Source organism: Streptacidiphilus sp. PB12-B1b (assembly GCF_014084125.1).
Taxonomy (GTDB): Bacteria; Actinomycetota; Actinomycetes; order Streptomycetales; family Streptomycetaceae; genus Streptacidiphilus.
In genome coordinates this window covers 1,990,536-2,046,320 of sequence record NZ_CP048405.1, presented here as the reverse complement: position 1 = coordinate 2,046,320, position 55,785 = coordinate 1,990,536, and the positions used below count along the sequence as shown (strand labels likewise).

The 55,785-nt window shown below is 73.4% G+C and carries 55 protein-coding genes and 3 riboswitches (2 of these 58 running past the window's edge); of the genes, 18 read left to right on the top strand and 37 right to left on the bottom strand.

Features of this window, described 5'->3' with window-relative positions:
- Nucleotides 1–506, bottom strand: the 5' end (the start) of a protein-coding gene (locus GXW83_RS09320; protein WP_182442607.1) for an MFS transporter. It extends 997 nt beyond the left edge of the window; the window shows 506 of its 1,503 coding nt (coding positions 1–506); it begins with the start codon at nt 504–506; its stop codon lies off the left edge, out of view.
- A 125-nt stretch (nt 507–631) separates the two neighbouring features.
- Here GXW83_RS09320 and GXW83_RS09315 point away from each other — a divergent pair, with 125 nt between their 5' ends.
- On the top strand, nt 632–1,222 hold the full coding sequence (locus GXW83_RS09315; RefSeq protein WP_182442606.1) for a TetR/AcrR family transcriptional regulator: 591 nt from the start codon (nt 632–634) through the stop codon (nt 1,220–1,222).
- Nucleotides 1,223–1,292: 70 nt separating this feature from the next.
- Nucleotides 1,293–2,765, top strand: coding sequence for an NAD(P)/FAD-dependent oxidoreductase (locus GXW83_RS09310; protein ID WP_182442605.1), 1,473 nt, complete (start codon nt 1,293–1,295; stop codon nt 2,763–2,765).
- Between the two features lie 47 nt (nt 2,766–2,812).
- Here GXW83_RS09310 and GXW83_RS09305 read toward each other — a convergent pair whose 3' ends face one another.
- Both GXW83_RS09305 and metF read right to left on the bottom strand, forming a co-directional pair.
- Nucleotides 2,813–3,829 (bottom strand): hypothetical protein, encoded by a 1,017-nt coding sequence (locus GXW83_RS09305; RefSeq protein ID WP_182442604.1) that lies wholly within the window; start codon nt 3,827–3,829, stop codon nt 2,813–2,815.
- A gap of 71 nt (nt 3,830–3,900) precedes the next feature.
- A complete protein-coding gene (metF, locus tag GXW83_RS09300) occupies nt 3,901–4,818 on the bottom strand; it encodes a methylenetetrahydrofolate reductase [NAD(P)H] (RefSeq protein WP_182442603.1) in 918 nt (305 codons plus the stop codon).
- A 160-nt stretch (nt 4,819–4,978) separates the two neighbouring features.
- Between metF and GXW83_RS09295 the strand changes: the two genes are divergently transcribed.
- Nucleotides 4,979–6,139 (top strand): polyprenyl synthetase family protein, encoded by a 1,161-nt coding sequence (locus GXW83_RS09295; RefSeq protein ID WP_225446861.1) that lies wholly within the window; start codon nt 4,979–4,981, stop codon nt 6,137–6,139.
- Nucleotides 6,140–6,186: 47 nt separating this feature from the next.
- On the opposite strand, the gene thiE is transcribed toward GXW83_RS09295, so the two are convergent.
- The 3 genes from thiE to GXW83_RS09280 form a co-directional block, all read right to left on the bottom strand.
- Nucleotides 6,187–6,873 carry a thiamine phosphate synthase gene (gene thiE, locus GXW83_RS09290; protein ID WP_182442602.1) on the bottom strand — a complete coding sequence of 229 codons (687 nt, stop codon included), beginning with the start codon at nt 6,871–6,873 and terminating at the stop codon, nt 6,187–6,189.
- On the bottom strand, nt 6,870–7,235 hold the full coding sequence (locus GXW83_RS09285) for an Rv2175c family DNA-binding protein (RefSeq protein ID WP_182442601.1): 366 nt from the start codon (nt 7,233–7,235) through the stop codon (nt 6,870–6,872). The genes thiE and GXW83_RS09285 overlap by 4 nt, the downstream gene beginning before the upstream one ends.
- A gap of 73 nt (nt 7,236–7,308) precedes the next feature.
- A complete protein-coding gene (locus GXW83_RS09280; RefSeq protein WP_182447190.1) occupies nt 7,309–8,520 on the bottom strand; it encodes an NAD(P)/FAD-dependent oxidoreductase in 1,212 nt (403 codons plus the stop codon).
- A 67-nt stretch (nt 8,521–8,587) separates the two neighbouring features.
- A riboswitch (TPP riboswitch) is annotated at nt 8,588–8,715 on the top strand.
- Here GXW83_RS09280 and thiO point away from each other — a divergent pair.
- From thiO to GXW83_RS09255, 5 genes are all read left to right on the top strand, one after another.
- Nucleotides 8,706–9,986 carry a glycine oxidase ThiO gene (gene thiO, locus GXW83_RS09275; RefSeq protein WP_182442600.1) on the top strand — a complete coding sequence of 427 codons (1,281 nt, stop codon included), beginning with the start codon at nt 8,706–8,708 and terminating at the stop codon, nt 9,984–9,986. (Overlaps the previous riboswitch by 10 nt.)
- The gene (thiS, locus tag GXW83_RS09270) at nt 9,983–10,210 is read left to right on the top strand and encodes a sulfur carrier protein ThiS (protein WP_182442599.1); all 228 of its coding nucleotides are present in this window, start codon (nt 9,983–9,985) and stop codon (nt 10,208–10,210) included. Before thiO ends, thiS begins: the two co-directional genes overlap by 4 nt.
- Before the next feature lie 4 nt (nt 10,211–10,214).
- Nucleotides 10,215–11,009 carry a thiazole synthase gene (locus tag GXW83_RS09265; protein WP_182442598.1) on the top strand — a complete coding sequence of 265 codons (795 nt, stop codon included), beginning with the start codon at nt 10,215–10,217 and terminating at the stop codon, nt 11,007–11,009.
- Between the two features lie 92 nt (nt 11,010–11,101).
- Nucleotides 11,102–13,102, top strand: a complete 2,001-nt coding sequence (pknB, locus tag GXW83_RS09260) for a Stk1 family PASTA domain-containing Ser/Thr kinase (protein WP_182442597.1) — start codon at nt 11,102–11,104, stop codon at nt 13,100–13,102.
- 140 nt (nt 13,103–13,242) lie between these two features.
- A complete protein-coding gene (locus GXW83_RS09255; RefSeq protein WP_182447189.1) occupies nt 13,243–13,911 on the top strand; it encodes a nitroreductase family protein in 669 nt (222 codons plus the stop codon).
- A gap of 7 nt (nt 13,912–13,918) precedes the next feature.
- Here the strand turns inward: GXW83_RS09255 and GXW83_RS09250 are convergent, their stop codons facing one another.
- From GXW83_RS09250 to GXW83_RS09200, 11 genes are all read right to left on the bottom strand, one after another.
- Nucleotides 13,919–14,512 (bottom strand): GNAT family N-acetyltransferase, encoded by a 594-nt coding sequence (locus tag GXW83_RS09250; RefSeq protein WP_182442596.1) that lies wholly within the window; start codon nt 14,510–14,512, stop codon nt 13,919–13,921.
- Between the two features lie 47 nt (nt 14,513–14,559).
- Nucleotides 14,560–15,198 carry a molybdopterin-dependent oxidoreductase gene (locus GXW83_RS09245; protein WP_182442595.1) on the bottom strand — a complete coding sequence of 213 codons (639 nt, stop codon included), beginning with the start codon at nt 15,196–15,198 and terminating at the stop codon, nt 14,560–14,562.
- 82 nt (nt 15,199–15,280) lie between these two features.
- Nucleotides 15,281–15,760 (bottom strand): bacterioferritin, encoded by a 480-nt coding sequence (gene bfr, locus GXW83_RS09240; RefSeq protein ID WP_182442594.1) that lies wholly within the window; start codon nt 15,758–15,760, stop codon nt 15,281–15,283.
- Between the two features lie 109 nt (nt 15,761–15,869).
- Entirely contained in the window at nt 15,870–16,142 is a 273-nt protein-coding gene (locus GXW83_RS09235) for a bacterioferritin-associated ferredoxin (RefSeq protein ID WP_182442593.1), read from the bottom strand.
- 150 nt (nt 16,143–16,292) lie between these two features.
- On the bottom strand, nt 16,293–17,642 hold the full coding sequence (locus GXW83_RS09230) for a class II 3-deoxy-7-phosphoheptulonate synthase (protein WP_182442592.1): 1,350 nt from the start codon (nt 17,640–17,642) through the stop codon (nt 16,293–16,295).
- Nucleotides 17,643–18,027: 385 nt separating this feature from the next.
- Nucleotides 18,028–18,438 carry an FMN-binding protein gene (locus GXW83_RS09225; RefSeq protein WP_182442591.1) on the bottom strand — a complete coding sequence of 137 codons (411 nt, stop codon included), beginning with the start codon at nt 18,436–18,438 and terminating at the stop codon, nt 18,028–18,030.
- A 31-nt stretch (nt 18,439–18,469) separates the two neighbouring features.
- A complete protein-coding gene (locus GXW83_RS09220) occupies nt 18,470–19,843 on the bottom strand; it encodes a ferric reductase-like transmembrane domain-containing protein (protein ID WP_182442590.1) in 1,374 nt (457 codons plus the stop codon).
- A 153-nt stretch (nt 19,844–19,996) separates the two neighbouring features.
- The gene (locus tag GXW83_RS09215) at nt 19,997–21,022 is read right to left on the bottom strand and encodes a 6-phosphofructokinase (protein ID WP_182442589.1); all 1,026 of its coding nucleotides are present in this window, start codon (nt 21,020–21,022) and stop codon (nt 19,997–19,999) included.
- A gap of 75 nt (nt 21,023–21,097) precedes the next feature.
- Nucleotides 21,098–21,775, bottom strand: coding sequence for a response regulator transcription factor (locus GXW83_RS09210; RefSeq protein WP_182442588.1), 678 nt, complete (start codon nt 21,773–21,775; stop codon nt 21,098–21,100).
- Nucleotides 21,772–23,085, bottom strand: coding sequence for a MacS family sensor histidine kinase (gene macS, locus GXW83_RS09205; protein WP_225446860.1), 1,314 nt, complete (start codon nt 23,083–23,085; stop codon nt 21,772–21,774). Before macS ends, GXW83_RS09210 begins: the two co-directional genes overlap by 4 nt.
- Nucleotides 23,086–23,128: 43 nt before the next feature.
- Nucleotides 23,129–23,863 carry a 1-acyl-sn-glycerol-3-phosphate acyltransferase gene (locus GXW83_RS09200; protein WP_182447187.1) on the bottom strand — a complete coding sequence of 245 codons (735 nt, stop codon included), beginning with the start codon at nt 23,861–23,863 and terminating at the stop codon, nt 23,129–23,131.
- Between the two features lie 135 nt (nt 23,864–23,998).
- Here GXW83_RS09200 and GXW83_RS09195 point away from each other — a divergent pair, with 135 nt between their 5' ends.
- Nucleotides 23,999–24,757: a carboxylesterase gene (locus GXW83_RS09195; RefSeq protein WP_182442587.1), complete on the top strand. Its 759-nt coding sequence runs from the start codon at nt 23,999–24,001 to the stop codon at nt 24,755–24,757.
- 5 nt (nt 24,758–24,762) lie between these two features.
- Nucleotides 24,763–25,464, top strand: coding sequence for a hypothetical protein (locus GXW83_RS33905; protein ID WP_225446859.1), 702 nt, complete (start codon nt 24,763–24,765; stop codon nt 25,462–25,464).
- Nucleotides 25,465–25,511: 47 nt separating this feature from the next.
- Here GXW83_RS33905 and GXW83_RS09185 read toward each other — a convergent pair whose 3' ends face one another.
- From GXW83_RS09185 to GXW83_RS09160, 6 genes are all read right to left on the bottom strand, one after another.
- Complete coding sequence (locus GXW83_RS09185) at nt 25,512–26,282, bottom strand: endonuclease/exonuclease/phosphatase family protein (protein ID WP_182442586.1); 771 nt, start codon at nt 26,280–26,282, stop codon at nt 25,512–25,514.
- A gap of 76 nt (nt 26,283–26,358) precedes the next feature.
- Nucleotides 26,359–27,303 (bottom strand): ROK family glucokinase, encoded by a 945-nt coding sequence (locus GXW83_RS09180; protein WP_182442585.1) that lies wholly within the window; start codon nt 27,301–27,303, stop codon nt 26,359–26,361.
- Between the two features lie 171 nt (nt 27,304–27,474).
- Nucleotides 27,475–28,020 (bottom strand): DUF5304 family protein, encoded by a 546-nt coding sequence (locus GXW83_RS09175; protein WP_182442584.1) that lies wholly within the window; start codon nt 28,018–28,020, stop codon nt 27,475–27,477.
- A gap of 133 nt (nt 28,021–28,153) precedes the next feature.
- Nucleotides 28,154–29,365, bottom strand: a complete 1,212-nt coding sequence (locus GXW83_RS09170; protein WP_182442583.1) for an ArsA family ATPase — start codon at nt 29,363–29,365, stop codon at nt 28,154–28,156.
- On the bottom strand, nt 29,365–29,868 hold the full coding sequence (locus tag GXW83_RS09165; RefSeq protein WP_182447185.1) for an SRPBCC family protein: 504 nt from the start codon (nt 29,866–29,868) through the stop codon (nt 29,365–29,367). The genes GXW83_RS09170 and GXW83_RS09165 overlap by 1 nt, the downstream gene beginning before the upstream one ends.
- 53 nt (nt 29,869–29,921) lie before the next feature.
- A complete protein-coding gene (locus GXW83_RS09160; protein ID WP_182442582.1) occupies nt 29,922–30,689 on the bottom strand; it encodes a metallophosphoesterase in 768 nt (255 codons plus the stop codon).
- Nucleotides 30,690–30,932: 243 nt separating this feature from the next.
- Here GXW83_RS09160 and GXW83_RS09155 point away from each other — a divergent pair, with 243 nt between their 5' ends.
- Nucleotides 30,933–32,729, top strand: a complete 1,797-nt coding sequence (locus GXW83_RS09155) for a long-chain fatty acid--CoA ligase (protein WP_182442581.1) — start codon at nt 30,933–30,935, stop codon at nt 32,727–32,729.
- Between the two features lie 36 nt (nt 32,730–32,765).
- Here GXW83_RS09155 and GXW83_RS09150 read toward each other — a convergent pair whose 3' ends face one another.
- Nucleotides 32,766–33,896, bottom strand: coding sequence for a glycosyltransferase family 4 protein (locus GXW83_RS09150; RefSeq protein ID WP_182442580.1), 1,131 nt, complete (start codon nt 33,894–33,896; stop codon nt 32,766–32,768).
- A gap of 73 nt (nt 33,897–33,969) precedes the next feature.
- Here GXW83_RS09150 and GXW83_RS09145 point away from each other — a divergent pair, with 73 nt between their 5' ends.
- A complete protein-coding gene (locus GXW83_RS09145) occupies nt 33,970–35,313 on the top strand; it encodes a glycosyltransferase family 87 protein (RefSeq protein ID WP_225446858.1) in 1,344 nt (447 codons plus the stop codon).
- Here the strand turns inward: GXW83_RS09145 and GXW83_RS09140 are convergent.
- From GXW83_RS09140 to GXW83_RS09115, 6 genes are all read right to left on the bottom strand, one after another.
- On the bottom strand, nt 35,270–36,520 hold the full coding sequence (locus GXW83_RS09140; protein WP_182442579.1) for a hypothetical protein: 1,251 nt from the start codon (nt 36,518–36,520) through the stop codon (nt 35,270–35,272). The genes GXW83_RS09145 and GXW83_RS09140 overlap by 44 nt on opposite strands.
- Nucleotides 36,520–37,389: a C40 family peptidase gene (locus GXW83_RS09135; RefSeq protein WP_225446857.1), complete on the bottom strand. Its 870-nt coding sequence runs from the start codon at nt 37,387–37,389 to the stop codon at nt 36,520–36,522. Before GXW83_RS09135 ends, GXW83_RS09140 begins: the two co-directional genes overlap by 1 nt.
- Nucleotides 37,390–37,892: 503 nt before the next feature.
- Nucleotides 37,893–38,960 carry an NlpC/P60 family protein gene (locus GXW83_RS09130; RefSeq protein ID WP_182442578.1) on the bottom strand — a complete coding sequence of 356 codons (1,068 nt, stop codon included), beginning with the start codon at nt 38,958–38,960 and terminating at the stop codon, nt 37,893–37,895.
- A gap of 11 nt (nt 38,961–38,971) precedes the next feature.
- Nucleotides 38,972–39,123: riboswitch (cyclic di-AMP (ydaO/yuaA leader) on the bottom strand.
- A gap of 283 nt (nt 39,124–39,406) precedes the next feature.
- The gene (locus tag GXW83_RS09125) at nt 39,407–40,417 is read right to left on the bottom strand and encodes an NlpC/P60 family protein (protein ID WP_182442577.1); all 1,011 of its coding nucleotides are present in this window, start codon (nt 40,415–40,417) and stop codon (nt 39,407–39,409) included.
- 267 nt (nt 40,418–40,684) lie between these two features.
- Nucleotides 40,685–42,262, bottom strand: coding sequence for an NYN domain-containing protein (locus GXW83_RS09120; RefSeq protein WP_370466610.1), 1,578 nt, complete (start codon nt 42,260–42,262; stop codon nt 40,685–40,687).
- A 105-nt stretch (nt 42,263–42,367) separates the two neighbouring features.
- Nucleotides 42,368–42,640 carry a hypothetical protein gene (locus tag GXW83_RS09115; RefSeq protein ID WP_182442576.1) on the bottom strand — a complete coding sequence of 91 codons (273 nt, stop codon included), beginning with the start codon at nt 42,638–42,640 and terminating at the stop codon, nt 42,368–42,370.
- Nucleotides 42,641–42,790: 150 nt separating this feature from the next.
- On the opposite strand from GXW83_RS09115, the gene GXW83_RS09110 reads away from it, so the two are divergent.
- Nucleotides 42,791–43,555, top strand: a complete 765-nt coding sequence (locus GXW83_RS09110; protein WP_182442575.1) for a rhomboid family intramembrane serine protease — start codon at nt 42,791–42,793, stop codon at nt 43,553–43,555.
- Nucleotides 43,552–43,833 (top strand): Lrp/AsnC family transcriptional regulator, encoded by a 282-nt coding sequence (locus GXW83_RS09105; protein ID WP_182442574.1) that lies wholly within the window; start codon nt 43,552–43,554, stop codon nt 43,831–43,833. Before GXW83_RS09110 ends, GXW83_RS09105 begins: the two co-directional genes overlap by 4 nt.
- Before the next feature lie 73 nt (nt 43,834–43,906).
- Here the strand turns inward: GXW83_RS09105 and GXW83_RS09100 are convergent, their stop codons facing one another.
- The 3 genes from GXW83_RS09100 to GXW83_RS09090 form a co-directional block, all read right to left on the bottom strand.
- Nucleotides 43,907–45,286, bottom strand: a complete 1,380-nt coding sequence (locus GXW83_RS09100) for an aminotransferase class V-fold PLP-dependent enzyme (protein WP_182442573.1) — start codon at nt 45,284–45,286, stop codon at nt 43,907–43,909.
- Between the two features lie 51 nt (nt 45,287–45,337).
- Nucleotides 45,338–45,471: riboswitch (SAM riboswitch) on the bottom strand.
- A gap of 91 nt (nt 45,472–45,562) precedes the next feature.
- A complete protein-coding gene (gene trpD, locus GXW83_RS09095; protein WP_182442572.1) occupies nt 45,563–46,639 on the bottom strand; it encodes an anthranilate phosphoribosyltransferase in 1,077 nt (358 codons plus the stop codon).
- A gap of 75 nt (nt 46,640–46,714) precedes the next feature.
- Complete coding sequence (locus GXW83_RS09090) at nt 46,715–47,137, bottom strand: response regulator transcription factor (RefSeq protein ID WP_182442571.1); 423 nt, start codon at nt 47,135–47,137, stop codon at nt 46,715–46,717.
- A gap of 285 nt (nt 47,138–47,422) precedes the next feature.
- On the opposite strand from GXW83_RS09090, the gene GXW83_RS09085 reads away from it, so the two are divergent.
- The 4 genes from GXW83_RS09085 (at nt 47,423) to GXW83_RS09070 (ending at nt 51,705) form a co-directional block, all read left to right on the top strand.
- A complete protein-coding gene (locus GXW83_RS09085) occupies nt 47,423–48,043 on the top strand; it encodes a heme-copper oxidase subunit III (protein WP_182442570.1) in 621 nt (206 codons plus the stop codon).
- 106 nt (nt 48,044–48,149) lie between these two features.
- Complete coding sequence (locus GXW83_RS09080) at nt 48,150–48,953, top strand: c-type cytochrome (protein WP_182442569.1); 804 nt, start codon at nt 48,150–48,152, stop codon at nt 48,951–48,953.
- Complete coding sequence (locus GXW83_RS09075; RefSeq protein WP_182442568.1) at nt 48,950–50,038, top strand: ubiquinol-cytochrome c reductase iron-sulfur subunit; 1,089 nt, start codon at nt 48,950–48,952, stop codon at nt 50,036–50,038. The genes GXW83_RS09080 and GXW83_RS09075 overlap by 4 nt, the downstream gene beginning before the upstream one ends.
- Entirely contained in the window at nt 50,035–51,705 is a 1,671-nt protein-coding gene (locus GXW83_RS09070) for a cytochrome bc complex cytochrome b subunit (RefSeq protein WP_182442567.1), read from the top strand. The genes GXW83_RS09075 and GXW83_RS09070 overlap by 4 nt, the downstream gene beginning before the upstream one ends.
- 98 nt (nt 51,706–51,803) lie before the next feature.
- Here GXW83_RS09070 and GXW83_RS09065 read toward each other — a convergent pair whose 3' ends face one another.
- The 4 genes from GXW83_RS09065 to GXW83_RS09050 form a co-directional block, all read right to left on the bottom strand.
- Entirely contained in the window at nt 51,804–53,042 is a 1,239-nt protein-coding gene (locus tag GXW83_RS09065; RefSeq protein ID WP_182442566.1) for an Ig-like domain-containing protein, read from the bottom strand.
- Nucleotides 53,043–53,226: 184 nt separating this feature from the next.
- A complete protein-coding gene (locus GXW83_RS09060) occupies nt 53,227–53,625 on the bottom strand; it encodes a cytochrome c oxidase subunit 4 (RefSeq protein WP_182442565.1) in 399 nt (132 codons plus the stop codon).
- Nucleotides 53,622–55,385, bottom strand: a complete 1,764-nt coding sequence (ctaD, locus tag GXW83_RS09055) for a cytochrome c oxidase subunit I (protein ID WP_182442564.1) — start codon at nt 55,383–55,385, stop codon at nt 53,622–53,624. Before ctaD ends, GXW83_RS09060 begins: the two co-directional genes overlap by 4 nt.
- Nucleotides 55,382–55,785 carry the 3' portion of a cytochrome c oxidase subunit II gene (locus tag GXW83_RS09050; protein ID WP_182442563.1) on the bottom strand. The gene runs 469 nt beyond the window's last position, so only the last 404 of its 873 coding nucleotides appear in the window; its start codon lies off the right edge, out of view; the stop codon is at nt 55,382–55,384. The genes ctaD and GXW83_RS09050 overlap by 4 nt, the downstream gene beginning before the upstream one ends.

Here is a 55,785-nt window from a genome sequence, read left to right as displayed (position 1 = left end):
CGGGCCCGCTGGTCGAGCTCCCGGTAGGTGCTGACGATCAGCGCCAGGGTGCTGGGGGCGGCGGTCGCCGCGCCGATGCCCTGGACGGCCCGGGCGGCGAGCAGCTCGGCCGGGTTCTGGGCCAGGCCGCCGAGCAGCGAGGCGAGGGTGAACAGCGCGATCCCGGCGGTGAGCAGCCGGCGGCGGCCGAGGATGTCCCCGGACCGGCCGCCGAGCAGCAGCAGGCCGCCGAAGGCCAGCAGGTAGCTGTTCTGCACCCAGGAGAGCCCGGCGGTGGAGAAGTGCAGGGTGCGCTGGATGCCGGGCAGGGCTATGGAGACCACGGTGGCGTCCAGGATCACCATGAGCTGGCAGGCCAGGATCACGGCGAGGGCGAGGCCGGGCCGGTGCGGCCCAGGGGGCGGAGGTGGTGTCGTGAGCGGTGGTGATTCGAACTGCCGACGCAATTCACCCGCTCCGACGTCTTCGGATCGGGCGGTGCGGGGGGCGATGATGTTCTCGGACATGACTCTCCTGCGGAAGGGGCGGACACGGGGTCATGGCGAAGGAAGGGAACGCAAACGGAGAGATTCTCCGGTTCCACTGACGACGATACGGAGATGCCCTCCGTTTATCAACCCTGGGATGAGGCATGAACGAAGCCGACGTGCGCCGCACAGCCCCGGGGGCCGTACGCCCCCCGCGCCCCATGCGCGCCGACGCCCGCCGCAACTACGAACGGCTGCTGGCGGCGGCCACCCAGTCGTTCAGTGAGAACGGCGCCAATGCCTCGCTCGACGACATCGCCAAGCGCGCCGAGGTCGGCCCCGGAACCCTCTACCGGCACTTCCCCACCCGTCAGGACCTGCTGGAAGCCGTGATGGAGCAGTGGATGGAGTCGGTGCTGACCGAGGCCCAACCGCTGCGCGACTCCCCCGACCCAGCCGAGGCGCTGGCCGTCTGGCTACGGCGGCTGGTCGCCCATGTGGCGGTGTTCCGCGGGCTGGCCGCCGCCCTGCTGCCCACCGGCTCGCCCAAGGAGAGCCCCGGCAAGGTGCTCCAGAGCACCGCCGCGGACCTGCTGGCCCGGGCCCAGGCGGGCGGTCGCATCCGGGCCGACGTCACCGCCACCGAGGTGCTGATGCTGATCGGCGGCATCACCTGGGCCTGCGACAGCGGCAAGCAGGTGGACCCGGACCGGCTGGTGGACCTGGTCATGGACGGCCTGCGGACCCACCCCTGAGCGCGGGCGCCGGGCGCCGCCGCCGGGCCCCCGGCGGCGGCGCGCCGCCGCGCGCATAGGATCGCTTCCCATGGCACGCATCGTCGTCATCGGCGCAGGTATGGGCGGTCTCGCAGCCGCGGCACGGCTGGCCACGGTCGGGCACCGGGTCACCCTCTGCGAGGCCGGGCCCACCCACGGCGGCATGGTCGGGCAGTTCCAGCGGGAGGGCTTCCGCTTCGACACCGGCCCGACCCTGCTCACCCTGCCCGCCGTCTACCGCGACCTGATGCTCAAGACCGGCCGCACCCGGCTGGAGGACGAGGTCGAGCTGCGCCCGGTGGACCCGGGCAGCGTGCACCTGCTGCCGGACGGCACCCGCTTCGCGCTCGCCAACGCCTCCCGGGCCGGTGTGGTCCAGGCGCTGGACGACGCCCTGGGCGCGGGCGCCGGAGTCCGCTGGGGCGAGCTGCTGGAGCGCGGCCGCGGCGTGTGGGAGGCCACCCGCCGCCCGCTGCTGGAGGAGCCGCTGCCGGACGACCCCTCGGCGCTGCACCAGGACCCGTACCTCCCGGCCAGGCGCCGCCGGCTGCTGGGCCGCCCGGTCGCCACCCTCGCCGACGTGGCCGCCCGCGAGCTGCGCCACCCCGGGCTGACCGCGCTGCTGGACGAGTACGCGCTGCGCTTCGGCCTCGACCCGCGCCGGGCACCGGCCTCGCTGACCGGCCTGCCGTACATGGAGCAGAGCTTCGGCGTCTGGTACGTCACCGGCGGCATGCGGGCCCTGGCCGACGCCGTGCTGCGCCGCTGCGAACAGCGCCGGGTGGAGCTGCGCTTCGGCGCCCCGGTGGCCGAGGTGCTGGGCGGGAGCCGGGTCGAGGGCGTGCTGCTCGCCGGCGGCGAGAAGCTGGACGCCGACGCGGTGGTCGCCGACTGCCCCCCGGGCGCCCTGACCACCCAGGCCGGGCCACCGGCGCAGACCCCTACGGCGGAGGCGGCGGACGGCCCGGGGCGGTTCACCGTGCTGCTGGCGCTGCGCGGCGGGCGGCCCGAGGGCGTCCCGCACCGGACGGTGGTGCACGCCGCCGAGCGCGCGGACGAGCTGGACGCGCTGTTCCCGGCCGGGCCCGGGGAGCCCCGGCTGTGCTCCCGGCCCACCGTCCAGCTGCTGCGGCCGGACGATCCCACGCTCGCGCCCGCCGGGCACGAGGCGGCGCTGCTCACCGTCACCGTCCCCGGGCAGCAGCGGTACGACTGGACCGCGCCGGGCCGGGCGGACGCCTACGCCGACGCGGTGCTGGCCCATGCCGCGCCCGGGCTGCGCGAGCGGGTGCTGTGGCGGGAGGTCCGCACCCCCGCCGACACCGAGCGGGAGACCGGCGCGCCCGGCGGCTGGGTGCCGGGCCCGGCACTGGCCGGGGCCGGGGGCGCCTACCTGCACTGTGCCAACCGCACCGCGCTCCCCGGCCTGTACCTGGTCGGCGGCGCGGCCCACCCGGGCGGCGGGCTGGCCCGGGTCGGCATGTCGGCGGCGGTCACGGCGGAGCTGGTCGGCACGCCCTAGCGGGGCGGGCGGGCGCGGCGCCAGGCCGGGCGGTCGGGCGTCGGCGGTCAGCCGTAGTTCCAGGGCTCCGGCGCGGCGTACGGCGGCTGCGGCTGCTTGGGCTGAGGGGGCTCCGGCTGGTGGGCGTGGGGCTGGGGCTGCTCCGGCTGCCGCTGGTAGCCCGCCTGCTCGGGCCCCTGGCCCAGGTAGTCGTAGGAGTAGCCCGGCGCGGGCTGCTGGTAGCCCGCGGGGTCGTAGCCGCCGCCCTGCTGGTAACCGGGCTGCTGCCCGGGGACGGCCGGGTAGTACCCGCCCTGCTGCTGCGACTGCTGCTGCCCGGGGTCGTAGCCGTAGCCGGGGGCCTGCTGCGCGTAGTAGTCCGGCTGCGGGTACGGCTGCGCATAGGGCTGCGCCGGGGCCTGCTGGTCGAACTGCTGCCCGTACTGCTGCCCGTACGCCCCGGCGTAGTCCTGCCCCGGCTGCACCGGCTGTCCGGCCTGCTCGCCGTAGCCCTGCTGGTAGCCGGCGGCCGGGGCGTACTCCTGGCCGTAGCCGGGCGCCGGGTCCGGGTAGCCGCCGTACGGCTGGGGCTGGGGCTGGGGCTGGTACGCGGTCTCCGCCTGCGGCCCGCCGTAGTCCTGGGTGATCAGCTCCGGGGCGTCGGCGGCGGGGGCCGGGGCGTCGTCCTCCAGCTCGATCGGGCCGACCGAGCCGACCCGCGGGGCCGGGGCCGGGGCCGCCGGGCCCGGTCCGGACAGCTCGGCCGCCGGGAAGACCCGCTCCAGCGCCGGGACGCGGGCCAAGGGGCCGGGCAGCGCGCCGTCCCGGCCGCGCAGCGACCAGTGCGGGCCGCCGCCGCGCTTGACCGCGCGGGTCACCATGCCCTGCCCGGCGCCGAAGGCCAGCACGCCCGCGCCGATCTCCGCGGCCGAGCCCGACTGCACCCCGGCGACCAGCACCAGGAACCCAGCCAGGGCCAGGGCCCGCCAGTGCGCGGGCGCCCGGTGCTGCAGCAGCAGCTCGCCCAGCAGCCACAGTGCGACCACCGCGAACGCGGCGTCCAGCACCGCGAGTCCGACGTTCACAGGCGTACCTACCTCATGTGCTCAGCGGGGCGCGTGACGCACACCGTACCGGCTGGGCCTGAGCGGGGGCCTCAGCTGCGGCTGTGCAGTCCGAGGTTCTGGTAGATCTCCGACGTCACGGTGGAGAAGTTCATGGTCATGAAGTGCAGCCCGGGGGTGTCCTCGGCGATCAGCCGACGGCACATCTCGGTGGCGTACTCGATGCCGACGGCCCGGACCGCCTTGGGGTCGTCCTGGTGGGCGAGCATCCGGTCGGCGAACGCCCGGGGGAAGACGGCGGTGCTGAGGTCCGGGATCCGCCGCATCGAACGGATGGTGGTGACCGGCATGATCTCCGGGATGATCGGCGTCTCGCAGCCGGCCGCCGCCACCCGGTCCCGGAACCGCAGGTAGTTGTCGACGTCGAAGAACATCTGGGTAATGGCGTAGTCCGCACCCGCCCGGCATTTGTCGACGAAGTGGCGGATGTCGCTGTCCCAGTCGGGAGAGCGCGGGTGCATCTCCGGAAAGGCCGCGACGCCGACGCAGAAGTCGCCGGACTCCTTGACCAGCCGCACCAGGTCCGCCGCGTAGGTCAGCCCCTCCGGGTGCTGCACCCACTCGCCGAGCGGGTCGCCGGGCGGGTCGCCGCGCAGCGCCAGCACATTGCGTACGCCCTGGTCGGCGTAGTGGCCCAGGATGTTCCGCAGCTCGGCGACGCTGTGGTCGACCGCGGTCAGGTGGGCCACCGGGGTGAGCGTGGTCTCCTGGGTGATCCGCCCGGTGATGTTGACGGTGCGGCCCCGGGTCGAGCCGCCGGCCCCGTAGGTGACCGAGACGAACGTCGGCGACAGCGCCTCCAGCCGGCGGATGGCCGTCCACAGGCCGACCTCCGCCTCGGCACTGCGCGGCGGCATGAACTCGAACGAGTAGGAACGGTCCCCCGCCGCCAGCAGTTCGCGGATCGAGACCGCACTGTCTTTCCTTGTGCTGGAGATGCCGAGAGCCATAGGGGCAGGTTATCCGTCGCCCGCAGCGAATATGAATCGTTTGTCCACTTGCTGATACGGCCTGTCGCGGCGCTTCCGGGCGGGCGGTACGGGAGGGGTTCCCGAGCCGCCGGGGGCCGGGGGTTACGCTGGTTTTCCTCGTACCGCTCGGAGATCACCCGTGCCCCGCACCCGTACCGCCCACCAGCTGAGCGCCGACGCGCCGACCGCCGACGACGCCCCGGCCCTGGGCAACCCCGTGGACGAGGAGCGGCTGCGGCAGCGGGTGGACGGCGCGCTGGGCCGCTTCCTGGACCGCCAGGAGGCCACCCTCTCGGCGATCTCGCCGCAGCTCGCCCCGGTCGCCGCCACCCTGCGCGACTTCCTGCTGGACGGCGGCAAGCGGCTGCGCCCGGCGTTCTGCTACTGGGGCTGGCGCGGCGCGAGCGGCCGGGCGGACCAGGACGGCGCGGTCGCCGCCGCGGCGGCGCTGGAGCTGCTGCAGGCCGGGGCGCTGGTGCACGACGACCTGATCGACCGCAGCGACACCCGGCGCGGCCTGCCCTCGGTGCACCGGCGCTTCGAGGCGCTGCACGCCGCCGGGGGCTGGCGCGGCGACGCCGGGCGCTACGGCGCGGCCGGAGCGGTGCTGCTCGGCGACATGCTGCTGATGTGGAGCGACGAACTCCTCTGCGACTGCGGGCTGGAGCGCGAGGCGGTGCGCCGCGCCAAGCCGCTGTTCGACCTGATGCGGACCGAGGTCATGGCCGGGCAGTACCTGGACGTGCTGGAGCCCGCCGCCTCGGGGGCCGGCCGCCGCCTGGGCGGCGACCCGGTGGAACGGGCCCGCACGGTGATCCACTACAAGTCGGCCAAGTACACCGTCGAACGCCCGTTGCAGATCGGCGGGCTGCTGGCCGGGGCCGAACCGGCGCTGATCGCCGCCTACGGGGCCTTCGGGCTGCCGCTCGGCGAGGCGTTCCAGCTGCGGGACGACCTGCTCGGGGTCTACGGCGACCCGGCCGTCACCGGCAAGCCCGCCGGGGACGACCTGCGCGAGGGCAAGCGCACGCTTCTGGTCGCCGAGGCCCTGGCCACCTGCTCGGCGGCGGACGCCCGGCTGCTGGACGAGCTGCTCGGCGCGCCCGGCATGGACGAGCGGCAGGTCCGGATGGCGCGCTCGGCGATCACCCGCAGCGGCGCGCCGGAGCGGGTCGAGGCCCGGATCACCGGGCTGCTGCACGAGGCGCTGACCGCGCTGGACGGAGCCCCGATCGCCGAGCCGGAGGCCCGCCGGGTGCTGCACCGCCTCGCCGCCGCGGCGACGGCGAGGCGGTACTGACCCCGAGCCGGTACCGGCGAACGAGGCGGCCGGGGCGGCCGGGCAGGTCAGTCGCGTTCGCGGACCCGCCGGGCCAGCTCGGCCGCGGCGGCGTGCGGGTCGGCGGCGGCCGTCAGCGCGCGCACCACGACGATCCGCCGCGCGCCCGCGTCCAGCACCTGCTCCAGGTTGCCGGTGTCGATCCCGCCGATGGCGAACCACGGCCGCTCGGCGCCCGGCTGCTCGGCCGACCGCTTGGCGGTCTGCTCGGCCGCGTAGGCGACCAGGCCGAGGCCGGGCGCGGCCCGGCCGGGCTTGGTCGGCGTCGGCCAGACCGGGCCGGTGCAGAAGTAGTCCACGCCCGGCTGCACCAGCGCCGCGTCCACCTCGGACTCGGCGTGGCAGGAGCGGCCGATCAGCACGTCCGGGCCGAGCACGGCGCGGGCGGCCGGGACCGGCAGGTCGTCCTGGCCCAGATGCAGCACCTCGGGCCGGGGACCGAGGGCGGCGCGCGCGGCGTGGGCGACGTCGGCGCGGTCGTTCACCGCCAGCAGCCTGCCGTGCCGGGCGCAGGCGTCGGCGAAGACCTCCAGGAGCTCCAGCTCCTGCCGGGCCTCCAGGCCCTTGTCCCGCAGCTGGACGATGTCCACGCCGCCGGCCAGGACGGCGTCCAGGAACCCGGCAAGGTCTCCCTGCTCCCGGCGGGCGTCGGTGCACAGGTACAGCCGGGCGTCGCGCAGGGCGCCGTGGGTCACAGCGCCATCGCCTGGGCGCGGCGCTTGACCTCGGTGCCCCGGTTCTCGTTGAGCGCCTGGGCGGGGGTGCCCGGCAGCGAGGGGTCCTCGGTGAACAGCCACTCCAGGGCTTCCTCGTCGGTGAAGCCGCTGTCGCGCAGCAGCGTCAGCAGGCCGCAGATGCCCTTGACGGTGCCGTTGGGGCCGATGAAGGCGGCCGGGACCTGCAGGGCGTTGTTCTCGCCGCGGCGGACGGCGATCAGGGTGCCGTCGTCGACGAGTCGCCGCACCTTGGTCACCACCACCCCCCACTGCTCGGCGATGTCGGGGATGTACATCCAGGCGGGAATCAGGGCGTCAATCTTGGGATCAATCTGGCTCACCCCCCCAGACTGCCATCCCCGGCCCCCCGCGCGCACCACGAACTCCCGCCCGGTCGGCTCCGGCCGGGCCGGTTCAGCCGCCCACGGCCTCCTTGAGCGGCACCGAGGGGTCGGCCGCGCGGGCCCGGTCGACCGGCGTCCGGCGCTCGATCAGCCGCCGCCCCTGCGCCACGTCGCGCGGCCGGTCGACGGCGAGCAGCGCCACCGGGACGTCCCCGCGCAGCCAGAGCACGCTCCAGGCGGCGTCGCCCGCGGCCCCGCGCCACAGCGGCTGGTCGCCGGGGCCGTGCTGCCCGGCGTACTGCACCATCCGCCCGAACTGCTCGGACCAGAAGTACGGCACCGGGTCGTAGACCTCGTCCGCGCCCAGGGCGTTGGCGGCGGCCGTGCGCGGGCTCTGCAGGGCGTTGTCCCAGTGGTGGACGCTGAGCCGGGCGCCGTAGCGGGCGGAGGGGAAGGAGGCGCAGTCGCCGACCGCGAACACGCCCTCGGCCGAGGCCCGCAGCCGGTCGTCGGCGGCCACCGCGCCCCCGGCGTCCAGGGCGATGCCGGAGCCCTGCAGCCAGCCGGTGTCCGGCCGGGCGCCGATGCCGACCACGACCACGTCCGCCGGGAGCACCTCGCCGGAGGCCAGCCGGACCGATCCTTCGCTGAAGCCGCTGACGGCCGCGCCGGTCCGCAGCTCCGCACCGGCCTGGGCGTACCAGCCGCGCATCCGCTCGCCGACCTCGGCGGGCAGCGCGCCCGCCAGCGGCGTCCCGGCCGCCTCGACGACGGTGACGGCGCAGCCCAGCTGCCGGGCGACGGTCGCGGCCTCGGCCCCGATCCAGCCCGCGCCGACCACCACCACCCGCGCGCCGGGGCGCAGCGCGGCCTTCAGCGCGACCGCGTCGTCGTGGGTGCGCAGCAGGTGGGCGCTGCCGGGCAGACCGGGCAGCGCGACCGGGCGGGCGCCGGTGGCCAGGACCAGCCGGTCGTAGGGCAGCTCCTCGGCGTCGCCGCCGCCCGCCGCGGCCTCGGTGCGCAGGGTGCGCCGGGCGGTGTCCGGGGCCAGGGCGCGGCGCCCCAGCAGCAGTTCCACGCCCAGGCCCGGGTAGTCCACCTCGAAGCGGGAGTGCTCGGCCTTGCCCAGGAGCACGTCCTTGGAGAGCGGCGGCCGGTCGTAGGGCGGGTGCGGCTCCGCCCCGAGCAGGGTCAGCCCGCCGTCGTACCCGCGCTCCCGCAGGGCCAGCGCGGTCTGCATCCCGGCGATCCCGGCCCCGACCACGACGATCCGCTGCACCATCGGCCCTCCACCCCCACTGCGCTCGAACACCCCGTCACTGTACGGCGCGGGGCGCGACTACAGTGGGAAAGGCAATCACGGGAGCCCGGCGCACCGGGCTGAGAGGCAGGCGAGCGGGCGCAGACGCCCCCGGCCCGCGACCGTCCGAACCTGATCCGGGTCATGCCGGCGAAGGGAGCGCAGCAATGGCGGCACGCGTCCGTACGGCGGACGTCCTGGTCGTGGGCGGCGGCATCATCGGCCTGGCGGTGGCCTGGCGCAGCGCGCAGCGCGGCCTCGGCGTCACGGTGCTCGACCCCGATCCCGGGCGCGGCGCCAACCAGGTCGCGGCGGGCATGCTCGCCCCGGTCACCGAGTTGCAGTACGGCGAGGAGCCGCTGCTGCGGCTGGGCATCGCCTCCAACGAGCGCTATGCCGCCTTCGCCGCCGAGCTGTCCGAGGCCGCCGGGGCCGGTGTCGGCTACCGGGCCTGCGGCACCCTGGCCGTGGCGCTGGACGCCGACGACCGCTCCGAGCTGCGCGAACTGCACGCCTTCCAGCAACGGCTGGGGCTGTCGTCGGACTGGCTGACCGGGCGGGAGTGCCGTCGGCTGGAGCCCCTGCTGGCGCCCTCGGTCCGGGGCGGCCTGCTGGTCGGCGGCGACCACCAGGTGGACGGCCGCCGCCTGGGCGCGGCGCTGGTCGCGGCCTGCGAGCGGGCGGGCGTGCGGCTGCACCGCTCCCGGGGCGCCGAGCTGACCCTGGCCCCGGCGGCGGACCGGGCGACCGGCGCCCGCGCCGAGGACGGCACGGTGTTCGCCGCCGGGCAGACCGTGCTGGCGGCCGGCAGCTGGTCCGGCGAGCTGCCGGGTGTGCCGCCGGAGCTGCGGCTGCCGGTCCGGCCGGTGAAGGGGCAGGTGCTGCGGCTGCGGATGGAGAGCCCGCTCGGGCAGCCGTTCCTCTCCCGCAACGTCCGGGCGCTGGTCCGCGGCGGCCACCTGTACCTGGTGCCGCGCGCCGACGGCGAGCTGGTGGTCGGCGCAACCACGGAGGAGCAGGGCTTCGACACCACGGTCACCGCGGGCGGGGTGTACGAGCTGCTGCGCGACGCGCACGAGCTGGTCCCGGGGATCACCGAGCTGGAGCTGGTGGAGAGCAGCGCCGGGCTGCGGCCGGGCAGCCCCGACAACGCGCCGCTGCTGGGCCCGACCGCGCTGCCCGGGCTGGTCGCCGCGACCGGCCACCACCGCAACGGCGTGCTGCTGACCCCGGTCACCGCCGACGCCCTGGCCGCCTACCTGGGCACCGGCGTGCTGCCGCCCGAGGCCGAGCCGTTCAGCCCCGCCCGCTTCGCCGCCCCGGCGGCCGCCGCCGCACCCGTCCCGAACCGTCCGGCGCCGAGCCGTCCCGACCCGAACCGTCCCGACCCGAACCGTCCCGCCCAGAACCGATCCGCCCGCAGCCAGACCCCGGAGGCCGTCCGATGACGTCCCTGCCCCTGACCTCCCCCCTGCCGATCCGCGTCAACGGCGAGGCCCGCGCGGTGCCCCCGGGCACCACCCTGGAGCAGGTGGTGGCCGAGCTGAGCGCGGCGCCGACCGGGGTGGCCGCCGCCGTCAACGAGGCCGTCGTGCCGCGCGGCGCGTGGGCGGCCACCGCGCTCGCCGCCGACGACCGCGTCGAGATACTCACCGCCGTCCAGGGGGGCTAGGGCCATGGCCGACGACATCCTCACCATCGCCGACCGCTCCTTCGGCTCCCGGCTGATCATGGGCACCGGCGGCGCGCCCAGCCTGGACGTGCTGGAGCAGGCGCTGAAGCTGTCCGGGACCGAGCTGACCACGGTCGCCATGCGCAGGGTCAACCCGGCCGCGCGCGGCTCGGTGCTGGAGGTGCTGCGGCGCAACGGCATCCAGGTGCTGCCCAACACCGCGGGCTGCTTCACCGCGGGCGAGGCCGTGCTCACCGCCCGGCTGGCCCGCGAGGCCCTGGAGACCGACTGGGTCAAGCTGGAGGTGGTCGCCGACGAGCGGACGCTGCTGCCCGACCCGGTCGAACTGCTGGACGCGGCCGAGACCCTGGTGGACGACGGCTTCGTGGTGCTGCCGTACACCAACGACGACCCGGTGCTGGCCCGGAAGCTGGAGGACGTGGGCTGCGCCGCGGTGATGCCGCTGGGCTCGCCGATCGGCTCCGGCCTGGGCATCCGCAACCCGCACAACTTCCAGCTGATCGTGGAGCGGGCCGGGGTGCCGGTGATCCTGGACGCCGGCGCGGGCACGGCCTCGGACGCGGCGCTGGCCATGGAGCTGGGGTGCGCGGCGGTGATGCTGGCCACCGCCGTCACCCGGGCGCAGGAGCCCGCGCTGATGGCCGAGGCGATGCGGCGGGCGGTCGAGGCCGGGCGGCTGGCCCGCCGGGCCGGGCGGATTCCGCGCCGGTTCCACGCCGAGGCGTCGTCACCCATGGCCGGGCGCGCCGAGTTCGACCCGGAGGCCCCGGCCTTCTGACCGCCGCTCACCGCACGGGCGCGGCAGCGTTCGGCAACGATCGGGTCTCCCCTGCTCACCCGGCGGCCGCCGGGCCCCGTAAACTCACGAGGATGGACACGACCCTGCACGATCCGCTCCTCGGGCGGATGCTCGACGGCCGCTACCGGGTCGAGCAGCGCATCGCCGTCGGCGGCATGGCCACTGTCTACCGGGCGGTGGACACCCGGCTGGACCGCACGGTCGCGCTGAAGGTGATGCACGCGGGGCTCGCGTCCGACCCGGACTTCACTGCCCGCTTCATCCGCGAGGCCAAGGCCGTCGCCCGGCTGTCGCACCCGAACGTGGTCAACGTCTACGACCAGGGCAGCGACAGCGGCGTGGTGTTCCTGTCGATGGAGTACGTGCCCGGCTGGACCCTGCGCGACCTGCTGCGGGACCGGGGGGCGCTGAACCCGCGGATGGTCCTGGACATCCTGGAGCCGGTCCTGGCGGCGCTCGGCGCGGCCCACCGCGCGGGCCTGGTGCACCGCGACGTGAAGCCGGAGAACGTGCTGCTCACCGAGGACGGCCGGGTCAAGGTCGCCGACTTCGGGCTGGTCCGGGCGATGACCGGGGAGAGCTCGGTGACGACCGGTCAGGTCATGGGCACGGTCGCCTATCTGGCGCCGGAGCAGATCCAGCAGGGCGAGACCGACCCCCGCACCGACGTCTACGCCTGCGGGGTGATGCTGTTCGAGATGCTGACCGGCGCCAAGCCGCACACCGGCGAGTCCCCGATGCAGGTCATCTACCAGCACCTGAGCACGGACGTGCCGCCGCCCTCCACCCTGGTGCCGGGCCTGCCGCCGGAGCTGGACGCCATAACGCTGGCGGCGACCGCCCGGGACGCCCACCGCAGGCCGCACGACGCCGTCGCGCTGCTGGCCCTGCTGCAGCAGGTCCGGCGCAGGCTGACCCCGGAGCAGCTGGACGCCGAGCCCGCCGCCGCGCCGCCCCTGCGGATGCCGGACGCGCCCCCTCCGGGCGGCGACCGGACGACGGTGCTGCCCGGCGGGGAGCGGACGACGGTGCTGCCCCCGCCGCCCGGGGCCGCCCCGGTGGAGCGCACCAGCATCATGCCGGGCCTGCCCGAGCTGCCCCCGGAGCTGGTGATGCCCCGGCACGAGCAGCCCGAGGAGTTCGCCCCGCCGCCGCGCCGGGCCGGGCGGGCCGGGCGCGGGCGCGCCGGGCGGCGGAACCGCTGGGTGCTGCCGCTGTCGGTGGTGGTGGGGCTGGCCCTGGTGGCCGGGATCGTCGCCTGGGCGCTGACCGGCGCGCTGTACCTGACCATGCCGAACGTGGCGGGCCGGAGCCAGGCCGCGGCGGCGCAGTCGCTGCGCGCCGACGGCCTGGGCGTGACCGTGGTCCAGCAGTTCGATGTGACCGTCCCGGCCGGCCAGGCGATCGGCACCGTGCCCGGCGCGGGCGCCCGGGTCCGCAAGGACGCCTCGGTGGTGCTGGACGTCTCCAAGGGCCCGGACCGGCCCGCGGTCCCGGCCGTCGCCGGGAAGCCGCTGGCCGCCGCCAAGCAGGCGATCACCGCCGCCGGGCTGGTGGCGGGCAGCGTCACGCAGCAGAGCAGCAGCAGCGTCCCGCAGGGGGACGTGGTGGGCACCGACCCGGCGGCCGGCACCCGGCAGCAGCCGAACACCGTGATCCGTCTGATCGTCAGCACCGGTGTGCCTCCGGCGAACCTGCCGAACGTGGTGGGCGAGCCGGTGGCGCAGGCCATGGCCGACCTGCACGGCGCGGGCTTCGCCGTCCAGGTGGACCCGACCTATGTGCACTCCGGCGTGGCGGCCGGCTCGGTGGTCGGCCAGAGCCCGGACGGCGCGACCGCGGCGGCCGGCTCCACCGTGACGCTGACCGTCTCCTCCGGTCCGGTGCAGGTGACCGTGCCGGACGTCAGCGGCGACGACGAGGCGCAGGCCAGGAGCGCGCTGACGGCGGCCGGGTTCAAGGTCAAGGTGCACAAGTTCCTGCCGTTCGGCGACCCCACGGTGACCAGCCAGAGCCCGGGCGGCGGCTCGCAGGCCGACCAGGGCAGCACGGTGACCATCACGCTGTTCTGACCCGCCGCCCCCGGCCGCGCCGACGGCGGCCGGGACACGCCCGGCACGGCGGCGGCAGCCCCCGCCCGCAGCACGGCGGGGGCTGATCGGTAGGCTTCATGGGCATGAGCTCACCTGCCCCGGCTGACCTTTTCGAGAGCATGGCGACCATGAGCGCCATGCGCCGGCTGAGCACCGAACCGGTGCCGGACGAGATGCTGGCACGACTGGTCCAGGCGGCCGTGTACGGGCCGAGCGGGTCCAACGCCCAGGACTACCAGTACGTGCTGGTGACGGACCGCCAGGTGATGGCGAAGCTCGCGCCGCTGTGGTCGCGCTGCGTGGACGCCTACCTCGCCTCGGTCGGCCGCACCCTGGCCGCGACCATGGACGACGACGCCTTCGAGCAGATGCGCGCCGCGATCGAGTACCAGCGGGACCACTTCGCGGACACCCCGGCCCTGGTCATCCCCTGCTACCACCTGCCGAAGGTCAGCGCCGACCTGGACGGCCTGCGCGGCGTGGTCACCCAGCTCGGCACCGCCGGGCTGGGCCGGCTGGCGGCGCACGGCGGCCGGATCAGCCTGCTGGCGGAGGCGTCCAGCGTCTATCCGGGCACGCAGAACCTGCTGCTGGCGGCCCGCACCCTGGGCCTGGGCGCGAGCCTGACGATCTGGCACCTGATGCTGGAGCGGGAGTGGAAGGCCGCCCTGGGCATCCCCTCCGAGGTGCACACCTTCGCGGTGATCCCGATCGGCTGGCCGCTGGACGCGTTCGGCCCGGTGGACCACCGCCCGGTGGCGGAGGTCCTGCACCGCGACCGCTGGTGACCGGGCGTCAGCCCAGCGCCTCGGCGGCCTCGCGCCCGATCCTGGTGACGACGTCGACTCCGGAGTCGGCCGGCGCCGGGCGCGGCGCGGTGAGGCCGTCGCGCCCGGCCTGCTCGAGGCGCTCGGCCCGCCCGGTGCGGGAGACCAGGGTGTAGCCGAGGCGCCCGGGCACCGCCCCGCTGGGCCTGTTGGCCTCGTCGTAGTGGATCTCCACATGGGTGGTGCCGGTCAGCCGGAACGCCTCGCGGGTGAGTGCGGCGGCGGCCGAGGTCGCCAGGCCGCGCCCGGTCCAGCCGGAGTGCAGCCAGTAGCCGATCTCCAGGCCGCCCGGGCCGATCCGCCGCATCATGCTGCAACTGCCCACCAGGACGCCCTCGGTGGTGATGGCGTAGTTGAACGCCGCGCCGGACTCCCAGTCGAGCTGGGCCCGGTCCAGGTAGTCGGCCACGCTCTCCCGGCTGTGGGCGGCGGCCCAGGGCATCCACGGCAGCAGGTGCTCCAGCGACTCGCTGATGGCGCGTTCCAGCGCGTCCAGGTCGTCCGGGCGGTAGCGGCGCAGGACGACCCGGTCGCGGGTGAGGGTCTCGGCAGGCTGTTCCATCCCATGATCCTGCCGAACCGGCTCCGCCGACCGCAATCGGTTTGCCCTCAGAACTCCGGGCCGTCGCCGGGCTGCTCCTGGTAGGAGTAGCGCTGCTCGGCCCAGGGGTCGCCGAGGTTGTGGTAGCCGCGCTCCTCCCAGAAGCCGCGGCGGTCGGCGGTCATGTACTCGACCGCGCGGACCCACTTGGGGCCCTTCCAGGCGTACAGCCCGGGCACGACCAGGCGGACCGGGAAGCCGTGCTCGACGGTGAGCGCCTCGCCGTTGCGGTGGGTGGCGAAGACGGTCGACGGGTGGGCGAAGTCGGCCAGCCGCAGGTTGGCGCTGTAGCCGTACTCCGCCCAGACCATGACGTGGGTGGTGTCGGCGGCGGGCGGCACCAGGTCGAGCACGGTCCGCGCGGTCACCCCGCCCCAGTGGCTGCCCAGCATCGAGAAGCGGGTGACGCAGTGCAGGTCGGCGGTGACCGCGGTGTGCGGCAGGGTGCTGAAGCGCGGGTGGTCCCAGCTGTGCTTCTGCCCGTCGGCGGTCGCCCCGAAGACCTGGAAGTCCCAGCTGAGCGGCTTGAACCTGGGCACCGGACCGTAGTGCAGAACCGGCCAGCCGCGCTGTCGGCGCTGGCCCGGCGGCAGCTCGCCGGAGCCGCTTCCGTGGGCCCTGGCCTGGTCGTTCTCGGTCTGACCCATGCGTCCATGGTGACAGACGTCCGGAATCCGACGCGTGCCGGTCCGCGCGGCGGCCATCGGGGCGGCCGCCCGGCCGCGCCCGCTAGGACTCGGGCTGCTCGATCAGCTGCGCGATGTAGAGCGCGTCCCCGAGCTTCTCGACCAGCTCCAGCTGGGTGTCCAGGTAGTCGATGTGGTGCTCCTCGTCCTTGAGGATGTCCTCGAAGATGCGGGCCGAGGTGACGTCGCCCTTGGCGCGCATCAGCGCGATGCCGCGCCGGAGCCGGTCGATGGCCTCGATCTCGACCTGCCGGTCGGCCTCGAACATCTCCTTGACGGTCTGGCCGATGCGGATGTGGAACAGCCGCTGGTAGTTGGGCAGCCCCTCGAGGAACAGGATCCGGTCGGTCAGGATCTCGGCGTGCTTCATCTCGTCGAAGGACTCGTGCCGGGTGTACTCGGCGAGCTTGGTCCATCCGTTGTTCTCCTGCATGCGCGAATGCAGGAAGTACTGGTTGATGGCCGTCAGCTCGGCGGTCAACTGCTCGTTGAGGAATTCGATAACTTCCGGGTCACCCTGCACGGCAGCGTGACTCCTTTCCGGGGTAGCCGATGGTGGGCCGCATCCTCGCACCGCGGAGGAACTACGTCCAGTAAGCCCACGCTTACCCAGAGCTACCCGGAGGGGTGGATCAGGCGGCTTCCGCTGCCGTCTCGGCGGCGGGATCGACAGCAGGACCGGTGGCGGAAGCGGCGACGGCCAGCCCCAGGCGGGCGGCGAGCCGGGGGGTGGGGCACGGCCGGGCGCCCTCATGGCCGAGCATGGCCTGGATCCGCCGCACGCAGGAGCCGCAGTCCGTCCCGGCCTTGCAGCCGCCGGCGACCTGGCGCGGGGTGGTGGCACCCGCGGCTATCTCCTCGCGGACGCGCTGCTCAGTGACCGCATGGCACAGGCACACGTACATACGGGCAGCTCCTGTCGAGGGCGAGAATCAGCTAAGGCTAACCTTACCCAATGCTCCAGGATGCTCAAAGGTCCCCCTGGTTCCGTTCGACCGGAACCGGAGGGACCTTCGTCACATCCGGGCCCCGCGGGGCGCGCCGGACGGCCGGGCTCACGCCTGCCGGTACATCTCCGCCACCAGGAAGGCCAGGTCGAGCGACTGGCTGCGGTTCAGCCGGGGGTCGCAGGCCGTCTCGTAGCGCTGGTGCAGATCGTCCACGAAGACCTCGTCGCCGCCGCCCACGCACTCGGTGACGTCGTCGCCGGTCAGCTCCACATGGATGCCGCCCGGGTGGGTGCCCAGCGCGCTGTGCACCTCGAAGAAGCCCTTGACCTCGTCCAGCACGTCGTCGAAGCGGCGGGTCTTGTGCCCGGTCTCCGCCTCGAAGGTGTTGCCGTGCATGGGGTCGCAGATCCAGACCACCTGGGCGCCGCTGGCGGTGACCTTCTCCACCAGCTCCGGCAGCCGGTCGCGGACCTTGTCCTTGCCCATCCGGGTGATGAAGGTCAGCCGGCCGGGCTCGCGCTCCGGGTCCAGCCGGTCGATCAGGGTCAGCGCCTCGTCCACGGTGGTGGTGGGGCCGAGCTTGACCCCGACCGGGTTGCTGATCCTGGAGGCGAACTCGATGTGGGCGTGGTCCAGCTGCCGGGTCCGCTCGCCGATCCAGACCATGTGGCCGGAGACGTCGTAGAGCCGCCCGGTGCGGGAGTCGGTGCGGGTCAGCGCCGTCTCGTAGTCCAGCACCAGCGCCTCGTGCGAGGAGTAGAACTCGACCGTGCGGAACTCCTCCGGGTCCACCCCGCAGGCGTTCATGAAGGACAGCGCGCTGTCGATCTCCTTGGCCAGGCGCTCGTAGCGCTGGCCGGAGGGCGAGCTGCGGACGAAGTCCTGGTTCCAGGCGTGCACCTGGCGCAGGTCGGCGTAGCCGCCGGTGGTGAAGGCGCGCACCAGGTTCAGGGTCGAGGCGGAGGCGTTGTACATCCGCTTCAGCCGCTCCGGGTCCGGCCGGCGGGACTCCTCGGTGAAGGCGAAGCCGTTCACCGAGTCGCCGCGGTACACCGGCAGGGTCACCCCGTCGCGGGTCTCGGTCGCCTTGGAGCGGGGCTTGGAGTACTGCCCGGCGATCCGGCCGACCTTGACCACCGGCACCGAGGCGGCATAGGTGAGCACCACGGCCATCTGCAGCAGGGTCTTCAGCTTGTTGCGGATCTGGTCCGCCGACACACCGTCGAACGCCTCGGCGCAGTCGCCGCCCTGGAGCAGGAAGGCCTCTCCACGGGCGACGGCGGCGAGCCGGGTACGAAGCTGGTCGCACTCACCGGCGAAAACCAACGGAGGATAGGAGGCGAGATCGGCAAGGGACGCGCGCAGAGCCTCGTGGTCCGGCCATTCGGGCTGCTGCGCCGCGGGCAGGGACTGCCAGGAGTGGACCTGGTCCAGGGATTCAGCGTTCACGGTCACGGAGCCAAGGCTACGGGGTCGCGGAGCGGAACAGACCCGAACGCCCGATGGATGAGACGGCCGCCGGACAGCGCCCCCGGCGGCACCGGCCGGTCGGCGCCGGGGGCGTGACGACGGACACACCGGCCGCCCGGTGTCGGCGCCGCGCACTTTCCGCTGGTGGCGGAGCGGCCCCGGGGCTGCCCGCTGATCGCCCGTTTCCGGACGGGCCCGGCGGGCGCGCGGCGGGGCGGCCGTTGCGCGTCCGGCACGGAAACCGGCCCTGAACGGCCGGTGCCCTTCCAGCGCCGGACCGCCCCGGAGGGCGCGCGGCTGTGACCGACGCCACATCCGGATCCGCCGCTGCCGCAGTGCGGGCCGGACCGGTCCGGCCCGGCGGGCTCGGCTACCGGGCCGCGTCGATGGCGCTCTGGAGCGAGCCGATGTAGCCCTGGCTGGTGAAGGTCGCGCCGGAGACCGCGTCGATGTCCGCGTTCTGCGCCGCCAGCACCTCCTGGGTGAGGACCGGGATCGCCTGGGCGTTGATCTGCTCGTCGCGGGGGGTGCCGTCGGGCTCCTCCAGCACCGTGACGCCGGTGATCCTGCTGCCGTCGTACGCGACCCTGACCTGGACCGGGCCCAGCGGGGTGCCCACCGCGCCGCCGGTCACCGTGTGCACGCCGGTGACCGGCCCGCTGGCGCCCTGCGCGGCGACGACCGGGGCGGCGGCGGCCGTGCCGGTGTGGTGCGGCTTGGCGGCGAGCAGCAGCAGCACGCCGAAGGCGGTGCCGCCGGCGGTCAGGGCGAATCGGCGCATCACGTCTGCCTGCCTCTCCGGGGTATGGGGATCAGAACTCGAAGGACTCGTGGTGGATGCGGCGCGGCGGCACCCCGGCCGTGTCCAGGGCCTCGCGGGCGGTGGCGACCATCCCGGCCGGGCCGCACAGGTAGACGTCGTGGTCGCGCAGGTCGGGCAGCAGCCCGAGCAGGGTCCTGGTCTGCAGCGGCTCGCCGATCTCGGCCCGCGCCCCGACCAGGTAGTGCAGCCGGGCGCCACGGGCCGCCGCCACGGCCTCGAGCTCGTCCCGGAACAGCACGTCCTGCTCGCTGCCCGCCCGGTAGAGCAGGGTGAGCCCGCCGGGCGCGGCCGGGACGGTCTCGAACAGCGTGCGCAGCGGGGTGATGCCGACCCCGGCGGCCAGCAGCAGCACCTTGGGGGCGCTGCGCCGGTCGGCGGTGAACGCGCCGTACGGCCCCTCGGCGACGACCCGGGTGCCGGGCCGCAGCGTCCGCAGCGCGGCGCTGTGGCCGCCGCGCTCGCGGACGGTGATCCGCAGCGGGCCGCCGCCGGGCGGGGCCGACAGCGAGTACGGGTTGGCGGACCAGGCCAGGCCGGGGGCGAGGAAGCGCCAGCGGAAGAACTGCCCGGGCCGGGTGCGGGCGGCCAGCTCGTCCAGGCGGCGGCCGGTGACCAGCACCGAGACCACGCCCGGCGCCTCGGTGCGGACCTCGGCCACCCGCAGCCGGTGGCGCAGCGCGTCCCGGGCCGGGAGCACGAAGCGGAACCAGCCGATGGCCGCCGCCGCGCCCAGGTAGAGGCAGTACCAGGCGGCGCGGGCGGCCGGGTCGCGGAGGAACTCGTCGCCGTTGCTGAGCTGGTGGAAGAAGACCAGGACGATCGCCAGGTAGGTGGCCAGGTGCAGGTGGTACCAGGTCTCGTAGCGCAGCCTGCGGCGGGCGGCGCGGGCGGAGACCGCGGCGACGGCGAACAGCAGCAGCGTGCCGCAGACCGCCTTGAGCATGTCCGGGTAGTGGAAGACGATCTGCGCGGTCTGGTGCACGACGCCGCTGTCGTCGGTGAGCGAGTAGCCCCAGATGATCAGCGTCACATGGGCGATCACCAGGCCGACCATGTACCGGCCGCCCATGGCGTGCCAGCGGGCCAGCCGGTCGGTGCCCAGGGTGCGGTCGGCCGCCGGGATCCGCGCCATCAGCAGCACCAGCACCGGCGCGGTGTACCCGGCCAGCAGGCCGCACAGCCGGGCGCCGTTGGTGATCCACTGCCCGGCGCCGATGATCGCGCCGGTGTCGCTCCACCACAGCCAGAGCACGGCGGCCGCGCCCGCGCCGATGACGCCGAGCAGCGCCCGGGCGGCGGTGTCGGCGTGGCGCAGGGACGGCCCGGGGTCGGCGGCGGTGCGCGTCGCCACGGTGCTGGTCATAGGTCCTCCCGAACTGCTGCTGGGACGACACTCTGCCAGCGGTTTCTGTGGACAGGCCCAGAACCGGCGGCCCGGGCCGATCCATCGTATGCGCGCCGCCGGGCGGCCCCGGGGGCGGGGTGCGGCTCGGTCGGCGGGCGGGGTGCGGCTCGGTCAGCCGAAGAAGACGTCGAACTCGGCGTACAGCGCCGGGTCCACGGTCTTGATCCGGGCGGTGGCCTCGGCCAGCGGCACCCGGACGATGTCGGTGCCGCGCAGGGCCACCATCGTCCCGTAGGCGCCGTCGTGGACGGCGTCCACCGCGTGCAGTCCGAAGCGGGTGGCGAGCCAGCGGTCGAAGGCGCTCGGGGTGCCGCCGCGCTGGATGTGGCCGAGGACGGTGGTGCGGGCCTCCTTGCCGGTGCGGGCCTCGATCTCGTGGGCCAGCCACTCGCCGATGCCGGACAGCCGGACGTGCCCGAAGGCGTCCCGGGTGTCGTCCTTGAGCACCATCTGGCCCTCGACGGGCATGGCGCCCTCGGCGACCACCACGATCGGGGCGTAGTTGATCCTGAACCGCTGCTCGACCCAGGCGCAGACCTGCTCCATGTCGAAGCGGTGCTCGGGGATGAGGATGACGTTGGCCCCGCCGGCCACGCCCGAGTGCAGCGCGATCCATCCGGCGTGGCGGCCCATGACCTCGATCACCAGCACCCGCCGGTGCGACTCGGCAGTGGTGTGCAGCCGGTCGACGGCCTCGGTGGCGATGTTGACGGCGGTGTCGAAGCCGAAGGTGTAGTCGGTGGCGTTGAGGTCGTTGTCGATGGTCTTGGGGACGCCGACGACGTTCACGCCCTGGCCGCTGAGGGCGGCGGCGACGCCGAGGGTGTCCTCCCCGCCGATCGCTATCAGCGCGTCCACCCGGTGCGCCGCCAGGTTCTCCTTGACCTTGCGGATGCCGTCGGCGACGGTGAGCGGATTGGTGCGCGAGGAGCCGAGGACGGTTCCGCCGCGCGGCAGGATGCCCCGCACCTCGGCCACGCCGAGGGGGGTGGTGGCGCCGTCGAGCGGGCCGCGCCAGCCGTCCCGGAAGCCGGTGAACTCGTAGCCGTAGACCTCGACGCCCTTGCGCACGATCCCCCGGATGACCGCGTTCAGCCCCGGGCAGTCCCCTCCGCCGGTGAGCACTCCGATCCGCATCTCCGTCCCCTCCCATGAGTGTGACGAACCGTCACTTCACGGTAGCGGCGGGTGCGTCCGGTGCACCCCGGCGTGTCAGCCCTCGTCGTCCAGGCCGCGTTCGATGGCGTAGCGGACCAGCTCGACCCGGTTGTGCAACTGCAGCTTGCCGAGGGTGTTCTGGACGTGGTTCTGCACGGTGCGGTGCGACAGCACCAGCCGCTCGGCGATCTGCTTGTAGGAGAGGCCCTTGGCGACCAGCCGCAGCACTTCGGTCTCGCGGTCGGTGAGTTGGGGCGCGGCCGGGGTGCGGACCCCGGCCGGGGCGGGTTCGGCCGCCAGCCGCCGGTACTCGCCGAGCACCAGCCCGGCCAGCCCGGGGGTGAACACCGGGTCGCCCTCGGCGGTCCGGCGTACCGCGTCCAGGAGTTCCTCGCGGCTGGCGGACTTGACCAGGTAGCCGGTGGCCCCGGACTTCACCGCCTCCAGCACGTCGGCGTGCTCCCCGCTGGCCGACAACACCAGCACCTTAGGGGATGGTTGACGGGCCATCAGCTGGCGGCAGACCTCGACCCCGGGCAGGTCCGGCAGGTTGAGGTCGAGCACGACGACGTGCGCGGCCGCCGCCGGGGCCCGGCGCACCGCCTCGCGGCCGTCGCCCGCGGTCGCCACCACCTCGCAGCCCGCGTCGGCGAGGTCGCGGGCGACGGCCTCGCGCCACATGGGGTGGTCGTCCACCACCATGACCCTGATGGCCTGCTCGTCGGCGCTCATCGGCCGCTGCCCTCCTTGCTGTCAACGTCGTTGCTGCGGGCACCAGTTGGCGGGTGCCCGGTGCGGGCGCCGCGCGGCACCCGGAGCTCCACCTCGGTGCCCTGGCCGAGCGTGGAGAAGAGGTCCGCGCTGCCGCCGAGGTCGCGCAGCCGCCCCTGGATCGACTGGGACACCCCCAACCGCCCCTCCCGGGCGGCCTCGTGCAGCCGGGCGGCGGCGTCGAAGCCGGGGCCGTCGTCGCGGATGCTCACCACCACCTCGCCCGGCTCGTCCTCGACCAGGATCCAGGCCCGGGCCTCGCCCGCGTGCCTGCGGACGTTGTCCAGCGCGGCCCCGACGGCGGCGCTCAGCTCGCGGACGGCGTGGCCGGGCAGCAGCACCGGGGTGCCGGGCGCGGAGACGGTCACCCGGGCGTCCGCCAGCGGGGCGAGGTAGGAGCGCAGGTCCTGCTCGGCGTCGGCGTCCGGGGCGTCGGCGTCGGCGGTCCGCCCGCCGACCGCACCGAGCCCGCCGACCGCACCGAGCCCACCGCGCGGCAGCACCGGCGCCACGTACGAGGGGTTGGGCGCCAGGCCCTCGGCGACCAGGGCGCGCAGCGCGATCTCCTGCTCCCCCGCCATCCGCCCCAGCTCGGCGGCCTCGCCGCCGACCTCCGCGCCGCGCCGCTGGACCATGGCCAGCACCTGCAGCACCCCGTCGTGGATGTCCCGGGCCAGCCGCTCCCGCTCCCGGGTCGCCGCCTGGATCTCCAGCGCCCTGGCCAGGGTCCGCTCGCTGGCCCGGGCCACCTCGATGACGTAGCCGATGGCGACGCCGGCCAGCATCAGGATGACGATGTTGTGCAGGTCGCTGGCGGTCACCCCGCCCGCCTCGACGATGTCGGCCACCCCGACCACCAGGCCGGAGACGGCGGCGGGCAGCCAGCCGCCCATCACCGCGAAGCCGAGGACGGCCCCGGCGGCGCGGATGGTCGGCAGCGTGGGATCGCCCGCGGCGACCCCGGCGTGCGCGTCGAAGGCCCGGGTGAGCAGGATGCCGGCCACCACGATCGCCAGGTCGGCGTAGAGCCACGGCCAGCCGCAGCGCTGCTTGGACGAGAAGGGCCGCACGGTGGCGAGCGTCCACAGCGCCAGCACGGCCAGGTAGGCCCAGGCGCCGGGCCGGTCGTGGTAGTGCCCGGCGGCCCGGGGAAAGGTGCCGACCGCGTACACCAGGGTCAGCAGCCGGAACGCCGACACCGCGCGCCACAGCGGCTGCTCCACCGAGAAGCCGCCGCCGGTCCTGCCCCCGGCCTGTATGCCCGTCCCCACCGCAAGCCCCCCGTCCTGCCCGGCCGTGCCCTGCCCCTGGTCGCTACTGGTCGTCGTCGCCCTGCGCGTCGCCCTGCTTCTTGGCCTGCTTCTTCGCCTGCTTGCCGGCGTCCTGGAGCCGGCGCTTGGCGGCCGTGGCGTAGATGTCCACGTACTCCTGGCCGGACAGCCGCATGATCTCGTACATCACCTCGTCGGTGACCGAGCGCAGGATGAAGCGGTCGCTCTCCATGCCGTGGTAGCGGGAGAAGTCCATCGGCGCGCCGATGCGGATGCCCGGGCGGATGCCGAAGTTCGGCTTGACCTGGCCGGGCGGCTGCAGCTTGTCGGTGTTGATCATGGCCACCGGGATCACCGGCGCGCCGGTCGCCAGCGCGATCCGGGCCAGGCCGCCGACCTTGCCGCGGTAGAGCTTGCCGTCGGGCGAGCGGGTGCCCTCCGGGTAGACGCCGAACAGCTCGCCGCGCTCGATCACCTCGATGCCGCTGCGGATCGCCGCCTCCCCCGCGCCGCGCACCCCGGAGCGGTCCACCGGCAGCTGGCCGACACCCCGGAAGAACGCGGCCGTCAACTTGCCCTTGATCCCCGTTCCGGTGAAGTACTCGGACTTGGCGATGAAGGTCACCCGCCGACGCATCAGCGCGGGCAGGAAGAACGAGTCGGAGAAGGAGAGGTGGTTGCTGGCGAGGATGGCCGGACCCTCCTCGGGGATGTTGTCCATCCCCTCGACCCACGGACGGAAGAAGATCTTCAGCAGTGGGGCGACGATCATCTTCATCAGTCGGTAGAACAACCCTGGCCTCCAGATTAGCGAACCATCCATGCACCTTAGTGCCTCTGCGCAGACTGAGCTGTACGGCTGCCGCGACGGCATGGGACGATGCGCTGACCCCCCATGCGGAAGGAAGCGCAGATGCCGCTCTTGCCCGGTGCCGAGCCGTACCGCCACCAAGGCGGCCGTGTCGGCGTGCTGGTCTGCCACGGGTTCACCGGCTCGCCCCAGTCGATGCGGCCCTGGGCCGAGGCCGCCGCGGCGGACGGGCTCAGCGTCTCGCTGCCGCTGCTGCCCGGGCACGGCACCCAGTGGCGCGACCTGAACGTCACCCGCTGGCCGGACTGGTACGCGACCGTCGAGCGCGAGTTCGACGTGCTCGCCAAGGAGTGCGACCAGGTCTTCGTCTTCGGCCTGTCCATGGGCGGCCTGCTGTCGCTGCACCTGGCGGCCGAGCGCGGCGCGGCCGTCTCCGGGCTGGTGCTGGTCAACCCGCTGGTGCGGATGCCCGGACAGGCGCACCGGGCGCTGCCGCTGGTCCGGCACCTGATCCCGAGCCTGCCGGGGGTCTCCGACGACGTGGCCCTCCCCGGGGTGAGCGAGCAGGGCTACACCCGCACCCCGCTGCACGCGGCGCACTCCATGGCGCAGCTGGCCCGGATCGTGCAGTCCGAGCTGCCGCAGATCACCCAGCCGCTGCTGCTGTTCCGCAGCACCCAGGACCACGTCGTGCCGCCGCCGAGCGGCGCGCTGCTGCTCTCCCGGATCTCCTCGACCGATGTCGAGGAGCGGCTGCTCGAGCGCAGCTACCACGTGGCGACGCTGGACTACGACGCCGAGACGATCTTCGAGGGCAGTCTCGACTTCGTCCGGCGGCTGACCACCCCGGCGGAGGTGTGAGCCCGGTGTCCGACCTCCCCGACCGGCCCGGGCCCGACCGGCCCGACCTGCCGGAGCACCCGGACCGCGCGGAGCACCCGGCCGATCCGGCCGGGCACGGCTCCGACGGGGCGGACGAGTCCGGCCGGGACGCCGGGGGCCCGGACGCCTCCGGCGCCGACCGGGCGGGCGCGGGGAACGGCACCGGCACCTCGGGAGAGGGGACGGGCACCGGCACCGGCGGGGACGCCGCGCCGGAGCCGGGCGAGGCGCGCCCGGCCACCGACGACGAGCTGTTCGCGCAGCTGATCGCCGGCTACGACGACCCGGTCGAGGCCGGGGACCGGACCTGGCCGGAGGCCGAGGACGTCGCCGACCTGGCGCCCGCGCCCCGCCCCCGGCCGTCGATCATGCGGCTGCCGGTGGTCCAGGCCCTGCCGCCGGTCGATCCGCGCGCCTGGAGCGCGGCCGAGGACCCGGACGACGACCACTTCGTGCCCCCGCCGCCGCCCCCGCTGCCCGCCACCGAGGTGCCGACCCGGCTGGCGCTGGCCGCCCTGGTCGGCGGGCTGATCCTGATCGGCCTGTACCTGGCCGGGCAGGTGCCGGGCCTGGGCGGGCTGCTCGGCGGCTGCATGTTCCTGGGCGGGACGGCGGCGCTGGTGGCCCGGATGAAGTCCGACGACGACGATGACGACCAGGACCCGCACCGCGGCGCGGTGGTCTGACCCCGGCGACCCTCCGAGCGGTCCGCCGCAGGCCGGGCCGCCGCAGGTCAGCCCGCGGCCGGGATGCGCAGCGTGGCCAGCACCGGCAGGTGGTCGGTGGCGGCGGTCAGGTCGGCGGCCCGCACCCCGGTCAGCCGGTCCGGCACCCCGCAGGCCAGCACGGTCACGCCGGGGGTGGCGAAGACCGCGTCCAGCCGCTGGTAGGGGCGCTCGGGGACGGACGTGTACTCGGAGCCCCACGGCGCGGTGGCCCAGCCGTCCTGCAGCCGCTCGTCCAGCAGCTCCCAACCGGCGTCGCCCGGGTGCTCGTTGAAGTCGCCGCCGACGATGCTGTGGGCCGCGCCGGAGCGGGCGCGCACCTGCTCCAGGTGGTCCAGCAGCATCCGGCACTGGGCGAAGCGCTCGTCGGCGTTGAGCGAGAGGTGGCAGCTGGTCAGCGAGAACGGCGCAGCCCGGCCGATCCGCAGCACGGTGGTGGCGAAGCCGCGCTGGTGCAGCCCCGGGGTGCGCGGCAGCAGCATGTCGTGGACCGAGAGCGGGGCCGCCCGCAGCCGCCCCAGCAGCAGCGGGCCGGAGGCGCTGCGTCCGCCGGAGAGCAGGAACAGCCCGGTGGAGCGGGCCAGCCAGGCCGCCTGCGGGCGCGGGAACCAGAAGCGCGGGGACTCCTGCACGCACACCAGGTCCGGGGCGCAGGCGCGCACCACGCGCGCCAGCGCCGTCCGGTCGTCGCGCAGGGAGCGGATGTTGTAGCTGAGCACGCGGACGACTTCGGAGCCGTCGGGCTGCGGACCACGGGCAGGGAGATCTTCGGCGACCATGCGCCAATGTTCGCAGCTCTCCCTGCCGTTGGGGACGAACGACAGCGCGGCGGTACGGCCGGGAACCGGCGTCCGGTCAGATCTGGCGGGCCAGGTCGGCCGCGCCGACGATGCCCGCCGCCGAGCCCAGGGTCGCCAGCACCACGTCGGCCCGGGGCCGGTGCACCCCGCCGATCAGGTAGGTCTCGAACGCCTTGGCGACCGGGTCGAGCAGCAGCGCGCCGGAGTCGGAGACCCCGCCGCCGAGGACGAACACGCCCGGGTCGAACAGCGAGGCCAGGTCGGCCATGCCGCGGCCGAGCCAGTCGGCGAGCTCCTCGTAGACGTCCAGCGAGAGCTGGTCGCCCTCCTCGGCGGCCTGGGTGATCTGGCTGCCGGTGATGGTGTCGGCGACGCCCTCGTTCAGCTCCAGCAGCCGCTTGCCGAGGACGGGCTCGGCGGCGGCGCGCTCGCGGCCGTAGCGGCGCAGGGCCCGGCCGGAGGCGTACTGCTCCCAGCAGCCCTTGCTGCCGCAGCCGCAGGGCAGGCCGTCGGGGACCATGTTGAGGTGGCCGATCTCCCCGGCGACGCCGAAGGCGCCGCGGTGCATCCGGCCGTCGATGACGATGCCGCCGCCGATGCCGGTGCCCACGGTGATCATGATCATGTCGTCGTGCCGGGCGGCCGCCCCGAAGCGGAACTCGCCCCAGGCCGCCGCGTTGGCGTCGTTCTCGATCACCGTCGGCAGGTGGACCAGGTCCTCTATCCGGGCCTTCAGCGGCTCGTTCTCCCAGTTGATGTTGGGAGCCATGAGGACGGTGGAGCGGCCTCGGTCGATGTAGCCGGGCGCACCGACGCCGACCGCGGTGATCTGCTGGTGCTCGGCGCGGAGCTCCTTGACCGCGTCCGCGATGGCGCCCACGGCCCACTGCGGATCCGCCGGTGTGGGCACCCTCGTCCGGGCCAGGATCGCGCCGTTCTCGTCGACGACTCCGGCCGCGATCTTGGTCCCCCCGACGTCCACGCCGATGGTCAGTCCCATGTGTCCCTCAGTCTCCGCTGGCTTCCCCGCTGGGCGGTACGGTACCCGCCCGCACCGGGGCCGGTACACACCTGTGCGTACATTAGCCGAAGACAGAGAGATTCAGTTAGCCTGGCTCGCCTTCAGAAGTCGTAGCCAAGGGCCCTTTCATCGCATACCCACCGGTAGCGTTCAGTCAAGATCGATGTGCTCGGTCCCGGAGGGCTTGCCGGCCGTCCAGCGGCGCTCGGAGGCGGCCACGGCGGCGCGGTAGGCGGCCAGCAGCTCACCACCCGCGGCGATCAGGTGTCCGTACACCTCGGGGTGCTTGCCCCGGAGCGGGGCGGCCAACTGCTGCAGCCCGCGGATGCCCTCGCCGGCCCCCAGCGCGGAGGCCGCCTCGTCCACCCGGTCGCCGACCGCGGCCGCGAACCGGCGCACCTCGTCGACCAGCGGCGCGAGTTCAGGGCCGAAGAGTTCGGCGGCCGGGGAGCGGCCGTCGGCGGCGGCCTCCCCGGCGGCCTCACCGGTCGGTCCGGCCGCCTCGGTCGGCTCCGGCTCGGCCGACTGCGCTGCGGTCGGCTCCGGCCCGGTCGGCTGCTCGGCCTGCTCGGCCTGCGCCGCGCCGCGGGCCTGCTCGGCCCGCGCCTGCGCCTGCTCCCGCTCCTGCTGCTCGGCGTCCTCGGCCACGGCCCGAGCCCACACGTCCTCGCCGTTGCGGTCGTCGGCGGTCGTCATAGTCTGCTCCTTCGGAGGGGGAGAGAGTCGCTCTCCTGCGACGCTACCCGAACCTGCCTGGCACGTCGGTGTTCTGGTGGCACTTCCCAGCCTGCCCGGCGGCCCGCCCGGCAAGCCCGGCGCCGGGCCGGTGTCAGCGCGGCCAGAGCCGGGGATCGGGGGCGAACCGCACGCCCAGCTCGCCGTCGCGCAGGGCGGCGCCGGCCACCGTGCAGCGTCGCAGCGCCGAGGGCAGCAGCAGGGTCCGCCGGTACGGGCCGACGGCCAGCAGCATCTCGTCGCCCCGGCGCACCAGGTCGAGCTCGCCGCGCTCGGCGCCGGGCAGCGGGATGCGCCACACCAGCACCCGCTCCTCGGTGCCGAGCAGGTCCTCCACCGGCCACCCGGCGGGCCCCGCGACCGGCTGCCCGGACGCGGGGGCGAGCCGCAGCGCGTCGGGGGCGGCCAGCGCCGCCAGGTCGGCCCAGCCCTGCGGCTCCCGGCCGAGGTGCGCCACCGGGTGCACCGGGACGTCCCATTCCCGCTCCAGCGCGGCGAGTTGCCGCTGCTGGGCCTGGTGCAGCGAGGCCAGGAACGGGTCCTCGCCGTCCGGCAGCAGCCGGTTGACGGTGACCGACTCGACCCGGGCGCCGTGCAGCGCCAGCCCGGCCCGGGCCGAGCGCAGCGCGGCGGCGGCCTGCGGCCCGGCGGCGGCGTCCACCACCAGCCGGACCGTGGTGCCGGGGGCGTCGACGACGGTACGGATGGCGGCCAGCTCGGCGGCGGCCCAGGCGCGGGCCTCGAACAGCCAGTCGGCGGGCATGGGCACCCCGGCGAAGGCGGCCAGCATGGGGCGCAGGGCGCGGGCGGCCTGGCGCTGCTCGTCCGGGAGCAGCCGGGCCAGGTAGCGGTCCAGCTGCTTGGGCAGCGCCAGCGCGGCCAGCAGTTCGGCGACCGGGGGCGCGTCCACGACCACGGCGTCCCAGGCGGAGCGGGTGCGCAGCGCGTCGAGCAGGGCCAGGTGCGCCGCGCCCGGGAGAGCACTGATCTCGTCCCGGTCCAGTGGTTCCACACCGAGCAGGTCGAACAGCGGCTTGGCCCGCCCCAGCAGCCGTTCGGCGGCGTCGCGGAAGGCGGCCTGCTGGTCGAGCCGGGCGGCGAACAGGCCCGGGCACAGCTCGGCCGGCTCCGGGCGCAGCTCGGCGCCGAGCAGCCGGTCCAGGGTGCGGTGCGGGTCGTCGGCGGCGAGCAGCAGCGTCCGCAGGCCGCTCTCGGCGGCGAGCCGCGCGGTGGCGGCGGCGAGGGTGCTGCGCCCGCTGCCGCCGCCCCCGGTGACCAGGACGGTGCTCGGGCCGGCGGCGGCCATCAGCCCTCGGACCCGGCGGGCCCGGTCGCGGCCGGACCGGCCGCGGCGGCCTCGGGGTCGGCGGAGCCGGCCGTCTCCACCCGCTTCTTCAGCCCGGCCAGGGCCCGGTCGATGATGACCTTCTCGGCCTTGCGCTTGATCATGCCCAGCATCGGGATCTTGACGTCGACCGCGAGCTGGTAGGTGACCTCGGTGCCGCCGGAGCGGGTGGCGGCGAGGGTGTACGAGCCGTCCAGCGACTTCAGCATCTGGCTCTTGACCAGGGTCCAGCTGACCTCGCGGTCGCCGTCCCAGGTGTAGGCGAGGACGTGCTCGTCCTTGATCGCGCCGGCGTCGAGCAGCAGCCGGACCTGCCGGGCGCGGCCGTCGGCGTCCGTGCCCAGCACCTCGACCTCCTTGACCTCGCCGGTCCACTCCGGGTAGGCAGCGAAGTCCGCGATGACCGCCATGACCTGGGCGGGTGCCGCATCGATCGTGGTGCTCGACCTGGTGTGCTCCGCCATCGGGTGGCCTCCGCGTCTCGACATGCCTCGCTTGACCCTGGAAGGCTATCGCGTCACCACTCCAGGACCCACGGCCGTCCCGTCGAGCGGAAGTGGCCGACGTTGACGCACTCGGTGCGGCCGATCCGCATCCGCTGCGCCAGCGGCTGGTGGACGTGTCCGAACAGGACGTGGCCCGGTCGGTTGCGGTGGATGGCGTCCAGCACGGCCTCGCTGCCGCGCTCGAACCGGCGGGCCACGGTGTCGTAGGTCAGCTCGGGCACGGCGGGCGGGATGTGGCAGCACAGCACGTCCACCGCGCCCACGGCGGCGATCTTGGCCGCGTAGGTCTCCTCGTCCACCTCGTAGGGGGTGCGCATGGGCGAGGGCAGCCCGCCGCCGACGAAGCCGAAGGTGCGCCCGCCCAGCTCGACCACCTGACCGTCCAGCACGGTCACCCCCTCGCGGGCGAACTCGGGCCACAGCCGGGGGATGTCGACGTTGCCGTAGGTGGCGTAGGTGGGGGTGGGGAAGGCGGCGAAGAGCTGCGCGTACTGGCGGCGGACGGCGGCCTCGGTGGCCTGCTCGCGGTCGACCGGCAGCGCGGCCCACAGCCTGCGGGAGAACTCCCGGGCCTCCTGGAACCGCCGGGCGTTGCGTAGGGCGACGATGCGGCCGGCGTTCTGCGCGCCGAAGAGGTCGGGGAAGATGCCCCGGGAGTGGTCGGCGTAGTCGAGGAAGAGGATCAGGTCGCCCAGGCACAGGGTGGCGTCCGCGCCCTCCCCGGCCCGCGCCAGTGCCTCGCTGTTGCCGTGTACGTCGCTGACCACATGCACCCTCATGGCAGTCACCTTAGGACGACCGGGACCTTGCCGTCGGGTCGGCTTCACACTGCCGTAATGTTCGCCCCGGACGCATGCGCGGCCGGGTACGGGCGCGGGGCACGAACCGTGAATGTTCCGGAAATGCGCCGCTCACGGGAATGTGACACTGGGAACATATTCTCGTGCGCCTCTATCCGCGCATCCCTACCCGGCAGTAACGTCCTGGCGTCCCGCAGCAGCGTCGCAGATCGAGGAGCAGCCGTGCGCGAGTTCAGCCTTCCGGCCCTGTACGAGGTGCCGAGTGGCGCAGACCTCACCGATCTCATCCACCGCAACGCGGAGCGCCATCCCGACGTCGCCGTGGTCAGCGGCAAGATCGACGGCCAGTGGCAGGACTTCACCGCGACCGAGTTCCTCGCCGAGGTCCGCGCCGCCGCCAAGGGCCTGATCGCCGCCGGTGTCGGCCAGGGCGACCGGGTCGCGCTGATGTCCCGCACCCGGTACGAGTGGACGCTGCTGGACTTCGCCATCTGGTGCGCGGGCGCGATCACCGTCCCGGTGTACGAGACCTCCTCGGCCGAGCAGGTCGAGTGGATGCTGGGCGACTCCGGCGCGGTGGCCTGCATCACCGAGCTGCCCCGGCACGAGGCCGTGGTGGGCTCGATCCGCGAGCGGCTGCCCGCGCTGCGCGAGGTGTGGCAGATCGAGGCGGGCGCGCTGTCCGACCTGACCCGGCTGGGCGCCGAGGTCGCCGACGAGGTGATCGAGGAGCGCCGCGCGGCGCTGGGCCCGGACACCATCGCCACCATCGTCTACACCTCCGGCACCACCGGCCGCCCCAAGGGCTGCCAGCTGACCCACTCCAACTTCATGTCGGAGCTGGGCAACATCGTCGCCCGGATGGAGGCGCTGTTCACCACCGGCGACTCCTCGCTGCTGCTGTTCCTGCCCGAGGCGCACGTACTGGGCCGGATCGCGGAGATCGGCGCGCTGATGGCCCCGATCCGGCTGGGCCACCTGCCGGACATCAAGGACGTCGTCACCGAGCTGGCGAACTTCAAGCCGACGCTGATCCTGGGCGTCCCCCGGGTGTTCGAGAAGGTCTACAACTCGGCCCGGGCCAAGGCCCAGAGCGAGGGCAAGGGCAAGATCTTCGACCGGGCCGCCGAGGTCGCCATCGCCTACAGCCGGGCCCAGGACACCGGCCGGGTGCCGCTGCTGCTCCGGCTCCAGCACCGGGTCTTCGACGCGCTGGTCTACGGCAAGCTGCGGGCCGCGCTGGGCGGCCGGGCCACCCACGCCATCTCCGGCGGCGCGCCGCTGGGCGAGCGGCTGGGGCACTTCTTCCGCGGCGTCGGCTTCACCGTGCTGGAGGGCTACGGCCTGACCGAGACCTGCGCGGCGACCGCCTTCAACCCGTACGACGCGGCCCGGATCGGCAGCGTCGGCCGCCCGCTGCCCAGCTCGGCGATCCGGATCGCCGACGACGGCGAGGTGCTGTTGAAGGGCCCGCAGGTGTTCACCGGCTACTGGCAGAACCCGGAGGCCACCGCCGAGGCGCTGCACGACGGCTGGTTCTCCACCGGCGACGTCGGCTCGCTGGACGACCAGGGCTACCTGACCATCACCGGCCGCAAGAAGGAGATCATCGTCACCGCCGGCGGCAAGAACGTCGCCCCGGCCGTGATCGAGGACCGCATCCGGGCGTACCCGCTGATCGGCGAGTGCATGGTGGTCGGCGACCGCAGACCCTTCATCGCCTGCCTGATCACCATCGACCCGGAGTTCTTCCCGACCTGGAAGAAGCTCAACAACAAGCCCGCCGGGGCCACCGTCGCCGAGCTGATGGACGATCCGGACCTGCTGGCCGCCGTCCAGACCGCGATCGACGACGGCAACGCGGCGGTGTCGCACGCCGAGGCGGTGAAGAAGTTCCGGATCCTGGACACCGTGCTGTCCGAGGAGTCCGGCCACATCACCCCCTCGCTGAAGCTGAAGCGGGCGATCGTGCTGAAGGACTTCGACGCGGACGTCGAGGCCCTGTACGCCTCGCGCTGACCGGCCGCACGGGTCGGCGGGGCCGGTCGGCGGCGGCTACAGCAGCGCCGCCAGCCGGCCCGCCAGCAGGTCCCAGCGCCAGCTCTGCTCCACCCAGGCGCGCCCGCGCGCGCCCATCCGCGCCCGCAGCGGGGCGTCCTGAACCAGCGTCACCAGCCGGTCCACCAGCGCTTCGGGGTCACGCCCGGGGACGACGTAGCCGGTCTCGCCCTCCAGCACCGCGTCCGGCGCGCCGCCGGAGTCCCCGGCGACCACCGGCAGGCCGGTGGCGGACGCCTCCAGGTAGACGATGCCCAGGCCCTCCACGTCCAGGCCGCCGCGCCGGGTGCGGCAGGGCATGGCGTAGACGTCCCCGGCGCCGTAGTGCGCGGGCAGCTCGGCCCAGGGCACCGCCCCGGTGAACCGCACCGAGCCGGCCACTCCGACGGCCTCGGCCAGCTTCTCCAGCTCCGCCCGGTAGGGCCCGTCGCCGACGATCAGCAGCACCGTGTCCGGCTCCTTCGCCAGCACCCCGGGCAGCGCCCGGATCAGCGTGTCCTGCCCCTTGCGCCGGACCAGCCGGGAGACGCAGACCACCACCGGCCGGTCGGCCAGCCCCAGCCGGGCCCGCAGCTGCGCGCCGCCGGAGTCCGGGTGGAAGGTCTTCTCGTCCACGCCCGGCGGGATCTGCCGCATCCGCGCCGCCGCCTCCGGGCCGACCGCGGCGGCGATCCGGGCCCGGGTGTACTCGCCGAGGTAGGTGAGGGCGTCGGTGCCGGCCCCGATCCGGCGCAGCAGCTGCCGGGAGCCGGGCAGCTGCGCCCAGGCCGCCTCGTGGCCGTGGGTCATGCCCAGCAGCCGCCCGGCCCCGGCCCGGCGCAGCGCGGGCGCGGCCAGCCCGAGCGGCGCGGCGGCGCCGAACCACACCGAGCCGCAGCCCTCCGCCCGCAGGATCTCGGCGGCGCGGCGGGTCACCCGGGGCGTGGGCAGCAGCATGGTGGTGCGGTCGCGGACCACCTGGAACGGCTGCTCGGCGTCGAAGCGGGCGGCCTCGCGGCCGTCGCGCCAGGTGGAGGCGTACACCACGATCTTGTCGGCGGGCATCCGCACGGCCATGTTGTGGACGAAGGTCTGGATGCCGCCGGGGCGGGGCGGGAAGTCGTTGGTGACGATGAGCGTCTTCTCCATGCGCTGGCGGCTTGCCCTTCGAGGTCCACGGTGCGGCGGTTGGTGATCCGTACGATAGGGCAGCACGGCCGCGGTGCGGCGAAGCCCGTCCCCAGACCCGGCGAGGACCCCCATCGGCAGCCACAGCGAGACCGGCATCGAGAGCGGCAGCCGCGAGCGCGGCGGCGGCAGCGGCCCAGGCACCGGCACGGGCGGCGGCCGGGCCCGGCGCTGGGCGCCGCTGCTGGTGTGGGCGGCCACCCGGGCGGTGGTGCTGCTGGCGGTGCTGGACGTGCTGCCGCTCGGCAGCCTGGCGCTGACCACCGACGTCAAGGTCATCTACCAGGGCTGGGCGCAGGTGCTGCAGACCGGCACCTTCCCGCTGGACGACATGACCTGGCAGTACCCACCGCTGGCGGCGGCGGTGATGCTGCTGCCCTGCTGGCTGCCCTGGTCGTACTTCACCGGCTTCCTGACCGTGGTGACCGCCTGCGACGCGCTGGCGGCGCTGCTGCTGGCGCGGGCCCGGCGGCGCGGCGGCAGCGGCGCCGGGCTGTGGCTGTGGGTGCTGGGCGTGCCGCTGCTGGGGCCGACCGTCTACTGCCGGTTCGACCTGGTGGTGACCGTGGTCGCGGTCGGCGGGCTGCTGGCCTCGGCCCGGCGCCCGGTGCTGGGCGGGGTGCTGGCGGGGGTCGGCGCGATGCTGAAGGTGTGGCCGGTGCTGACCGTGGTCGGCACGCCGAGGGGCCGCCGGACCAGGGACGCGGTGGCGGCGGTGGCGGTCTCGGCACTGGCGCTGGGCTTCGTCTTCGCGGTGACCATGAACGGCGCGTTCTCCTTCCTCGGGTTCCAGGAGAACCGCGGGGTGGAGGTCGAGTCGCTGGGCGCGCTGCCGTTCGAGGCGGCCCGGCTGCTGGGCTGGCACGGCACGGCGGCGATGAACTACGGCTCGGTGGAGCTGCTGGGCCCGGGCGTCGCGCTGGTCGGCCGGCTGATGGTGGCGCTGTCGGTGGGCGCGTTCGGCTGGCTGCTGCTGTGGCGGGCCCGGGCGCGGCGCTGGACGCCCGCGACCCCGGCGGACGCGGCGCTGACCGCGCTGCTGCTGTTCGTGGTGACCAGCCGGGTGATCAGCCCGCAGTACCTGGTGTGGCTGGTGGGCCTGGCCGCGGTGTGCCTGGCCTCGCCCAGGACGACGCAGCGTCCGGTGGCCTGGCTGCTGCTGGCCGCCGGGGCGTTCACCTTCCTGGAGTTCCCGCTGCTGTTCTCGGACGTGATGCACTTCCGGCTGCTGGGCAGTACCGCGCTGGTGCTGCGGAACCTGCTGCTGCTGGCGGCGGCGCTGGTCTCCGGCCGCCGGCTGTGGCGGGAGACGGTGCGCCCGGACGGGCCGCCGGTCAGCGCAGCGCCGCGAGAAGGTCGGCTCGCCACTGCGCGGTGAGCACGGCCGTGCCGGTGCCCAGGCTGCGGCGCAGCGCCTGTTCCACGGCAGCCTGCTGCCCGCCGCTGCCGCCGGTGGCGGCGAGGGCGCGGTAGAAGCCGACCAGTCCGGCCTGCCCGTGCCGCAGCACGATCGTCCGGCAGGCGAACCAGGCCTGCTCGTAGGTCTGCGCCAGGTCGGGCGCGGTGCCGTCGAAGGCGCTGTCCGGGGGCAGCTGTCCGGGTAGGTGTCCGGCGGCGACGGCGGCCTGCAGCTCCGGGCAGATCTGCCGGGGGCCGAGCCCGGTGCCCAGGTAGCCGGTCCAGTTGGCAGCGCCCTCGGCCAGCCAGCGCGGGGTCCAGGTGTCGGTGACGGCGCGGGTCGCCACGTGGGTCGTCTCATGGGTGGTGACGACCTGTCGGCCGAGCGCGGTGAGCTGGGCCCAGACCGGCGGGTTGACGGTGATCCGCTCGGTCCGCCCGGCCTCGGCCGCGCCGTACTCGCCACTGGTGACGGCGGCGGTCCCGGCGAAGCCCTGCGGGTCCACCCCGAGCAGGCTGCCGAACTGCTGGGTGGTGGACGGCACCAGCAGCACCGTGCGCCGGCCCCAGCCGTCGCCCCACACCGCGCTGACGGCCGGTACCGCCCGGTCGGCGAGCCGGGCGTAGGGCGGCAGCGCGGCGGCCGAGCCGAGCCCGAGGACCAGGCAGCAGCGGCCGTGCACGACGGTGACCGGGCCGAGGTCCCACAGCTGGACGTCGCCGCCGGGGTGGTCGGTGTCGGAGCCCAGGTACCAGGCGCCGCCGATCCGTTCGAAGGTCTGGTAGGCGGTGGCGGTGACCGGCTCGGTGTCGAACCCGGCCAGCCGGTACCGCAGGTGAACCCGCGCGGCGCGGCGCCGGCCGCCGCTCCCGGCGGAGCCCAGGGCGGCGGGCAGCGGGTAGGCGTCCAGCGCCTGCAGCCGGTACTCCCAGGCGGCGAGCGGCACCTGGGCCAGGTTGTCCAGCCAGGCGAGCTGCCGGGTGCGCAGCGCGGTGGCGCCGGGCAGCACGGTGGCCGCCAGCGCGGCCCGGTCCCGGCGCAGCACCGCCCGGGCGCGCCGGTCCAGCAGCCGGGCCAGGGCGGCGGCGTCCTGGTCGGGCCCGGTCCGGTCGGCGCAGCCGGCGGCCCCGGCGGCGAGCAGCGCGGCGGCCGTGCCGGTGAGCAGCCCGCGCCGGGATATCGGCATCAGACCCGGACCACCTCGGCGATCGGCATGTCGGTGGCGCGCTCGTACCGCACCCGGGCACCCGGGTAGGGGGCGTGGATGACCATCCCGTTGCCTGCGTACATGCCGACGTGGTGCATATCGCCGAAGTAGATCACAAGATCCCCGGGCCGGGCCTGGCTGAGCGGGATCCGCCGCCCGGCGAAGGCCTGCTCCTGCGAGGTGCGCGGCAGCACCACCCCGGCGTGCCGCCAGGACCAGTACATCAGCCCGGAGCAGTCGAAGGCGCCGGGTCCGGTCGCGCCGTAGACGTAGGGCCGGCCCAGGACGGACTGGGCGGCGGCCAGGGCGGCGGCGGCCCGGCTGTCGGCGGGCCCCTCGCCGGGCGGCAGCACCGCGGCGGCGGCCTGGGCGGCGGTGTCGGCAGCGCTGTCCTCGGCCTGCGCCAGCTGCTGGCGCTGGGCGCCGGAGAGGGTGGCCAGCAGCGCCTGGGCGCGGCCGATCCGGTGCTGGACCTCGGCCTTGCTGCCCGCGACCGTCTGCCGGACCTGCTCCAGCCGGGCCAGCTGCCCGGCCGCCAGCGCCCGGTCCCGGTCCAATTGCTGCTCCTCGGCCCGGATCGAATGCAGCGTGGTGGCGAGCGCGCCGTCCGCCTCGTCCATGGTGGTGGCCCGCTCCAGGTACTGCTCCGGGTCGGAGCTGAACATCAGTTGCATCACCGGGTCCATGCCGCCGCCCTGGCGGTACTGGGCGGCGGCCAGCGCGCCCATGCCCTGGGTGAGGTCGTCGACGTCCTGCTGTTCGGCGGCGATGTGCTGCTGGAGCTGCGCGGTCTCGCGCTGGAGGGCGCGCGCCTGCTCGACCGCGCCGTCGTAGCGCTGCCCGGCCACCTCGGCCTGCCCGTAGAGCGCGGTGATCTGCTGCTGGACGCCCTCGGGGTGGTGGGCGCGCCGGGGTCGGCGAGTGCGCTGCCGCCGCCCGCGAGGACGGCGGCGGTGGCGGCCAGCAGGCTGACGGCGGTGCGGGACAGCGCGGCCACGGCTGGGCCCTGGGCCGGCGGTCGGGCACGTCGATGGGACGCCACGTGGGCGGGCTCCGTTCGTCCGGTGCCGGGCCCGGGGCGCGACGTCGGCTGCGTCGGTACGGGCCTGGCGGCCCCCGGCGCCGCCCGGGGAGGGCGGTCGACGACACGGAGGGCCGAGGCCAGACGTTAGCGAGTCCGACGCGGCTAGTCCAAACCCCCACAACAGCGAAAATATTCGCCCATTTCGCACACATCGGCGGGGCCGCCCGCGACCTGGGCGGGGCCGGGTACGCCGACGGGCCCGCTCCCCGGTGGGGAGTCGGACCCGTGCCGCTGTTCGGTGCCACCGGAGGACCGGTGGCCCGCAGGCTAGAGGTGGCGCATCGCGTAGATGGAGCCGATGGTGCTGAGCGACTCGTAGCGCACCTCCGCGCCGGGGTGCGGCGCGTGCAGCACGATGCCGTTGCCGGCGTACATGCCCACGTGGGAGTCGTCGTTGAAGAAGATCAGGTCGCCGACCTGGAGGTCGGACACGCTGGACACCGGGGTGCCCACGTCGATCTGGTCGTAGGTGGTGCGGCCGATGTCCATGCCGGCCTTGGCGTAGGCCCACATCATCAGACCGGAGCAGTCGAAGGTGGTCGGGCCGGTGTCGCCGTAGACGTACGCGTCGCCGATGCGGGTCTGCGCGGCGGCGAAGGCGGCGGCCTCGACCGAGTCGCCGGGGGCGGAGTGGCCCAGGTCGGCGCTGCTGCCGTAGCTGCTGCCGCCACTGCCGACGTGCGCGGTGGTGGTGGCCGGCGCGGTGTTCAGGGCCACGTTGACCGCGGCGCGCTGGGCGGCGGTGAAGGAGTTCAGCTTGGCCTGCGCGGCGGCCAGCTTCTGCTGCACCTGGGCCTTGGCCTCGGCCAGCTGCTTGCTGGTGGCGTCCAGGGCCTTGAGCTTGCCCTCGGCGTCGGACTTCTCGTTGTCCAGGGTGGCCTGCTCGGTCTGCAGCGAGGACAGTGTGGTCGCCTGGTTGTTGTCCACCTGCTGGTTCATGGACGCCTGGTCCAGATAGTCCGTGGGGTCGGAGGAGAGCATCAGCTGCACCGAGGGGTCGATCGTGCCCTCGCGGTACTGCGCGGCGGCGGTGGCCCCCAGGCTCGCCTCCCGGGCGTTGACCGCGGCCTGCTGCCGGGCGATCTCGTTCTGCAGGGTGGTGACCTGCTTCTGCAGCTGCTGCTGCTGTTCCTGCGCCGCGTCGTACTTCTGCACGGCGGTGTCGGAGGCGGTGTTCAGCTGCTCGACCTGCGCCTTGAGCGACGCGGTGGTGGGCGTGGGAGCGGCCTGCGCGGACTGCGCGTTGGCGGCGATGGCCACGGCGGTGACCGCGGCGGCGGTGAGCACGGTCACCCGGGTACGACCCGGCGATTTGGGACGACGGTGGGACGCCACGAAGGCGGTACTCCTTCTTCCTACGTCCGCCTACCGGGTGAGCTGACGGGTTCGGGCTGGAAGATCGCCCTACGGCGCTTCACCGGCTGGGAGCCGGCCTGGCGTCGATTCACCCCGAGGAACAAGTGGTTCCCCGGCTCCGAGTTGTCGGCATCCCCTGTGGGCGGCGAGCGCCCTGCCACGCCTCGGACTCGGCGGGAACCTCCGCTGCCACCCGGACCGGGTGATCGACGTCGCGGTGGTTCGGCCCCCGACACTAGTGACCCAACCGTGATCCGTTCAAATCATTGTCAGGAAAATGTTTCTGACGCTTCGATTTCCTGTCGGAACAGCGACGCACCGCAGTCCCATGGTGACCGTATGCCGTCGACATCGCTGCCAAAACGGTCAGAACGGTCGAACCAGGGGGACAGATGTGGTAACAGTCACATCACGGGAGGGCAGCGTCAGATGCGGCGGACGGCGACGACCCCGCCGAAGTCGGAGATCGGCATGATGGAGACGGTGTAGCCGTACTCCGGGGCGTTCAGCAGCATGCCGTTGCCCGCGTACAGGCCGACGTGCGCGCCGTCCTCCAGCACCACGATGTCGCCCACCTGGATGTCCGACGGGCTGACGTAGCTGCCCACCGACTCGTCGGCGTAGGAGGAGTGCGGCAGGCTGATGCCGGCGTGCGCGTAGGCCCACATCACCAGGCCCGAGCAGTCGAAGGCGTCCGGCCCGGCGCCGGCCCACTGGTACGGCGCGACGCCGACCTTGCTGAGCGCCGCCCGCATCGCCGTCTGCGCCGCGGCGGAGATGCCGCTCAGGTCGACCTGGCTGGGGGACATGGTGGAGCCGTTGCGGTCGCCGCCGATCGAGCCGTACCCGCCGCCGCCACCGCCGTTCACCTGCGCCTGCTGAACCGGCGTCAGCGAGGCCATCACCGTCTGCGCCTTCTTCAGCTGGGACTGCGCGGCGGCCTTGTTCTGCTGCATCTGCTTGAGCAGCGCCTGCTCGGCCGCCAGCTCGGCGGTGGCCTGGGCCTTCTGCCGGTCCAGCAGCTGCTGCTGCGCCTCCACGCCCGAGAAGACCGCGGCCTGGCTGGAGTCCAGCTCGCCCTGGACCGACGCCTGGTTGAGGTAGGCGGTCGGGTCGGTGGAGAGCATCAGCTGCACCGAGGGGTCCACCGCACCGGTCCGGTACTGGGCCGCCGCCTCGGCGCCCAGCTGGGCCTCCTCGGTGTTGATGGTGGACTGCTCGCGGGCGATCTCGTTCTGCAGCAGCGCCACCCGCTGCTGCAGCGCCTGCTCCTGGCTCTGCGCCTGGTCGTACTTCTGTCCCGCCGCGTCGGCCGCCTGCCGGTCCGCCGCCACCTCCTTGGTGGCCTGGCTGAGCGTCAGCTTGGGCGCCGCCTGCGCACCGGCCTGCGCCGAGATCGCTACGGCCGTCGCCGCCGCAGCAGTGAGGACCGACACGCGGGCGCGGCTCGGTTGCTTCGGGCGGCGATGTGAGGCCACGAGGTCTCAGTTCCCTTCCGGCGACCGCCGAGGGGCCCGCGCCGCGACCCCCGCTGCGACGCCCGGGCACGGGCGGGAACCCCCGCATCACCCGGTCGGGCGATCGTCAGGACAGAGGTTCGAGAGCAGAGACTAGTGAGATCGATATCAATCTGTCGCCCTCAGGGCGAAAACAGTCAGCTAATGCGAAGAATGTCCGTCTCAGTAATCGGATGAAACGGACCTTCAGGTGCGGACCAGTCGCCGCAGCAGCATCGCCGAGGGCACCGGACGCGCCCCGGCCTTGCGCACGCCGTCCGCCACCTCGCGGTCGGTGGAGACCACCACCACCGGGCGCCCCTCCGGCTCGGCCCGCACCAGCCGCCGGATCAGCTCGTCGGCGGTCTCGCCCGAACGGCTGAACAGCACCCGCACCCCGCGCGGCGGCGCCATCGGCACCGGCGCGTCCAGATCCTTGCCGTCGAACACGCAGGTCACCTCGGCGCCGCTGTGCCGGGCCAGCAGCGACAGGCCGTTCAGCAGCCGGGCCCGCTGCTTCTCCAGCGGCAGCGTCGGATAGCCGCTCTTGGTGACGTTGTAGCCGTCCACCACCAGGTGCGCCAGCGGCAGCTGCAGCAGCTGGTCCAGCAGCGCCGGATCGTCCGCGTCCAGCGCCCTGCGGGCCACGTCGTGCGGGGAGGCCGTGGTCGGCGAGACCGCCTCCACCGACTCGGCCGGACGGCCGGACAGCGGCGGCAGGCCCAGCTCCCGCTGCAACCCCTGCGCGCCCTGCAGCACCACGTCCAGCAGCAGCCGCAGCCGCATGTCCTCCGCGCTGCGCCCCTCGCGCGAGGCCCGCTTGGACGCCTCCAGCGCCGACTCGGCCTCGGCCAGACGGTGCTTGAGCCGGCGCAACTCGCTGTCCACCGCGCCGCGTTCGGTCGCCCCGGACGACCGCAGCGCCTCCAGCTCGGCGGTCACCTTGCGGGTGACCGCCTCGGCGCGCCGGGTGTCCGCCTCCAGGCTGCGCAGCTTCCGGCGGAGCGAGTCGCCCTCCTTCTTCGCCGCGTCCAGCTCGCTGCGGCTGCGCTCGGCGTCGGCCCGGGCGGTGTCGCGCAGCGCCGACAGCTCCGCCTGGAGCTTCTCGACCAGCCGCGCGGACTCGGCCGCGGCGCCCTCCGACTCGACCCGCTCGACCTCCTCCCCCGCCTCGCCGACCAGCCGGCTCCAGCCCGCCGGGCGCAGCAGGTAGGCGACGGCGGCGACGTCCAGCGGATCGACGGCGGCCGGGACCACGCCCGACTCCAGGACGCTGACCAGGTCCGGCTGTCCGAGCCGGACCCGGTCCGCTATCCGCAGCCGGAACTGCGGGTCGGCCTCCAGCGCGGCGGCGATGGCCGTGGAGCCGCGCCGGGCCCGCTGGACCGGGGTGAACTTGGCGTACGGGCGCAGCCGCGGCGGCAGCTCGGCCGAGGGCACGGCCGCCAGGGCGTCGGCGGCGATGCCCACCACCCGCCGCCGCACCCCCTCCGGCAACGGCCGCTCCAACTGCTCCCCCGCCCCGGCCGCATCCGCCGCGGCCTCGGCGTCGGGATCGACCTCGGGCGCGGGCGCGGCGTCGGCAGCGGCGTCGGGCGCGGCAGCGGCGTCAGGTGCGGCGTCGGCAGCAGCATCGGGCTCGGCTTCGGCCCCGGCGTCGACGGTGGTGTCGGGTGTGGGCGGGGCGGGCCGGAGAGCGGTGTGCGGCGCGGGCAGCGCAGGGACCGGCGCCGCGTCGTCGAGCCGCTGCGGGCCCCCGGCGCTGTCCGCCCTGTCTGAATCCACCACGTCCTGTATCTCCGATCCGGTCCCCGGGCGTCGCCCGCCTGGTGACCATTCTCGCCCGTCCAGCCCCCCACTCGTCACTGCGCCACTACCCGAAGCCGGGTACTAGCCCTCGGAACGCTCCGCCTGCGCCGCCGCCTCGGCCTCCGCACCGGGCCGGTCGACCAGTTCCACCTGGTCCACCGCGCTGCACCAGCGGCACCGCACCGACTCGACGGTCTCGCTGAGCACCTCGCGCTCCTCGACCCGGGGCTCCCCCGCCAGGTCCAGGTGGACGAACTCGACCACCCGGGAGGAGCGCGTGACGTCGAAGCGGGTCAGGTTGCCGCACAGGGTGCAGCGCCACCTGGTCCCCTCGGTGGGCAGGGGGACGGTCATGGGGCGGTCCTCTCGGTTCGCGGGACACCCGGTCGTCCCGGATGCGGCTACCCCAGAACCCTATGGCCTACCCCCGCGCGCCGGGACGCCGTCCCCCACACGTCCCAGCCCAGCGCGGCCCTTTCGGCCCCGCCGGGCAATGCTGGGAGCATGGTGACACCGGTACGTGCCGAGAGCCCGCTCCGCAGCCTGCCGGTGGTGACCTGCCTGCTGATCGCGGTGAACGTCGCCGTCTTCCTGGTCGGGCCCGCCTCCGGGCTGGACCCGCTGTACGGCTCCGGGGCGCACCGGGCCGCCGTGGAGCAGGCGTACTTCCTGCACTGGGGCGTCGTCCCCCGGGAGCTGCTGGACAACCAGGCCCGGCCCGGCGAGTTCCCCGGCATCCCGGCACTGTCGGTGCTGACCGCCATGTTCGTCCACGCCGGCTGGATGCACCTGCTCGGCAACATGGTGTTCCTCTACGTCTTCGGCACCATGGCCGAGGAGCGCATGGGACGCCTGCCCTACCTCCTCTTCTACGTGGCCGTGGGCTACCTGGCGACGTACGGCTACGCCCTGGTCGAGCTGCACGGCGCCAGCGGCGGGCAGTCGCTGGTGGGGGCGTCCGGGGCGATCGCCGGGGTGCTGGGGGCGTACCTGCGGCTGTACCCCCGGGCGCGGGTGACCACGGTCGTCCCGCTGCTGCTGTTCCTGCCGCTGCGCTTCCCGGCGTGGGCGGTGCTCGGGCTGTGGTTCGTCATCCAGGGACTGTCGCTGCGCTCCCCCGGCGCGGCCTCCCCGGACGTCGCCTACGCGGCGCACCTGATCGGCTTCGCCGGAGGCTTCCTCTTCGCCTGGCTGCTCTACTGCCGCAGGCGCGGGCGCGGCTACGCTGGGCCCACCGCACTGCCACCCTCCCAGGAGACCTACCCGTGATCACCGCGATCGTGCTCATCAAGACCAGCGTCGACCGGATCCCCGAGATCGCCGAGACGATCGCGGCCCTGGAGGGCGTCAGCGAGGTGTACTCCGTCACCGGCACCTACGACCTGGTGGCGATGGTCCGGGTGCGGGCGCACGAGGACCTGGCGGACGTCATCCCCGGGCACGTCAACCAGGTGCCGGGAGTGGTCAGCACGGAGACCCACATCGCCTTCCGCACCTACTCCCGGCACGACCTGGACGCGGCCTTCGCCATCGGCCTGGACGAGTAGCGGACGCCACTCCCGCGGATGCCCCCAGGACGCGCCCGCGCCGCCGCCCGGGCCCGCCGCCCGGGCGGTCCGGTCAGCGGCGGGTGTCGGGGACGCAGCGGCCGCCCTCGGTGCGGTAGGCCCACTGCGCGCCCTGGGTGACCAGCTCCCGCACCGCCGCCACGAAGCGGTCGACGTGCTCGTCCGGGGTGCCCGCGCCGAAGCTGACCCGGATCGCGTTCAGGCTGCGCTCCCCCGGCAGCGACGCCTCCGGCGCCCCGCACTCGGAGGGCACGTTCTCCTCGCCGCCGAGCAGGGTCCGCACCAGCGGGTGCGCGCAGAACAGGCCGTCGCGGACGCCGATGCCGTACTCGGCGGACAGCGCGGCGGAGAAGTGCGAGCTGTTCCAGCCCTGCACCACGAAGGAGAGCACGCCGACCCGCGGGTGGTCCTCGCCGAACAGGGTCAGCACCCGCACCTCGGGCACGGCCGCCAGGCCCTCGCGCAGCCGGGCGATCAGCTGCCGCTCCCGGGCCACCAGCGCGTCGAACCCGGCCTCGCGCAGCGCCCGGCAGGCCGAGGCGATCGCGTAGGCGCCGATGACGTTGGGCGAGCCCGCCTCGTGCCGGGCCGGGCCGCGGTGCCACTCGACCGCGACCGAGCCGTCCGCCTCCCGGGCCACGGTGCGGCTGGCCCCGCCGCCCGCCAGGTACGGCTCGGCGGCGTCCAGCCAGTCGGCGCGCCCGGCCAGGACCCCGGCGCCGAAGGGCGCGTACAGCTTGTGGCCGGAGAAGGCGACCCAGTCGACGTCCAGCTCGCGGACCGAGACCGGGTGGTGCGGGGCGAGCTGCGCGGCGTCCAGGACGATCCGGGCGCCGTACCGGTGCGCGGTCGCGGCCAGCTCGCGGACCGGCCAGATCTCCCCGGTGACGTTGGACGCGCCGGTCACGCAGACCAGCTCCGGCCGCGGCCCGCCCGCGGCGTGCGCGGCCGCCAGCGCCTCCTCCAGCGCGGCGACCGCCTGCTCCGGGGAGCGCGGGGCGCGCAGGTAGGTGACGTCCAGGCCGCGACCGCGCCAGGGCAGCAGCGAGGCGTGGTGCTCGGTCTCGAAGGCGTACACCCGGGTGCCCGCGGGCAGCGCGCTCGCCAGCAGGTTCAGCGAATCGGTGGTGGCCCGGGTGAAGACCACCTGGTCGTCCTCGCGCAGCTGGAGGAAGTCGGCGACGGTGGCGCGGCTCTGCTCGAACAGGTCGGTGGACAGCTGCGAGAGGTAGCCCGCCCCCCGGTGCACGCTGCCGTAGTAGGGGGCGTAGGCGGCGACGTCGTCCCAGACCCGCTGCAGGGCGGGGGCGCTGGCGGCGTAGTCGAGCGCCGCGTAGGTCACCTTCTCGCCGCCGACCAGCGGCACCTCGACCTCGCGGCCGAGGACGTCGAGCGGACGGCAGGTGTCGACGGCGTTCGGGTACGAGGACATGACTACCCCTCCAGGGCATCCAGTGGATCCCTGGCAGCAGCCGAACGAGGGGATCCGCGCTTGCCCTGCGACGGGTCGTCGCAAGGCCCGGTCGTCACCTGGAAGCACCCCGCCACGGACGGAGGGTTGCCGGACAGCCAGCCAGGGCCTTTGCGGTGCATCACCGCGTGCTGTCACTCGTGACCTGCGGACGATTATGCCAGGGGTCCGCCCGCCGGGCGAACCCCTGTCCGGATTGCGAGACGCGGCATCCGGGGGGCGGACGCCGCCGCCCGGCTATGGCTGCCGGTGGGTGGCCTGCGCCCAGCGGGCCAGCACCTGCTCGGCGGCGCCGGAGTCGATGGACTCGGCGGTGCGCTTCATCGCCGCCCGCATCTGCTCCACCAGCGGCGCGTCGGTCTGGTCCAGCGCGACCAGCGCGGAGGCCGAGTTGAGCAGCACCGCATCGCGCACCGGGCCGGGCTCCCCGGCCAGCACCCGGCGGGCGACCTTGGCGTTGTAGGCGGCGTCGGCCCCGCGCAGGGCCTCGATCCCGACGTACTCGACGCCGACGTCGTGCGGGTCGAAGGAGAACCGCTCCACGGAGCCGTTCCGCACCTGCCACACGGTGGAGGTACCGGTCACCGTCAACTCGTCGAGGCCGTCGTCACCCCTGAACACCAGTGCCGAGGAGCCCCGCTCGGCGAGCACCCCGGCGATCAGCCCGGCCATCCGGGTGTCGAAGCAGCCGACCGCGTTGGCGCCGACCCGGGCCGGGTTGGTGAGCGGGCCCAGCAGGTTGAACGAGGTGGGCACGCCCAGGTCGCCGCGGGCGGTGCCGGCGTGCCGCATGGCCGGGTGGAACACCGGCGCCGGGCAGTAGGTGATGCCCGCCTCGACCGCGACCTGCGCGATGCGCGGCGCGGTCAGCCGTAGGTTGATGCCCAGCTGCTCCAGCACGTCGGTGGCGCCGCTGGCGGAGGAGGCGGCCCGGTTGCCGTGCTTGACCACCAGCGCGCCCGCGCCCGCGGCGACGATCGCCGACATGGTGGAGATGTTGACGGTCTTGGCCCGGTCGCCGCCGGTGCCGACGATGTCCACCGCCCGGCCGGGCACCTCGATCACGGTGGCGTGCGCGTACATGGCCTCGACCAGCCCGGTGATCTCGCCGACCGTCTCGCCCTTGGCCCGCAGCGCCACCAGGAATCCGGCCACCTGGCTGGTGGTGGCCTCGCCGGTCATCACCTGGTCCATGGCCCAGGCGGTCTCGGCGGAGGACAGGTCGGCCCCGGAGATCAGCGCGCCGAGGACGTCCGGCCACGAGCGGGCCTGCACACGGTCGCCTCCGCCGTCCGCAGGGTGCACGTTCGCCATGGCCGTGGCCTCTCAGTCGTCCTTGTAATGGAGAGGCCAGCCTAGCGACTGGGTACCGCCCGCAAACCCGGGATCTCAGCCGACGAGATGCCGGTGATCGGCCCGCAGCAGGGTGCTCGCGGTCTCGGCCAGCGCCACCGGGTCGACCGGTGCGGCGATGGCGGCGTCGGCGCGGCTCCAGACCGCCAGCCAGGAGTCCTGCGGGCGGCCGATCAGCACCAGCACCGGCGGGCAGCCGTAGATCTCGTCCTTGAGCTGGCGGCACAGGCCCATCCCGCCGACCGGGGTCGCCTCGCCGTCCAGGACCAGCAGGTCCAGCCGCCGGACGCTCTTGGCGTGCGCGTCGAGGGCCATGACCACGGCGGGGGCGGTGGCGCACTCCAGGTACTGCAGCTCGGCGAGGTCGGGGGCGGGGCGCCGGCCCAGGGCCAGCCGCACCTGCTCGCGGGTGTTGCGGTCGTCGCTGTAGACAAGAACGTTCAGTGCCATCGTCCGCATCCCCTGGGGTGTGATCGGGACCACTTAGGCGTCGACACGGATGCTACTCCCGTATCTGATGCCCCAACAGCAGGCCGGAGCGGCCGCGCCCGGTCCACAGCCGTCCGGCTGCCCCGGCTTCACCATTTCGGGCGACCCTGGGCCTGTCGCGGCAGCGGGCCCCGGGCCCCCCACCCCCTGCCGAACGGGCTACCTGCCAGGTCGCCGGTCCGCCGGAGGGTACGTCACCAGCCGGACACACCGAGGTACACCCCCGAGGTGAGGACGGAATAAGGGACCGACATAATGTCGGTCGTGGCGACAGCAACTGCAGTAGAAACCGGGCACGCACACGGATCGGTCAACCGGCCGAACCTCACCAGCGTCGGAACCATCGTCTGGCTGGCATCCGAGCTGATGTTCTTCGCGGCCCTCTTCGCGATGTACTTCACTCTCCGTTCCGTTACCGGGACGGCCTACTGGCACTCACAGAACCATGTTCTCGACGTTCCCTTCGCGTCGGTGAACACGACGGTCCTGGTGCTCTCCTCGTTCACCTGCCAGATGGGTGTCTTCGCTGCCGAGCGCGGCGACGTGAAGAAGCTCCGGGCCTGGTTCATCACGACCTTCATCATGGGCGCGATCTTCATCGGCGGTCAGATCTACGAGTACACAGACCTGGTCAAGTCGCACGGGATCTCCCTGTCCTCGTCCCCGTTCGGCTCGGTGTTCTACCTGACCACCGGCTTCCACGGGATGCACGTGACGGGCGGCCTGATCGCCTTCCTGCTGGTCCTCGGACGCACGTACGCCGCCAAGCGGTTCACGCACGAGCAGGCCACGGCAGCGATCGTCGTGTCCTACTACTGGCACTTCGTCGACGTGGTCTGGATCGGCCTCTTTGCGACCATCTATCTGATCAAGTAGGCAGGGTCGGACCGTCCCCTCGGCTCACCGCCGGGCGGTCCCCACAGACCGACCTGACGGTCATCCAGACTCCAGACGCTCCTGATCCTCACACCGGGGTTAATCCGTGAAAAAGCTCTCCGCACGACGGCGCCACCCGCTGGCAGCGCTCGTCGTCCTACTCTTTGCGCTGGCGACCACCGGGGGGCTGTACGCCGCGTTCGCGCCGACCAGCAGTGCGCAGGCCGACACCAGCCAGTCCCTGGCGATCGAGCAGGGCAAGAAGCTGTTCCAGGTCGGCTGCTCCAGCTGCCACGGTCTGAACGGCCAAGGCACCAAGGACGGCCCGAGCCTGGTGGGCGTGGGAAGCGCCGCCGTGGACTTCCAGGTCGGCACCGGCCGTATGCCGGCCCAGCAGCCCGGTCCGCAGATCCCCTCCAAGAAGGTGATCTACAACCAGGCGCAGATCGACCAGATGGCGGCCTATGTCGCCACCCTGGGCCCTGGCCCGTCCATCCCCACCGCCAGTCAGTACGCCCCGGGCAATGTGGCCGCGGGCGGGGAGCTGTTCCGTACCAACTGCGCGCAGTGCCACAACTTCGCGGGCTCCGGCGGCGCGCTCTCGGAGGGCAAGTACGCGCCCCCTCTGAAGGGCGTGAGCGCCAAGCACATCTACGAGGCCATGCTGACCGGGCCGCAGAACATGCCCGCCTTCCCGGACACGACCCTGCCCCAGCAGCAGAAGCAGGACATCCTCGCCTTCGTCACGCACACGACGGACCAGGCGAAGAACCCCAACTACGGTGGTCTCTCCCTGGGCTCCCTCGGTCCGGTGACTGAGGGTCTCTTCGGCTGGATCTTCGCGCTGGGCGCCCTGATCGGCTTCGCCATCTGGATCGCTGCCCGCACCCCCAAGGCCAAGAAGTCATGACGAGCCAGGACAACATGTCTGAAGAACACCTGCCGGAGGCCACAGGCCACCACGGCGGAGCAGTCGCCGTACACGACGACCCCTTCGCCGACCCGGGGCTGCCGCCCCATGAGCACCGCCGCACCGACATCGACGAGCGGGCCGCCCGACGGGCCGAGCGCCAGGTTGCCTCGTGGTTCGTGCTGTCGATGATCGCCACGATCGGCTTCATCGCCTCCTACGTGGCGATCAAGCCGTCCAACGGCAACGGCACCACCGGTGTCATCTTCATCTTCCCGATCGGTCACGTCAGCGCGCTGAACTTCGCGCTCGGCACCACCCTCGGCGTCTCCCTGTTCGCCATCGGCGCGGGCGCGGTCCACTGGGCCCGCACGCTGATGTCGGACGAGGAGCACATCGCCGAGCGGCACCCGATCGAGTCCACCCCCGAGGTGCGGGCGCAGGTCTTCTCCGACTTCCGCACGGGTGCGGCCGAGAGCGGCTTCGGCCGGCGCAAGCTGATCCGCAACACGATGATCGGCGCCATGGCGCTGGTCCCGCTGTCGGCGATCATCCTGTTCCGCGACCTGGGCCCGCTGCCGGGCAACAAGCTCGAGGTGACCGACTGGTCCGCGGGCAAGCTGCTCATGAACATGAACACCAACACCCCGCTGAAGCCCTCCGACATCGAGGTCGGCTCGCTGACCTTCGCCATGCCGCCCGGCCTCGACCCGGACAACCCGACCGCGGACCCGGACTTCCAGGAGGTCATTGCGACCTCGGCGCTGATGCTGGTCCGTATGCAGCCCTCCGACATCAAGGACGCCAAGTCCGCGTCCTGGGGCTACGACGGCGTCCTCGCCTTCTCGAAGATCTGCACCCACGTCGGCTGCCCGATCAGCCTCTACGAGCAGCAGACGCACCACGTCCTCTGCCCGTGCCACCAGTCGACCTTCGACCTCTCCGACGGCGGACGCGTGATCTTCGGCCCGGCCGGGCACCCCCTGCCGCAGCTGCGGATCTCCGTCAACGCCGACGGTTACTTCGAGGCCCTGGGCGACTTCAACGTGCCCGTCGGCCCGGGCTTCTGGGAGCGCAGCGCATGAGCACTCACACCACACCGGCGACCGAGGCCCACGAGGAGCTCCTCGGCCACAGCGAGGTAGGCGTCGAACAGGCCCACGCCGGCGAGAAGGCGGCCGACTGGGTCGACGGCCGACTGGGCATCTACGGTCTGGCCAAGGCCAACCTGCGGAAGATCTTCCCGGACCACTGGTCCTTCATGCTCGGCGAGATCTGCCTCTACAGCTTCATCATCATCATCCTGACCGGCGTGTACCTCACGCTGTTCTTCCAGCCGAGCATGGCCGACGTCGTCTACCACGGCAGCTACACGCCGCTGGACGGCATCAGCATGTCGCAGGCGTACGCCTCGACGCTGAACATCAGCTTCGAGGTCCGCGGCGGCCTGCTCATCCGGCAGATCCACCACTGGGCGGCCATCGTCTTCGTGGCGGCCATGCTGGTCCACATGATGCGCGTCTTCTTCACCGGCGCCTTCCGCAAGCCCCGCGAGATCAACTGGCTCTTCGGGTTCCTGCTGCTGTTCCTGGGCATGTTCGACGGCTTCATGGGCTACTCCCTCCCGGACGACCTGCTGTCCGGCACGGGTATCCGCTTCATGGAGGGCGCGATCCTGTCGGTGCCGATCGTCGGCAGCTACATCGCCATGTTCCTGTACGGCGGCCCGTTCCCCGGCGACGACATCATCCCGCGCTTCTTCACCATCCACGTGCTGCTGATCCCGGGCATCATGCTGGGCCTGCTGGTGGCCCACCTGATCCTGGTCTTCTACCACAAGCACACCCAGTTCGCGGGCCCGGGACGGACCGAGAAGAACGTCGTCGGCATGCCGCTGATGCCGGTCTACATGGCCAAGGCCGGTGGCTTCTTCTTCCTGGTCTTCGGCGTCATCGCCTTCGTCTCGGCGATCGCCTCGGTCAACCCGATCTGGGCGTACGGCCCCTACCGTCCCGACCAGGTGTCCACCGACGCCCAGCCGGACTGGTACATGGGCTTCTCCGAGGGCCTGATCCGCATCATGCCGGGCTGGGAGATCCGGGCCTGGGGTCACACCCTGGTCCTGGGCGTCTTCATCCCGCTGGTGGTCTTCGGCGGCGTGATGATGGTCATCGCGGCCTACCCCTTCCTGGAGGGCTGGGTCACCGGTGACAAGCGCGAGCACCACATCCTGGACCGCCCGCGCAACGCCCCGATCCGCACCGCCTTCGGCGTGGCCTGGATCGCGGAGTACATGATCCTGCTGGTGGCGGGTGGCAACGACCTGTTCGCCACGCACTTCCACCTCTCGATCAACACCATCACCTGGACCTGCCGGATCCTCTTCTTCGTCGGCCCGGTGATCGCCTTCACGATCACCAAGCGCTGGTGCATCGGCCTCCAGCGCAACGACCGCGAGAAGCTGCTGCACGGCCGCGAGACGGGCACCATCAAGCGCCTGCCGCACGGTGAGTTCATCGAGGTCCACGACCAGCTGCCGCAGGGCGAGCGGTTCCGGCTCACGGCGCACGAGCAGTACGCGCCGATCGAGCTGCCGTCCGAGGTGGACGAGAACGGCGTCAAGCGCAAGGTCGGCGTGCTGACCAAGCTCCGGGCGAAGCTGTCCCAGGGCTACTACGGCGAGGCTGCGCAGATCCCCAAGCCGAGCGTCGAGGAGCACCGGGAGATCACCAGCGGCCACGGCCACCACTGATCCCCGCGGCGCCACCGCAGCAACCAGCAGCAGGGCCCCCGTCCGGTACGCCGGACGGGGGCCCTGCTGTCTGTCGTCCTGTCCTGCCGCCCCGCCGGTCAGGCCACCGGGCGGATGAAGCCGACGGTGGTGGCGGCGGCGCCGGCCGGGGCGGTCTGCACCACCCGGTGCAGCGCGCTGCCCTTCTGCCAGGCGGCCCAGGAGAGGTTCCAGTCGCCGTAGCCGTTTCCGAAGGGCGCCATGTCGTCCCCGTGGCTGTTCACCACCTGCACCAGGTCGCCGCGGTGGAAGGTGTCGAAGAACCACTCGGCGTTGGCCATGCTCATCCCGGTGCAGCCGTGGCTGACGTTGGAGACCCCCTGCGAGTCCACCGACCAGGGCGCGGCGTGGACGTACTCGCCGCTCCAGGTGACCCGGGTGGCCCAGTGCACCTCCAGGTGGTACGCGTTGCTGCTGCCCGGCGCGATGCCGACGGTGGAGGAGTCCATCAGCACCTCCGGCTCCTGTTCGAGCACCACCTTCATGCCGTTGCGGGTGTCGAAGCCGGGCTTGCCGGTGGTGACCGGGATGCTGTTGATCTGCTCCCCGTTGCGGTAGACGGTCATGTAGTCGCTGGCCGCGTCGGTGACCGCCAGCAGCTTGTCACCGGTGGCGAAGGAGATCCTGCTGGCCGGTCCGGCGAACAGGTCCCCCTGGATGCGCCGCCCGCCGAGGTCGTACGCGGCGCTGACGGTCGCGTGGGCCGGCCAGTAGCCCTGCGGGCGGAAGTGCAGGGTCTTGTCGTCCACCCAGTACCAGGCGCCCTGGACGGAGGGGGTGGAGTCCACGGTCAGGCCGCTCTCGACGACCTTGCGGGCGGCCGGGTCGTGCACCGGGACGCTCAGCGTGGCGGTGACGGGCTCGCCGACGCCGTACACGGCGTGGTCCCCCGGGGTGAGCTCGACGCCGAGGGTCTTCCCGGCCGGGGTGGTGGCGAACTGCTGGCTGGTGGTGCCGCGGGCGCCGTCGCCGTCGTCCGCGCTCACCTGCACGGTGTAGCGCTGACCGGCACTCAGCGTCCCGCTGGAGCGCCAGCTGCGGTCGTCGGCGGCGATGGCGCCGGGGACCATCCTGCCGTCGGCGGAGCGCACCGTGACGTCGGTGAGCCGGCCGCCGTGCACCGCGCTGACCACCACCTGGGTGGACGGGTCCACCGCGCCCCTGGGCGGCGCCTGCGGGCTCACCCGGACCAGCTGCGAGGCGTCCACCGTGTCCGGGGTGCGCCCGCCCCCGCCGCATCCGCACAGGGCCAGCGGAGCGAGGAGCACCGTGGCCGCCACGACAGTACGAGCCCTCATATGCATGGTCCCTTCCAGAATGCCGCGTCGTTGATCGACGTACCGTCATATTCTAGAAATACCGTGACATACCACACAGGACGACGCACCCCGGCGAGCGACGCGTTCCTGATACGCGGACAGGGCCGGACACCTCTGGGAAGGTGTCCGGCCCTGCCGGTGGTTCAGCGTGTCGCCACGCGGGTCACTGGGTCTGGTTCTCGCCCCGGTAGTACTCGAAGACCCAACCGAAGATGCCGATCAGGATGATGGGGAGGGAGAAGTACAGCAGCCACCAGCCGAAGATGACGCCCATGAAGCCCATGGCCCCGCCGATGCCGAGCGACAGCGGCATCCAGCTGTGCGGGCTGAAGAAGCCCAGCACGCCGGCGTCGTCGGAGACCTCGGCCTTGGGGTTGTCACCCGCGCCCGTGTCCACCCGGCGTGCGGTGAACAGCAGGTAGAAGGCGATGAAGGCGCCCAGCCCGAAGGCCAGGAACAGGCAGGTGGTGCCCGTCGGGTCGTGCGACCACAGGCCGTACCAGATGGCGATGCCGAGGACGAAGACGGCGAAGCCAAAGAAAATCTTGCCCTGTTCCCTCATCGGTCACCCGCCTCCTTCTCTTCCAGAGCGGACTTGGCTTCGAGCGCGGCGACCAGGTGCGCGGGCACCTCGCCGTGGTTCTCCAGGTAGTCCTGCGCCGCGATCTCCGGGTGGTGCAGGTCGAACGCCGGGGACTCGGAGCGGATGCGCGGGAGGGTGAGGAAGTTGTGCCGCGGCGGCGGGCAGGAGGTCGCCCACTCGAGCGAACGGCCGTAGCCCCACGGGTCGTCGACCTCGACCTTCTTGCCGTACTTGGCGGTCTTCCAGACGTTGTAGAGGAACGGCAGGATCGACAGGCCGAGCAGGAAGGAGCCGATGGTGGAGATGGTGTTCAGGGTGGTGAAGCCGTCGCTGGGCAGGTAGGTCGCGTAGCGACGCGGCATGCCCTCGGCGCCCAGCCAGTGCTGCACCAGGAAGGTGGTGTGGAAGCCGATGAACAGCGTCCAGAAGGTGATCTTGCCGAGGCGCTCGTCGAGCATCTTGCCCGTCATCTTCGGCCACCAGAAGTGGAACCCGGCGAACATGGCGAAGACGACCGTGCCGAACACCACGTAGTGGAAGTGCGCCACCACGAAGTAGGAGTCCGAGACGTGGAAGTCGATCGGCGGGGAGGCCAGCAGCACGCCCGTCAGACCGCCGAAGACGAAGGTCACCAGGAAGCCGACGGTCCACAGCATCGGGGTCTCGAAGCTCAGCGAGCCCCGCCACATGGTGCCGATCCAGTTGAAGAACTTCACGCCGGTCGGAACCGCGATCAGGAACGTCATGAAGGAGAAGAACGGCAGCAGGACCGCGCCGGTGACGTACATGTGGTGGGCCCACACGGTCACGGACAGGCCTGCGATGGCGATGGTCGCCGCGATCAGGCTCTGGTAGCCGAACATCGGCTTGCGCGAGAAGACCGGCACGACTTCGGAGATGATGCCGAAGAACGGCAGGGCGATGATGTACACCTCTGGGTGTCCGAAGAACCAGAAGAGGTGCTGCCAGAGGATGGCCCCACCGTTCGCCGGGTCGAAGACGTGCGCCCCGAACTTTCTGTCGGCTTCCAGTGCCAGCAGCGCGGCGGCCAGCACCGGGAAGGCGAGCAGCACCAGAACGGCCGTGAGCAGGACGTTCCAGACGAAGATCGGCATCCGGAACATGGTCATGCCGGGGGCGCGCATGCACAGGATGGTGGTGATGAAGTTCACCGAGCCGAGGATCGTACCGAAGCCGGACAGCGCCAGACCCATGATCCACATGTCGGCGCCGACGCCCGGCGAGCGGACCGCGTCCGACAGCGGGGAGTAGGCGAACCAGCCGAAGTCGGCCGCGCCCTGCGGGGTGAGGAAGCCGCCCACCGCGATCAGCGAGCCGAACAGGTACAGCCAGTACGCGAACATGTTCAGCCGCGGGAACGCGACGTCGGGGGCACCGATCTGGAGCGGCATGATCCAGTTGGTGAAGCCCGCGAACAGCGGGGTGGCGAACATCAGCAGCATGATCGTGCCATGCATGGTGAACGCCTGGTTGAACTGCTCGTTCGTCAGGACCTGGCCGTTCGGCTGCGCCAGCTGGGCGCGCATGGTGAGCGCCAGGACACCGCCGACCAGGAAGAACGCGAACGACGTCACCAGATAGAGGGTGCCGATCGTCTTGTGGTCAGTGGTGGTCATCCACTTGATGATCTGGGTGCCGGACTTGCGCTCGAGCGCGGGCTTCCGGCCCACCGCAGCGGTGCCGCCGCTGAGGCCCTGGGGTTCGTTGAGGATCGTCATTTCGCGTTGTTCACTCCCGTGGTCGTGATGCCCGAGGGCACCGCGCCGCTCTGGCCCAACGCACGCAGGGCTGCGATGTGGGCTTCGTACTGCGCCGGGGTGACGACCTTGACGTTGAAGAGCATCTGCGAGTGGTCGACACCGCACAGCTCCGTGCACTTGCCGGCGAAGGTGCCCAGCGAGGTGGGCGTCACCTCGAACTTGTTCACGACACCGGGAATGACGTCCATCTTCATCAGGAAGTCAACCGGCCAGAAACCGTGGATCACGTCACGCGAGGTCAGCTCGAACTCGACGGACTGGCCCTGCGGAAGCCACAGCGTCGGAATGTGGCCCGGGGTACCGATGTCGTACGCGCCGGGCCCGTTGTCGGTCAGCGTGCTCGACTGGTGCTGCGGAT

Coding starts and splice junctions, on each gene's coding strand:
- GXW83_RS09315 (WP_182442606.1), top strand. CDS start 632: ATGAACGAAGCCGACGTGCGCCGCACAGCCCCGGGGGCCGTACGCCCC.
- GXW83_RS09310 (WP_182442605.1), top strand. CDS start 1,293: ATGGCACGCATCGTCGTCATCGGCGCAGGTATGGGCGGTCTCGCAGCC.
- metF (WP_182442603.1), bottom strand. CDS start 4,818: ATGGCTCTCGGCATCTCCAGCACAAGGAAAGACAGTGCGGTCTCGATC.
- GXW83_RS09280 (WP_182447190.1), bottom strand. CDS start 8,520: ATGGTGCAGCGGATCGTCGTGGTCGGGGCCGGGATCGCCGGGATGCAG.
- thiO (WP_182442600.1), top strand. CDS start 8,706: ATGGCGGCACGCGTCCGTACGGCGGACGTCCTGGTCGTGGGCGGCGGC.
- thiS (WP_182442599.1), top strand. CDS start 9,983: ATGACGTCCCTGCCCCTGACCTCCCCCCTGCCGATCCGCGTCAACGGC.
- GXW83_RS09265 (WP_182442598.1), top strand. CDS start 10,215: ATGGCCGACGACATCCTCACCATCGCCGACCGCTCCTTCGGCTCCCGG.
- pknB (WP_182442597.1), top strand. CDS start 11,102: ATGGACACGACCCTGCACGATCCGCTCCTCGGGCGGATGCTCGACGGC.
- GXW83_RS09255 (WP_182447189.1), top strand. CDS start 13,243: ATGGCGACCATGAGCGCCATGCGCCGGCTGAGCACCGAACCGGTGCCG.
- GXW83_RS09250 (WP_182442596.1), bottom strand. CDS start 14,512: ATGGAACAGCCTGCCGAGACCCTCACCCGCGACCGGGTCGTCCTGCGC.
- GXW83_RS09245 (WP_182442595.1), bottom strand. CDS start 15,198: ATGGGTCAGACCGAGAACGACCAGGCCAGGGCCCACGGAAGCGGCTCC.
- GXW83_RS09235 (WP_182442593.1), bottom strand. CDS start 16,142: ATGTACGTGTGCCTGTGCCATGCGGTCACTGAGCAGCGCGTCCGCGAG.
- GXW83_RS09225 (WP_182442591.1), bottom strand. CDS start 18,438: ATGCGCCGATTCGCCCTGACCGCCGGCGGCACCGCCTTCGGCGTGCTG.
- GXW83_RS09220 (WP_182442590.1), bottom strand. CDS start 19,843: ATGACCAGCACCGTGGCGACGCGCACCGCCGCCGACCCCGGGCCGTCC.
- GXW83_RS09215 (WP_182442589.1), bottom strand. CDS start 21,022: ATGCGGATCGGAGTGCTCACCGGCGGAGGGGACTGCCCGGGGCTGAAC.
- GXW83_RS09210 (WP_182442588.1), bottom strand. CDS start 21,775: ATGAGCGCCGACGAGCAGGCCATCAGGGTCATGGTGGTGGACGACCAC.
- GXW83_RS09200 (WP_182447187.1), bottom strand. CDS start 23,863: ATGAAGATGATCGTCGCCCCACTGCTGAAGATCTTCTTCCGTCCGTGG.
- GXW83_RS09195 (WP_182442587.1), top strand. CDS start 23,999: ATGCCGCTCTTGCCCGGTGCCGAGCCGTACCGCCACCAAGGCGGCCGT.
- GXW83_RS09185 (WP_182442586.1), bottom strand. CDS start 26,282: ATGGTCGCCGAAGATCTCCCTGCCCGTGGTCCGCAGCCCGACGGCTCC.
- GXW83_RS09180 (WP_182442585.1), bottom strand. CDS start 27,303: ATGGGACTGACCATCGGCGTGGACGTCGGGGGGACCAAGATCGCGGCC.
- GXW83_RS09175 (WP_182442584.1), bottom strand. CDS start 28,020: ATGACGACCGCCGACGACCGCAACGGCGAGGACGTGTGGGCTCGGGCC.
- GXW83_RS09170 (WP_182442583.1), bottom strand. CDS start 29,365: ATGGCCGCCGCCGGCCCGAGCACCGTCCTGGTCACCGGGGGCGGCGGC.
- GXW83_RS09165 (WP_182447185.1), bottom strand. CDS start 29,868: ATGGCGGAGCACACCAGGTCGAGCACCACGATCGATGCGGCACCCGCC.
- GXW83_RS09160 (WP_182442582.1), bottom strand. CDS start 30,689: ATGAGGGTGCATGTGGTCAGCGACGTACACGGCAACAGCGAGGCACTG.
- GXW83_RS09150 (WP_182442580.1), bottom strand. CDS start 33,896: ATGGAGAAGACGCTCATCGTCACCAACGACTTCCCGCCCCGCCCCGGC.
- GXW83_RS09140 (WP_182442579.1), bottom strand. CDS start 36,520: ATGCCGATATCCCGGCGCGGGCTGCTCACCGGCACGGCCGCCGCGCTG.
- GXW83_RS09115 (WP_182442576.1), bottom strand. CDS start 42,640: ATGACCGTCCCCCTGCCCACCGAGGGGACCAGGTGGCGCTGCACCCTG.
- GXW83_RS09110 (WP_182442575.1), top strand. CDS start 42,791: ATGGTGACACCGGTACGTGCCGAGAGCCCGCTCCGCAGCCTGCCGGTG.
- GXW83_RS09100 (WP_182442573.1), bottom strand. CDS start 45,286: ATGTCCTCGTACCCGAACGCCGTCGACACCTGCCGTCCGCTCGACGTC.
- trpD (WP_182442572.1), bottom strand. CDS start 46,639: ATGGCGAACGTGCACCCTGCGGACGGCGGAGGCGACCGTGTGCAGGCC.
- GXW83_RS09090 (WP_182442571.1), bottom strand. CDS start 47,137: ATGCGGACGATGGCACTGAACGTTCTTGTCTACAGCGACGACCGCAAC.
- GXW83_RS09085 (WP_182442570.1), top strand. CDS start 47,423: ATGTCGGTCGTGGCGACAGCAACTGCAGTAGAAACCGGGCACGCACAC.
- GXW83_RS09075 (WP_182442568.1), top strand. CDS start 48,950: ATGACGAGCCAGGACAACATGTCTGAAGAACACCTGCCGGAGGCCACA.
- GXW83_RS09070 (WP_182442567.1), top strand. CDS start 50,035: ATGAGCACTCACACCACACCGGCGACCGAGGCCCACGAGGAGCTCCTC.
- GXW83_RS09065 (WP_182442566.1), bottom strand. CDS start 53,042: ATGAGGGCTCGTACTGTCGTGGCGGCCACGGTGCTCCTCGCTCCGCTG.
- GXW83_RS09060 (WP_182442565.1), bottom strand. CDS start 53,625: ATGAGGGAACAGGGCAAGATTTTCTTTGGCTTCGCCGTCTTCGTCCTC.
- ctaD (WP_182442564.1), bottom strand. CDS start 55,385: ATGACGATCCTCAACGAACCCCAGGGCCTCAGCGGCGGCACCGCTGCG.